Here is a 56,090-nt window from a genome sequence, read left to right on the forward strand (position 1 = left end):
TGACGTCGCTGAGCGCGGCCCGCAGCTTGCGGTGCACGGCCTCGGCCTCACGCTTCGCGGCGTCGCACTCGGCGCGCAGCCGCTCCGTCTCGGCCTTCGTGTGGGCCTGCGCCTCGGCGAGCGCCGCGCGCAGCCGCTCCAGCTCGGCGCGGGTCTCCTCATCCACGCGCTCGGCGTCCGCGCGCTGCGCCTCCTCACCGGCGGCGGCGACCAGCTTGACCCAGCCGGCGGGCCGCAGCACGTACGCGGCGGCCGCCACGTCCAGGGGGTCGGCGGCGGGCGGCGGGGTGCCCGCGTCCAGGGCGCTCGCCAGCTCGGGCTGCGCCTCGCGCAGCCGGCCCGCGATGCGCTGGCGGAACAGCGTCTCGCTCTCCACCGCGGCCGCCATCGCGTTGCCCGCGAACTTCACCCGGCGGGTCGGTGTGAAGCGCGCGTACTGACGCAGTTGCGGCGGCAGTTCGCCGACGGTGAGCGCGCCGAAGCCGTCCGAGACGATCTGGACGACCCTGCGCCGCACACCCTCGGGCAACGGCCGGTCGAGCATCTCGGCGGCGGCCTGCTCAGCGCTCTGGGCCTCCCCTCCCGTGCTCTCCACCATCCGTCACCCCAAGTCGCTGTGGGGCCGCTCCCTCAGGAGTCGGCGCCCGGCCTGTCCACCAGTTCCACCTGATCCACCGCGTTGCACCAGCGGCAGCGCACGGACTCGATGGTCTCACTGACCACCTGCCGTTCCTCGACGTCCGGCTCACCGGCCAGGTCGAGATGGACGTACTCGACGACCTTCGAGGAGCGGGTCACGTCGAACCGCGTCAGGTTGCCGCACAGCGTGCAGCGCCAGCGGGTGGTGGCGGTCGGCAGGGGAACCGTCATCTCAGGGCGTCTCTTCCTCGCGTACGCGCGCGTGTGGTGTGGTGCTCGGTGTATTGCCCGTAACCCTACGGCCTGCCGTGCACCGCCCGCTCCCCGCCGTGCGTCATGCTCGTCCCCATGATCGGCAACGGGCGCGACGCGATCGCAAAGGTGACCGCATTCCTCAGGGGCCACCCGGCTCCGGTCACGTACGGAATCATCGGCTTGTGCTGCGCGGTCTTCGTGCTGTCGCCCGCGTCCGGGCTCAATCCCTCGTACGGCACGGGCGACCGGCTGCTCGCGGCGCAGAGCGCGTACTTCGCGCGCTGGGGCGTGATCCCCGCCGAACTCTTCACGGGATCCCCGCGCGCCGCCCTCACCCCGCTCACGGCCCTGTTCGTGCACGGAAGCTGGGTGCACCTGCTGGGGAACATGCTGTTCCTGTACGTCTTCGGGGCGATGGCCGAGGAACGGCTCGGCGCCCTCCAGTACGCGCTGTTCTACCTGGTCACCGGCTATCTGGCGCTGCTCGGATACGCCATCGCCCACGCGAGCAGCGGACAGACGCTGGTCGGGGCGTCGGGGGCGATCTCGGCGGTGCTCGGCGCGTTCCTCTATCTCTTCCCCGACGCGCGCGTCACCAGCGTCTTCCCGTTCCTGTTCTTCCTGCCGCTGCGGTTTCCCGCGTGGGTGGTCCTGCCGTTCTGGGTGGCGCTCCAGTGGGCGGCGGCGGGTCAGGACAGCCAGGGGCCGGGGGTCGCCTATCTGGCGCACCTCGTCGGCTTCTCCCTCGGGTTCGTCTACGCGTGGCTGCGCTACCACCGGGGCGGCCGGGGCCGCGAGTCCGTTCCCGGCGCTGGTCGGGCCCCCGACCAGGCCACCGGGCCCGCGCCGGGAACGGGAAAGGCCCTAGAGTGAGGGCGACCCACCGCACGGCCACCGAGGGAGACAGCCAGCCGTGATCACCGCGATCGTCCTCATCAAGACCAGCGTGGACCGGATCCCCGAGATCGCCGAGTCGATCGCGGCGCTCGACAGCGTCACCGAGGTCTTCTCCGTCACCGGCACCTACGACCTGATCGCCATGGTCCGGGTCCCCCGCCACGACGACCTCGCGGACGTGATCCCGGGCCGGATCAGCAAGATCCCCGGGGTGGAGGGCACGGACACGCACGTCGCGTTCCGCACGTACTCCCAGCACGACCTGGAGGCGGCGTTCGCCATCGGCCTCGACAGCTGAGCCGCCGCCCCCCCTTTCCGTGCCGGCCGCTCAGGTGGCCGGCACGCACCGCCCGTCCTGCGTGCGGTAGTTCCACTTGGCGCCGTCGCGCACCAGCTCGGTGACGGCGGCGACGAACCGCTCGACGTGCTCGTCGGGGGTGCCCGCGCCGAAGCTGACGCGGATGGCGTTGAGCGACTTCTCGCCCGGCGCGGCCTCGGGCGCCCCGCACTCCCCCTGCGTCTGCGGGTCGGAGCCGAGCAGCGTCCGTACCAGCGGGTGGGCGCAGAACAGGCCGTCGCGCACCCCGATCCCGTACTCGGCGGAGAGCGCGGCGGCGAAGTGCGAGGAGTTCCAGCCCTCCACGACGAACGACAGCACGCCCACGCGCGGCGCGTCGTCCCCGAACAGCGACAGCACCTTCACCTCGGGCACCTCGGCGAGCCCGGCCCGCACCTTGCCGATGAGGTACTGCTCGCGGGCGACGAGGGAGTCGAACCCGGCCTCGGTGAGCGCCTTGCAGGCGGAGGCGATGGAGTAGACGCCGATGACGTTGGGCGAGCCGGCCTCGTGGCGGGCGGCACTGCTGTGCCACTCGACGTCCACGCCGCCGTCCGCGCGCCGGGCGACCTTGCGGGAGGCGCCGCCCCCGGCGAGGTACGGCTCGGCCTCCGTCAGCCAGTCGGCGCGGCCCGCGAGGACGCCGGAGCCGAACGGCGCGTACAGCTTGTGCCCGGAGAAGGCGACCCAGTCGACGTCCGACTCCCGTACGGAGACCGGGTGGTGGGGCGCGAGCTGGGCGGCGTCGAGCACGATGCGGGCACCGTGCGCGTGAGCGGCCGCCGCCAGCTCGCGCACCGGCCAGAGTTCACCGGTGACGTTGGAGGCGCCGGTGACGCAGACGAGGGCCGGGCCGTAGGGGTCGCGGTCGGCGAGGGCGCGCTCCAGGGTCTGGACGGCCTCGTCGGGGGTGCGGGGGGCGTTGAGGTAGGTGACGCGGGCATCGCGCCAGGGCAGCAGGGACGCGTGGTGCTCGGTCTCGAAGACGAACACCTGGCAGTCGGCGGGCAGCGCGGCGGCGAGCAGGTTCAGCGAGTCGGTGGTGGAGCGGGTGAAGACGACCTGGTCGCCCTCGCGGCAGTCGAGGAACTCGGCGACGGTGGCCCGGGAGTTCTCGAACAGGTCGGTGGAGAGCTGCGAGAGGTACCCGGCGCCCCGGTGCACGCTGCCGTAGTAGGGCGCGTAGGCGGCGACGTCGTCCCAGACGCGCTGGAGGGCGGGGGCGCTGGCGGCGTAGTCGAGCGCCGCGTACGTCACCTCTCCCCCGGTCACCAGGGGCACGGTGACGTCCCGGCCGAGGACGGGCAGCGGGGCGCCGCAGACGGGGTCCGCGCCGCAGTCGGCGGACGGGACGGACGCGGCGGAGACGGCGGAAGCGGTGACGGCGGGGCGTGCGGACATGGCGGTATCTCCCGGTACGACAAGGCGAGTCGGATGCGTGTCCCCGTACGGGGGCGCCAAAAGGCCCTCGGCGTACGGGTGTCGACCTCGACGCGTGACAGAACACGGCCACGCGGAGGGTGAAATGGAGAAGGGGCGTGAAAGCCCTAGCGCATTCGCTTGCTCACGAGACTGCTCCCTCGAACGACCCAGGACCCCTGGTTTCGCGAGGGGTCCGCGCTTGCCGTAGACCTCGCTGCCTACGGCCTGGTCTTCACCCGGGGCACCCCGCCACGGACGGAGGGTTGCCGGACAGCGGGCCGGGGCCGTAATCGCTGTCACTCATGACCTTGGAAAGCATCCTGCCATACGTCTCGCGGACGGCAAGGGCGCAGTCCACGATCCGGACTGCGCCCTGCGTCACACCCGCGCGCCGCTCAGCGGTTGCTGGCGACCACCCAGCGCTCAAGCGCGGCCTTCGCAGAGCCGGAGTCGATGGACTCGGCGGCCCGCTCCATCCCCGCCCGGATCTGCTCGGTGAGCGTCCCCTCCCCCGGTCGTACGGCGACGAGGGCGGCGGCCGAGTTCAGCAGGACGGCGTCGCGGACGGGCCCGCGCTCCCCGTCGAGCAGCCGCCGCGCGACCTCGGCGTTGAAGGACGGGTCGCCGCCGCGCAGGGCCTCGATGGAGACGGTCTCGATGCCGGCGTCCCGGGGGTCGAACGCCTCCTCGCGCACCTGGCCGTCCCGGACGACCCAGACGCGGGAGGTGCCGGTGGTGGTCAGTTCGTCGAGGCCGTCGTCGCCGCGGAAGACGAGCGAGGAGTTGCCCCGCTCGGCGAAGACTCCGGCGACGATGGGCGCCATCCGGGCGTCGGCGACCCCGACGGCCTGGGCACGGACGCGGGCCGGGTTGGTCAGCGGGCCCAGGAAGTTGAACGTGGTGCGGATGCCGAGCTGACCCCGCGCCGCCGCCACGTGCCGCAGCGCCGGATGGAACTTCACGGCGAAGCAGAACGTGATGCCGGCTTCCTCCGCGACCTCCGCGACCCGCTTCGGCGTCAGCTCCAGATTGACCCCGAGCTTCTCCAGGACGTCGGAGGCGCCGGACGCGGAGGACGCGGCCCGGTTGCCGTGCTTGACGATCTTGGCGCCGGTGCCGGCGACGACGATCGCGGACATCGTGGAGATGTTGACGGTCTTGGCGCCGTCGCCGCCGGTGCCGACGATGTCCACGGTGTCGCCGGGGACGTCGATGACGTTGGCGTGCTCGTACATCGCCCGGACGAGCCCGGTGATCTCCTGCACGGTCTCGCCCTTGGCCCGCAGCGCGACCGCGAACCCGGCGATCTGCGCGTCGGTGGCCTCGCCCCGCATGATCCGGTCCATCGCCCAGGCGGTGTCGTCGGCGCTCTGGTCGCGGCCCTCCAGCAGGCCGTTGAGTACGGAGGGCCAGGAACGGCCCGCCGCGGTGTCGCCTCCAGCGGGGGACTCAAGCCTCATGGCCGCTCCTGTGGTGTCTTCTCGAACTGAGCCGTCCCACCTTATCCATGCGCGGGCACGGCAAAGAGCCCCCGTCCAGTGCCTGGACGAGGGCTCCTGCCGTGGCGGACAGTGTCAGAGAATCAGTGGTGGCCGTGGCCGTCCGTGATCTCCTTGAACTCCTCAGCGGTGGGCTTGGGGATCTGGTTGTGCTCCCCGTAGTAGCCCTTCGAGAGCTTCGCGCGCAGCTTCTGGCGGCGCGTGATCTTGCGCTCGACGCCGTTCTCGTCGACCTCGGGACCCAGCTCGAGCGGCTTGTACTGCTCGTGCGCCGTGAGCGTGTGCAGGGCCTCGGCCTCGAGCGGCTCGTGCACCTCGACGAACTCACCGTGCGGCAGGCGCTTGATGATGCCGGACTCGCGCCCGTGCAGCACCTTGTCCTTGTCCCGGCGCTGGAGGCCGAGGCAGATCCGCTTGGTGACGATGAAGGCGATGACCGGCCCGAGGAAGAAGAAGATCCGGACGAACCAGGAGATCGCGTTCAGCGACAGGTGGAAGTGCGTGGCCCACAGGTCGTTACCACCACCGACGAGCGTGACCATGTACATCGTGATCCACGCGACGCCCAGACCCGTACGGACGGGGGCGTTGCGCGGGCGGTCCAGGATGTGGTGCTCGCGCTTGTCACCGGTGACCCAGGACTCGATGAACGGGTAGGCCGCCATCGCGCCGAGGACGAGACCGAAGACCACCAGCGGGATGAACACGCCCAGGACGAGCGTGTGGCCCCACAGGTTGATCTCCCAGCCCGGCATGACACGGATCAGACCCTCGGCGAAGCCCATGTACCAGTCGGGCTGGGCGCCGGTGGACACCTGGTCCGGCCGGTACGGGCCGATGGACCAGATCGGGTTGATCGAGGCGACCGCGGCGATGGCCGCGATGACACCGAAGACCAGGAAGAAGAAGCCACCCGCCTTGGCCATGTAGACCGGGAGCAGCGGCATGCCGACGACGTTCTTGTTGGTCTTGCCAGGGCCCGCGAACTGCGTGTGCTTGTGGTAGAAGACCAGGATCAGGTGCGCCACCATCAGGCCGAGCATGATGCCCGGCAGCAGCAGGATGTGGATCGAGTAGAACCGCGCGACGAAGTCGCCGCCCGGGAACTCGCCGCCGAAGAGGAAGAACGAGATGTACGTGCCGACGACCGGCATGGACAGGATCGCACCCTCGGTGAAGCGGACACCGGTGCCGGAGAGCAGGTCGTCCGGGAGCGAGTAACCGGTGAAACCGGTGAACATGCCGAGGACGAAGAGCAGGAAGCCGAACAGCCAGTTGACCTCACGCGGCTTGCGGAACGCACCGGTGAAGAACACGCGCATCATGTGGACGAACATGCCGGCCAGGAAGATCAGCGCGGCCCAGTGGTGGATCTGCCGGATGAGCAGACCGCCACGCACATCGAAGGAGATGTGCATCGTCGAGTTGAAGGCCTCCGACATCGTCTGCCCCTGGAGCGGGACATACGTGCCGTCGTAGACGACCTCGTTCATCGACGGGTGGAAGAACAGCGTCAGATACACACCCGTGAGGATGATGATGATGAAGCTGTACATGCAGATCTCACCGAGCATGAAGGACCAGTGGTCCGGGAAGATCTTGCGCATGTTGGACTTGGCCAGGGAGTAGACCCCGAGGCGGCCGTCCGCCCAGTCGGCGAGACGCTCGCCGGCCGGTGCCTTCTCACGCGAAGGCGCTTCTGTGGTGGTCGTAGTACTCATCCGCGCTCCCAGAAGGCAGGACCGACGGGCTCAGCGAAGTCGCCCTGGGCCACGAGGTAGCCCTCGTCGTCGACAGCGATGTGAAGCTGCGGCAGCGCGTGACCGGCCGGACCGAAGATCACCCGCGCACCGTCGGAGAGGTCGAAGGTGGACTGGTGACAGGGGCAGAGCACGTGGTGCGTCTGCTGCTCGTACAGGGAGATCGGGCAGCCCACGTGGGTGCAGATCTTCGAGTACGCGACCACACCCTCGTGCGACCACGCGAGCTCCTGCTTGTCCTTGATGTTGTCCGGCTGGATACGGACGAGCATCAGGGCCGCCTTGGCCATGACGTTCTGGAAGTCCTCGTCGTGCTCCTCCACGCCCTCGGGCTTGGCGAAGGTGAGCGAGCCGACCGCGATGTCCGAGGGACGCAGCGGAAGGTTCGTGTTCATGTTGACGAGCTTGAGGCCCTTCTTCCAGGCCGTCGTACGCAGCTTCTTCTCGGGCAGCGGCCCGAGGTCGCGCAGCAGGACGACACCGGAGAGGGGGACCATCGCCAGGGCGCCGAACAGCGTGTTGCGGATCAGCTTGCGGCGGCCGAACTGCGACTCGCGCGCACCGTCGGCGAAGTCCTGGAGGACCTTCGCCTTGACGTCCGGCTCCGCCTCGATCGCGTGGCGCTCCTGGACGACCTCTTCGTCGGACATCAGGGTGCGGGCCCAGTGGACCGCGCCCGCGCCGATGCAGAACAGGGCCACGCCGAGGGTCAGGCCCAGCGCGAAGTTCAGCGCGCTGATGTGCCCGATCGGGAAGACGTAGATGCTCTTGCTGACGTCGATGGTGACGTACGAGGCGATGAAGCCCACGGTCGCCAGCATCGAGATCGTGAACAGCATCGCCACGACGCGCTCGGACCGCTTGGCAGCACGCTCGTCGATGTCCTGGATGCGGTGCTCGTGCGGCGGCAGCCCGGGGTCGGCGAAGGGGTCGTCCTTCACCGCGAGCGAGCCGTGCTCGTCGGTGTCCTGCGCTGCGGGCAGGTTCTCTTCTGGAATGTCTTGGCTACTCATGACTTCTTGGCCTTTGCGGTCCGAGCGGCGACCCAGATGGCAACGGCGATGAGGCTGCCAAGGCCGAAGATCCAGGCGAACAGACCCTCGCTGACGGGGCCGAGCCCGCCCAGCTTGAGGCCACCGGGGCTCTCGGTCTTGTCACCGTTGACCGCGTCGAGGTACGCGATGATGTCCTTCTTGTTCTGCTTGGTCATCGTCGTGTCCGGGAACGACGGCATGTTCTGCGGGCCCGTCTGCATGGCCTCGTAGATGTGCTTGGGCTGGACGCCCTCGAGGCTGGGTGCGAACTTGCCGTGCGTCAGTGCGCCACCTTCACCGGTGAAGTTGTGGCACTGCGCGCAGTTGGTGCGGAACAGCTCGCCACCCTTGGCGATGTTCGCACCGTCCGGGCTGTAGTCCTTGGAGGTCGGCGTGACCGGACCGGCGCCCAGCGACGAGATGTACGCCGCGAGCTGGTCGATCTCGGCCTGCGAGTAGATGACCTTCTTGCGCGGGATCTGCGCGCCCGGCTGCTGGGCCGGCATACGGCCGGTGCCGACCTGGAAGTCGACGGCTGCGGAGCCGACGCCCACCAGGCTCGGCCCGTCGGAGGTGCCCTGACCGCCGGTTCCGTGGCAGCTTGCGCAGCCGACGGAGTAGAGCTTCTTGCCCTCGTCGATGGCGAGGGACTGGGCGGTTTCATCGGCCTGCGCCTTGCTCGCGGGCGCGAACGCGGCGTACAGCCCCCCGGTGGCCGCCAGCGCGAGGAGTAGGACGACGACCGCCGCCAGCGGATGGCGTCGTCGTGCGGAGAGCTTTTTCACGGATTACCCCGGTGTCAGGATCTTCTGCGTCGGTGCTACTGGAATGTGTCGGGCGCTGCCCGATACTGCGATCTTGTGACTACTTGATCAGGTAGATCGTGGCGAAGAGGCCGATCCAGACGACGTCGACGAAGTGCCAGTAGTAGGACACGACGATGGCGGCGGTCGCCTGCTGGTGAGTGAACCTCCTGGCCGCGTACGTCCTTCCGAGTACGAACAGGAAGGCGATGAGGCCACCTGTCACGTGAAGGCCGTGGAAGCCGGTGGTCAGGTAGAAGACCGAGCCGTACGGGTCGGAGGAGAGCGAGAGCCCGTCCTTCTTGACCAGCTCGGTGTACTCGAACACCTGACCGCCGATGAAGATCGCACCCATGATGAAGGTGACGATGAACCACATCCTGAGCTTCTTCACGTCCCCGCGCTCGGCCGCGAACACGCCGAGCTGACAGGTCAGTGAGGAGAGCACCAGGATCGTGGTGTTCGTCGCGGAGAACGGAAGGTTCAGGCTCGACGCCATTTCCTTCCAGTGAGCCGCTCCGGTCACCGATCGCAGGGTGAAGTACATCGCAAAGAGGGCCGCGAAGAACATCAGCTCGGAACTCAGCCAGATGATGGTTCCGACGCTGGTGAGGTTCGGCCGGTTGACCGACGGGTGCGCGTGCCCTGTTTCTACTGTCGTTGCTGTCGCCACGACCGACATTATGTCGGTCGCTTATCTCGCCCTCACTCCGGGGGGTGCCGTTCGGAGTGTCTGGGGGGTGTGTCCAGCCCGTATGGCCCATCCCGAGGCCGTTCGAACCGGTGTTGACGGGGTGTCGGGAGGAGTAGGCTCCGCGCAGACGAGCCCCGAACGACGCCGATGTCACGGAGGAACGATGCAGTCGACCGCGACGGTTCTGGTCTACAGCGATGACGCGGGCACCCGCGAGCAGGTGCGCCTCGCCACCGGCCGCAGGCCCGCCTCCGACGTGCCGGAGGTGCGGTTCATCGAGTGCGCGACGCTCCCGGCCGTCCTCAAGGAGCTGGACCGCGGCGGGATCGACGTGTGCGTCCTCGACGGCGAGGCCGTTCCCGCGGGCGGCATGGGCGTGTGCCGGCAGATCAAGGACGAGGTCTTCCGCTGCCCGCCGGTGCTGCTCCTGATGGGCCGCCCGCAGGACGCGTGGCTCGCCACCTGGAGCCGCGCCGAGGCCGCCGTGACCCTGCCCGTCGAACCCGTGGAGTTCGCCGAGGCCCTGGCCGCCCTGCTGCGCTCCCGGCTCGCCGTCACCGCCTGACGGCACGCCCGGCCCGCCGCGCGCCCCGCACAGGGCCGCCCAGCCGCCTCCTGCGCCCCGCCCGGCCCTCTGGCACCACCGGCACCACCGGCTCCCGTACGTCATCGGCGTACGGGAGTCGGAAGTCTCACAGCCGCTCGGGCCGGGCGGTGCGTGCGACGGCTACACCTGCGGGCTCAGCCGGGCCTGCTGGTCCGGGGCCGGCTTCGTGGAGTTGTTGAGGGCGCTGCCCGCCTGCCACTTCTTCCAGCCGAGGTTCCAGTCCCCGAAGCCGTTGCCGAAGGGGTCCATCTCGTTGCCGTAGCTGTTGACGACCTTGACGATGTCGCCCTTGCGGAACGTCTTGAAGAACCAGGCCGCGTTGGACGTGCTCATGCCGGTGCAGCCGTGGCTGGTGTTGGCGTACCCCTGGGAGCCCTCGGACCAGGGCGCGGCGTGCACGTACTCGCCGCTCCACGTGACCCGGGTGGCGTAGTACACCTGCTTGTCGTAGAAGTCCGAGGAGCCGATGCTCGCGCTCGTCATGCGTACGGAGTACTCCTGGCCCAGCACGACCTTGACACCGTTGCGCGTCTCGTAGCCGGGCTTGCCGGTGGTGACCGGGATGGAGTTGATCTCCTTGCCGTCGCGGTAGACCGTCATCCAGTGCGAGCCGGCGTCGGTGACCGCGACCAGCTTGTCGCCGGTGGTGAGAGTCAGCGGCTTGCTCGCGCCGCCCCACATCGTGTCGTTGATCTTCAGGCCCTTGAGGTTGCTCGTGGCCGTGATGGTGGCGTGGGCGGGCCAGTACTCCTTGGGGCGGTAGTGGAGTTCCTTGCTGCTGACCCAGTACCAGGAACCGGCGTCCACCGCGGGCTTCGAGGTGACCTTCAGGGCGCGCTCGACGATCGCGCGGGCCTTGTCGTCCTTGACGGGCCGGTTCAGCTCGGCCGTGATGGGCTGGCCGACGCCGTACTTGCCGCCCTCGGGCCCGAAGGTGACCTTCAGGGCGCGGTCCTCGCTGGGCTTGCCGGTCTGGAGGTCGAGGACCTTGCGGCCGGGCTCGCCGTCCTCGTCCTCGGTGCTGACACGGACCGTGTAGTGCTCCTCAGCGGCCAGCGGGGCGGTGGAGTGCCACCTCTTGCCGTCGGCGGAGAGTTCGCCCGCCACATAGCGTCCTGCGGCGTCCTGGGCGGTGACGTCCGTGATGCGCGCGTCGTCGCCCTGCGCGGTGACTTCGAGGGGCTTGTCCGGGTCGGCCTTCTTGCTGCCTGCGGGACCGGTGAAGGAGATCTGGCTCGCCGCGTCGTAGGGCTTGGCGGAGAGCGGGTGGCCGGAGCTGCCGCAGGCCGTGACGCCCGCACCGAGTGCGGCCACCGACAGGGTGCAGCCAAGAACCGTACGGAAGCGCGGTGAGTGGTTCATGAAATCACCGTAAGGACGTTGTCGCGCACCGGCGCGGTGATTGCGCCGCCCGGGGCATGGGGGCCGAGGCGGGGCGCGCGGGGTACGGCGAAGGGCCCGGACGCTCCCTCAGGAGTGTCCGGGCCCTTGCCCTCGGCGGGAGTGCGAACCCGTGCTTTCGCTACTGGTTCTGGTTCTCGCCGCGGTAGTACTCGAAGACCCAGCCCCACAGGCCGAACAGGATGATGGGGGCGGAGAAGTACATCAGCCACCAGCCGAAGACGACGCCCATGAAGGCGAGCGCGCCACCGACGGCCAGGGAGAGCGGCTGCCAGGAGTGCGGGCTGAAGAAGCCCACCTCGCCGGCGTCGTCCGCGACGTCGGCCTCCTTGTTGTCCTGGGCGCCCGTGTCGACACGCCGGGCCGTGAAGGCCAGGTAGTAGCCGATCATGATGCACAGGCCGAACGCCAGGAACAGCGCCGTCGTACCGGCCGGCTCCTTCGACCACACGCCGTACACACCGGCCATGATCAGGACGAAGAGGCTCAGCCAGATGAACATCTTGCCTTGGACCTTCACTTGCCGGCCTCCTTGCCGCCAGCGAGCGCCTTGGAGCCGTGGCCGGAGTTCTCCAGCTGGTCCAGGGCCGCGATCTCAGGGTGATGCAGGTCGAACGCCGGCGATTCGGAGCGGATGCGCGGCAGGGTGAGGAAGTTGTGCCGCGGCGGCGGGCAGGAGGTCGCCCACTCCAGCGAGCGGCCGTAGCCCCACGGGTCGTCGACCTCGATCTTCTTGCCGTACTTGGCGGTCTTCCAGACGTTGTAGAAGAACGGCAGGATCGACAGGCCGAGCAGGAACGAGGAGATCGTCGAGACCGTGTTCAGCGCGGTGAAGCCGTCGGCGGCGAGGTAGTCCGCGTACCGGCGCGGCATGCCCTCGACACCCAGCCAGTGCTGCACCAGGAACGTGCCGTGGAAGCCCACGAACAGCGTCCAGAAGGTGATCTTGCCCAGGCGCTCGTCCAGCATCTTGCCGGTGAACTTCGGCCACCAGAAGTGGAAGCCGGAGAACATGGCGAAGACGACCGTACCGAAGACCACGTAGTGGAAGTGCGCCACCACGAAGTACGAGTCGGAGATGTGGAAGTCCAGCGGCGGGGCCGCGAGGATGACGCCGGTCAGACCACCGAAGGTGAAGGTGATCAGGAAGCCGATCGCCCAGAGCATCGGTGTCTCGAAGGACAGCGAGCCCTTCCACATCGTTCCGATCCAGTTGAAGAACTTCACACCGGTTGGTACGGCGATGAGGAACGTCATGAAGGAGAAGAACGGGAGCAGCACGCCACCGGTGACGTACATGTGGTGCGCCCACACGGTGACCGAGAGGCCGGCGATGGCGATCGTCGCGCCGATGAGGCCGGTGTAGCCGAACATCGGCTTGCGGCTGAACACCGGGATCACTTCGGAGATGATGCCGAAGAAGGGCAAGGCGATGATGTACACCTCTGGGTGTCCGAAGAACCAGAAGAGGTGTTGCCACAGCAAGGCGCCGCCGTTGGCCGCGTCGAAGACGTGGGCACCGAACTTGCGGTCGGCCTCCAGGGCGAACAGCGCCGCCGCGAGGACCGGGAACGCCAGCAGGACCAGGACACCGGTCAGCAGCACGTTCCACACGAAGATCGGCATACGGAACATCGTCATGCCCGGAGCGCGCATGCAGATGATCGTGGTGATGAAGTTGACCGAGCCGAGGATCGTGCCGAAGCCGGAGAAGGCCAGACCCATGATCCACATGTCGGCGCCGATGCCCGGCGAACGGACGGCGTCCGAGAGCGGGCTGTAGGCGAACCAGCCGAAGTCGGCGGCGCCCTGCGGGGTGAGGAAGCCACCCACGGCGATGAGCGAGCCGAACAGGTAGAGCCAGTAGGCGAACATGTTCAGACGGGGGAACGCCACGTCGGGCGCGCCGATCTGAAGCGGCATGATCCAGTTCGCGAAGCCGGCGAACAGCGGCGTCGCGAACATCAGCAGCATGATCGTGCCGTGCATCGTGAACGCCTGGTTGAACTGCTCGTTCGTCATGATCTGCGTGCCGGGACGAGCCAGTTCGGCGCGCATGAAGAGCGCCATCAGGCCACCGATGCAGAAGAACGCGAACGACGTGACCAGGTACAGCGTACCGATGGTCTTGTGGTCAGTGGTGGTGAGCCACTTGATCACGGTCGCGCCGGGGCGCTTGGGCCGCACCGGCAGCTCGTTCTCGTACGAGTCTTCTGCTGCGGCGGCACCCTGGGGTTCGTTGAGGATGCTCACAGGTTCTTCGTCTCCCGGTCCTTCTCGTGGTCCGTCTGGGCGATGCCCGACGGGACGTAACCGGTCTGCCCCTTCTTCGCGAGGTCCTCGAGGTGCTGCTTGTAACGCTCAGGAGAGACGACCTTCACGTTGAACAGCATCCGGGAGTGGTCGACGCCGCAAAGCTCGGCGCACTTACCCAGGAAGGTCCCCTCCTTGTTGGGGGTCACCTCGAAGGCGTTGGTGTGGCCCGGGATGACGTCCTGCTTCATGAGGAACGGCACCACCCAGAAGGAGTGGATGACGTCCCGCGAAGTCAGCACGAAGCGGACCTTCTCGCCCTTGGGGAGCCAGAGGGTCGGGCCCGGGTTGTTGGTCTGCGGGTTCCGAGTGCCGGGCGTGCCGACCTCGTAGACGCCGCCGGCGTTCGCCGGGAAGTCCTTCTTGTACCGCGTGGGGATCGCCGAGAGCTCCTTGGAGTTCTTGGCGTCGCCCGAGACACCCGGCACGTCCTCGACGTAGTTGAAGCCCCAGCTCCACTGGTAGCCGACCACGTTGATGGTGTGCGCGGGCTTCGCGTCGAGCTTGAGCAGCTTCGACTCGTCGCGCGCGGTGAAGTAGAAGAGGACCGAGACCACGATGAGCGGAACCACCGTGTACAGCGCCTCGAGAGGCATGTTGTACCGGGTCTGGGTCGGAACCTCGATCTTGGTGCGGCTGCGCCGGTGGAAGATGACGCTCCACAGGATCAGGCCCCAGACAAGACAGCCCGTGGCGAGCGCAGCCGCCCACGAGCCCTGCCAGAGGGAGAGGATCCTAGGGGCCTCCTCCGTCACCGGGGTGGGCATACCAAGACGAGGGAAGTCCTTGTATGTGCAACCGGTAGCGGTTACCAGGATCAGGCCCGCAGTCAGCACCTGCGGCAGCTTCCGCCGCATCGGGCGCCGCGACGAGCGGTCGGAGCCGTTGGGACTCACGTAGCGCCTTCCCGAGAGTCTCGCCCGCGCTGGTTGGCTACGGCCGTCTCGCTGGTCGCTCGCCGCCCTGGCACACGGGCAGGGGTTTGGATGTTTATGCGGACCAAACCCTACTGGACGCTATTTGGGGTCGCGCGGGGAGGGTGCCTAACGCGCCGCGGGTCACCCCGAAGGGTGGGATCGGCCTCCGTTCCGGGGTTTCTGACGGGGGGTTTTGTCCCGGGTTCGGTCGCCCGGCCCCGGCGGCGGCGCCGGTGAGGGGCGTTCTAGCCTCGGGGCGTGACGTACTTCGACGCGGCGTCGGCCGCCCCGCTCCACCCCGTCGCCCGGCAGGCGCTGGCCGCCTCGTACGACGAGGGGTGGGCGGACCCCGCGCGCCTGTACCGGGAGGGCCGCAGGGCCCGGCTGCTGCTGGACGCGGCACGGGAGACCGCCGCGGAGGCCGTGGGCTGCCGCCCCGACGAGCTGGTCTTCACTCCTTCGGGGACGCACGCGGTGCACTCCGGGATCTCCGGCGCGCTCACCGGCCGTCGGCGTGTCGGGGCGCATCTGGCGGTGTCGGCGGTCGAACACTCGTCGGTGCTCCATTCGGCGGCGGCGCACGAGCGCGGGGGCGGCACGGTGAGCGAGGTGGGGGTCGGGCGGGGCGGGGCGGTGGACACGGCGGAGTTCGCGGCGGCGCTGCGGGCGGACACGGCGCTGGCCTGCCTCCAGTCCGCGAACCACGAGGTCGGCACCCTCCAGCCGGTCGCCGAGGTGGCGGGGGCGTGCGCGGCGGCGGGGGTGCCGTTGTTCGTGGACGCGGCGCAGTCCCTCGCGTGGGGGCCCGTGCCGGGTGACTGGTCGCTGCTCGCGGGCAGCGCGCACAAGTGGGGCGGGCCGGCCGGGGTGGGGCTGCTCGTCGTGCGCAAGGGGGTGCGGTTCGCGCCGGGCGGGCCGGGGGACGAGCGGGAGTCGGGGCGCTCCCCCGGCTTCGAGAACATCCCCGCGATCGTCGCGGCGGCGGCTTCCCTGCGGGCGGTACGGGCGGAGGCGGCGCGGGAGGCGGTGCGGCTGCGGGAGTTGACGGACCGGATCAGGGCGCGGGTGCCGGAGCTGGTGGCGGACGTGGAGGTCGTCGGCGATCCGGAGCGCCGGCTGCCGCATCTGGTGACGTTCTCGTGCCTGTACGTCGACGGGGAGAGCCTGCTGCACGGCCTGGACCGCGCCGGGTTCTCCGTGTCGTCCGGTTCGTCCTGTACGAGCAGCACGCTGACGCCGAGCCATGTGCTGGCCGCGATGGGGGTGGTCAGTGAGGGCAACGTCCGCGTGTCGCTGCCGCTCGGGGTGGCGGAGGCCGAGATCGACCGGTTTCTTTCGGTCCTGCCCGGGGTGGTCGCGGAGGTCCGGGGGCGCCTCGGGGTGCCGGTGGGGGGCGGGGCGCCCGGCTCCGGCGCGGGCGGGGCGGAGGCGGTCACCGTGGACGCGGTGGGGCTCGTCTGTCCCCGGCCGGTGATCGAACTGGCGCGGGCCATCGGGTCCGTCCGGGTGGGCGGCACGGTGACGGTCCTCGCCGATGACGAGGTCGCCGCGGTCGACATCCCGGCGTGGTGCTTCTCGCAGGGCCACGAGTACGGCGGCGCCACGGAACGCTCCCGCGGGGTCCAGGCATACCGGGTACGCCGTGCTACTCCGTAGGCGGTACTGACCTCAGCGGAGCTCCGGCTCGACCCCCGTCGGGGCTCAGGTCAGCCCCCTCAGGGGCGCGAGGAACTGCGCGGCCCGCCGACAACAAGCCGCACACGCCCTGCGTGGTGCAGCAGCAGACGCGACCGCGGGCCCATCGTGGCCGAGCGCGCAGTTCCCCGCGCCCCAATCGGGGCTGATCTCAGCGGGGCTGAGGACCTTATGCCGCGAGGTGGGATTCGACTTCCAGAGCGGCAGCGTCCCCGTACTGCTTCCGGAACCGCTCCATGAAGGACACCCGCTTCAACTCGTACTCCTGCGTCCCCACCGTCTCGATGACGAGAGTCGCCAGCATGCACCCCACCTGAGCCGCCCGCTCCAGCGAGACCCCCCACGCGAGCCCGGACAGGAACCCCGCCCGGAACGCGTCGCCGACACCCGTGGGGTCGACCTTCGCCTTCTCCTCCGGCACGCCGACCTCGATCGCGTCCGCCCCGACGCACTCGATCCGCACCCCGCGCGACCCGAGCGTCGTCACCCGGTGCCCGACCTTCGCCAGGATCTCCGCGTCCGTCCAGCCCGTCTTGGACTCGATGAGCCCCTTCTCGTACTCGTTGGAGAAGAGGTACGTCGCCCCGTCGAGCAGCGTACGGATCTCGTCCCCGCCCATCCGGGCGATCTGCTGCGAGAAGTCCGCGGCGAACGGGATCGCGCGCGTCCGGCACTCCTCGGTGTGGCGCAGCATCGCCTCGGGGTCGTCGGCGCCGATGAGGACGAGGTCGAGCCCGCCGACGCGGTCGGCGACGGTCTTCAGTTCGATGAGGCGGGCCTCGCTCATCGCACCCGTGTAGAACGAGCCGATCTGGTTGTGGTCGGCGTCCGTCGTGCACACGAAGCGCGCGGTGTGCAGCGTCTCGGAGATGCGGACGGAGGCCGTGTCCACGCCGTGCCGGTCGAGCCAGGCGCGGTACTCGTCGAAGTCGGAGCCCGCGGCGCCGACCAGGACCGGGCTCGTGCCGAGCTGCCCCATGCCGAAGGCGATGTTGGCGCCGACGCCGCCCCGCCGTACGTCGAGGTTGTCGACGAGGAAGGAGAGGGAAACCGTGTGGAGCTGGTCCGCGACGAGCTGGTCGGCGAAGCGACCGGGGAAGGTCATCAGGTGGTCGGTGGCGATGGAGCCGGTGACTGCGATTCGCACGGCGTGAGCACGCTTCCTGAAAGAGGAGGGGTTGACGCTTCACGCTACCCGGTCCCCGCCCCGCGCTGAAGTGCGGAAACTACCCGATAGTAGGGCTTTTTTCGTGACGGTCGGCGTGCCTACGGTGCGTTCATGACCTACGACGTGTCCTTCATGACCCAGGACGGGCTCGCCGCCCTGCGCGGTGACTGCGCCCGGATGGTGCCGCACTGGGTGGCCCCGCGCGCCCCGTGGGAGGCGGAGCGGACGCCGGCGCCGGCCCGGGTCGGCGCGGCCGGCATCCACGGTGTCGTCGTGCCCGTCTCCTCGGCGCGGCTGATCGACTCGATGGCCGAATTCGGCGCCTGAGGGCGCGCGCGGAGCGGCCCCGGCGCCCGGCGGGGAACCGCGCGCTCCCCCGCCGCGTCCCATCGCTGCCCCCTGTGGCCCTCCCGCATCACGGGGATGCGGGTTGCGACGCGGCAGGCGAAGGAGCGATGCGGTGAGCACCGAAGAGCGAAACCGGGATCAGCGGCCTCGGCGGCGTACGCCGGTCGTCGCCTCGGCCCTGGCGGCTGTACTGCTCGCCGGAGGCGGGGGCGCGTATCTGGCGGCGAGCGCGTCCGGGCACGACGGCGCCTCCGGCCCGCCGGGCACGGACGGCACTCCCCCGCCCCTGGCCCTCGACGGCTACTCCGAGAGCGGCGGCCCCGGCACGTCCAACGGGATCGCGCCCGGCGAGCCCGACCCCGACGGCACCCGCTACCGGGCCGCCACGAAGCTGCCGGACGGACCGGCGAAGGCGGCGGTGTACCGGGCGAGCGGCGAGGTGAGCGCGGCGGACGTCACAGCGCTCGCCAAGGCGCTCAAGGTGGAGGGCACGCCCCGGCTGCGGGACGGCGCCTGGCGGCTCGGCCCGGTGGCGGACGGTACGGGGCCCTCGCTCCAGGTCAGCCGGAGCGCGCCGGGCGCCTGGACGTACTCCGCGCACGCCCCCTCCACGACGGGCAAGTGCCCGCCCGACGCCTTCTGTTCCGACCCGGCGGGCGGCGGCGGCGAGGGCGACGCGGTGAGCGCGGCCCGGGCGCGGGCCGCGGCGGCGCCGGTCCTCAAGGCGCTCGGGCAGGACGACGCGAAGCTGGACACGGGCCAGTTGATGGGCGCGACGCGGGTGGTGAACGCCGACCCGGTGGTGGGCGGGCTGCCCACGTACGGCTGGTCGACGGGCATCCAGGTCGGCCCGGACGGCGAGGTGAGCGGCGCGAGCGGTCAGTTGAAGACGCCGGTCAAGAGCGACACGTACCCGGTGATCGGCGCGAAGGAGACCATCGACCGGCTCAACAGCCGGGCCGGCGGCGACCGGGGCGCGGGCGTCGGCGCGTGTGCCAGCGCGGCGCCGCTCGGCGGCAAGGACGCGCGGGACAAGGCGACCGAGGAGAAGACCCAGGGCGCCGGTTGTACGCCGTCGTCGGCGCGGCCCCCCGCGTCCTCCACGGTGTCGATCACCGGAGCCGTCTTCGGGCTCGCGGCGCACTATGTGGACGGCCGGCAGGCGCTGGTGCCGTCCTGGCTGTTCCGGGTGGATCCGGCGGGGGCGGGGACGCCGTTCACCGTGACGCATCCGGCGGTGGACCCGGCGTATCTGACGAGCCCTTCGGCGGCGCCCGGTACGGAGGAGCCGGGGTCCGGGGTGCCGAGCGCGCCGAGCCCGCGGCCGAGCACGAGCGCGCCGGGCGGCCAGGACGGTCAGGGCGGCCAGGAGCGGAAGCCGGTGCGCGTGCAGGGGTACCGGGCGGACGGCTCCGGGCGCACGCTGACGCTGCACTTCACCGGGGGCGTCTGCGCGACGTACGCGGCGCACGCGAAGGAGTCGGGCGGCCGGGTCGAGGTCGCGGTGACCGCGGAGCAGAAGAAGGGCGGGGTGTGCGTGCAGATGGCCAAGTACTACACGCTGCCCGTGGAGTTGGACGCCCCGCTGGCCGGGCGTGAGGTCGTCGGCACGGACGGGCACGCGGTCCCGGACGCCGAGCGCAACGCGCCGGGCGGCGCGGCCCCCGCTCCCCGCGACTGACCGCGTACGTCATGCGTGAGGCCCGGCCCCTTCGCGGTGAAGGGGCCGGGCCTCAGGCGTGCCGGACGCGCGGTGCGGCTTAGCTGAACGAGTCGCCACAGGCGCAGGAGCCCGTCGCGTTCGGGTTGTCGATGGTGAAGCCCTGCTTCTCGATCGTGTCGACGAAGTCGATGGAGGCGCCGCCCAGGTACGGGGCGGACATGCGGTCGGTGACGACCTTGACGCCGTCGAAGTCCTTGACGACGTCACCGTCGAGCGAGCGCTCGTCGAAGAAGAGCTGGTAGCGCAGGCCGGAGCAGCCGCCGGGCTGAACAGCCACACGCAGGGCCAGGTCGTCACGGCCTTCCTGGTCGAGCAGAGCCTTGACCTTGGCCGCGGCGGCGTCGCTCAGGATGATGCCGTCGCTGACGGTGGTGGTCTCGTCCGATACGGACATCTACATCTCTCCCGGGTTGTACGGAGACTGCTTGCCGACCATTGCAACCGGCAAAGGCCCGGATTCATTCCGGAGCCGTCAGAGTTTCGCGCTTCTTCCCTTTCATGCTCGCACACCGCCCCGCAAGGGGGCACCGGACGGCCGGGGCGGATTGCGTCACATCGACGACATGCGTGTCGTCAAACTGACGTGAACCACGTATGATAGATAGCGTCATTTCGACGAAAAGGTCGTTCTGCAAAAAAGAAAGGGTGCGTGACGTGACCACGGCCCAGACCCCCCAGGCCCCCGTTGACCTGGACGTTTCTCCCACGCCTCTGGCGCTGCTGCTGCTCGGCCGGGAGGCCGATCCGCGCAGTGAGCGCGGCGTGGAGTGCCCCGGCGACCTGCCGTCGCCCTCCGACCCGGACCTCGTGGAGCGTGCGCGCGCGGCCAAGGAGAAGCTCGGCGACAAGGTGTTCGTGCTCGGGCACCACTACCAGCGCGACGAGGTCATCCAGTTCGCCGACGTCACCGGCGACTCGTTCAAGCTGGCCCGTGACGCGGCCGCCCGGCCCGAGGCCGAGTACATCGTCTTCTGCGGCGTGCACTTCATGGCCGAGTCGGCGGACATCCTCACCGGCGACGACCAGAAGGTCGTACTGCCCGACCTCGCCGCCGGGTGCTCCATGGCCGACATGGCGACGGCCGAGCAGGTCGCCGAGTGCTGGGACGTGCTGACGGAGGCGGGGATCGCCGAGTCGGTCGTGCCCGTCTCGTACATGAACTCCTCGGCGGACATCAAGGCGTTCACGGGCAGGCACGGCGGCACGATCTGTACGTCCTCCAACGCGGAGCGGGCGCTGAACTGGGCGTTCGAGCAGGGCGAGAAGGTCCTTTTCCTGCCCGACCAGCACCTCGGGCGCAACACGGCCGTCCGTGACCTCGGCATGTCCCTGGACGACTGCGTCGTCTACAACCCGCACAAGCCGGGCGGCGGGCTGACCGTCGAGGAGCTGCGCGCCGCGAAGATGATCCTGTGGCGGGGGCACTGCTCGGTGCACGGCCGCTTCTCGCTGGACTCCGTGAACGACGTGCGGGCGCGCATACCCGGGGTCAACGTGCTGGTGCACCCCGAGTGCCGGCACGAGGTCGTCGCTGCGGCGGACTACGTGGGGTCCACGGAGTACATCATCAAGGCGCTCGAGGCGGCCCCGGCCGGGTCCAAGTGGGCCATCGGTACGGAGCTGAACCTTGTGCGGCGGCTGGCGAACCGGTTCGCCGCCGAGGGCAAGGAGATCGTCTTCCTCGACAAGACGGTGTGCTTCTGCTCGACCATGAACCGGATCGATCTGCCGCATCTCGTGTGGGCGCTGGAGTCCCTCGCGGACGGGCAGGTCGTCAACCGCATCGAGGTCGACGCGGAGACCGAGCGGTTTGCCAAGGTGGCGCTTGAGCGGATGCTGGCGCTTCCGTAAGCGGTACGGCCGTCCGGCGGCTTCGTCGTCTGTCTGACGGTCGCGTCGTGGCTGTTCGCGCAGTTCCCCGCGCCCCTGGGTGAGTGGGCCTGCCCGTGGTCTTGATCCTCGACTCTCGTCGTGGCTGGTCGCGCAGTTCCCCGCGCCCCTTCGGGCGCTCATCTCAGCCCCGTCAGGGGCGCGGGGAACTGCGCGAGAAGCCCCACCGGGCCGCGGGCGGGTGGTGAGGCGAGGGGGCTGCCCCCTCGCCTCACCGCTGTCAGGCCCGGGACGGTTCCGCGGGCTCGGGTTCGGGCGCCGCCTGCTCCGGCACCGCCGAACCCCTCTTCGCCGCCCGCTTCTTGGCCCGCCGCTCCTTACGGAGTTCCAGCATCGCGTACAGCGTCGGGACCAGCAGGAGCGTCAGCAGGGTCGACGTGATCAGACCGCCGATCACGACCACCGCCAGCGGCTGCGCGATGAAGCCGCCCTCTCCGGTGACCCCGAGGGCCATCGGGAGCAGCGCGAAGATCGTCGCAAGCGCCGTCATCAGGATCGGCCGCAGCCGGTGCCGGCCGCCCTCGACGACCGCCTCGACCACGCCGTGTCCCTGGGCCCGGTACTGGTTGATGAGGTCGATGAGGACGATCGCGTTCGTGACGACGATGCCGATGAGCATCAGCATGCCGATCATCGCCGGGACCCCCATCGGCGTACCCGTGGCGACGAGCAGTCCGATCGCGCCGGTCGCCGCGAACGGGATGGAGACCAGCAGGATCAGCGGCTGCGCCAGCGAGCGGAACGTCGCCACCAGGAGCATGAAGACGATCGCGATGGCCGCGAGCATCGCCAGGCCCAGGTTCTTGAACGCGTCGTCCTGGTCGGAGGTGACCCCGCCGATGGTCGCCGTGGCGCCCTTCGGCAGCTTCAGCGCCTTGATCTTCGACTGGAGGTCCGCGCTGACCGCGCCCGTGTTGTCGCCGGTCGGCTTCGCCGTGATCGTCGCCGCGCGGGCGCCGTCGATCCGGGTCATGGAGACCGGGCCGTCCACGAGCTTGACCGTGGCGATGTCGCCGAGCTTGAGACCGCGCGGGCCCATCGGCAGCTTCGCCAGCTCGTCCATCGTGGTGGCCGGCTTCGCCGACTTCACGACGATGTCCCGCTCGGTGTCGTCGAGGATCGCCTTGCCGCTGGTGGTGCCGCGCACCGCCTGACCGACGGCCGCGCCGAGAGCCGCGTCGTCGAACCCGGCACGCGCGGCGGCGGGCTTGGCCTTGACGGAGATCCGGGGCACGGACTGGGACAGGTCGCTGGTGACGTCGGTGACGTCGTCGAGCGAGGCGACGGCCTTACGGACCTGCTCCGCCGCCCGGTCGAGGACCGAGCCGTCGGCGGCCTTGACGACCACGCTGAGGTCCTGGCTGCCGAAGCCGTCACCGGCCGAGATCGTCGTCGTACCGACCCCGGACAGCTTGCCGAGCTCCCGCTCGATGCGGTGCTGCGTGGCCTCGTACGACGCCTTGTCCTTGAGGGTGACCTGGTACGACGCCTGGTTGGTGTCGGTGCCGCCGCCGAAGGCCGCCATGAAGCCGGACGAGCCGACGGTGACCTGGTAGTCCTTGACGGCGTCGATGCCCTGGAGGACCTTCTCGACGCGGCGCGCGGACGCGTCGGTCGCGGCGAGGCTCGTGCCGGGCTTCAACTCCTGCTTGATGGACAGGACTTCCTGCTCGCCCTGGTCGAAGAAGTTCGTCTTCAGCAGCGGCGCCATGCCGAACGTGCCGACGAGGACGGCGACCGCGATCAGCACGCTGGTCAGGCGGCGGCGCGTGGCGAACCGGAGCACCGGCACGTACAGCCGCTGGAGCCGCGAGCGGGCCTCCTTCTCCTCCGCGACGCGGCGGGCCTCGTCCGGGTCGACGCCCTGGACGGCCTTGGGGGCGCGCAGGAACCAGTACGAGAGCACCGGCACGACCGTGAGCGAGACGACCAGGGACGCGAGGAGCGCCGCCGTGACGGTCAGCGAGAACGAGCCGAACAGGGCCCCGACCATGCCGCCGACCAGGCCGATCGGCAGGAACACGGCGACGGTGGTCAGGGTCGATGAGGTGACCGCGCCCGCGACCTCGCGGACGGCGGTGAGGATGGCCTCCTTGCGCTCCTCGCCGTAGCCGAGGTGCCGCTTGATGTTCTCCAGGACGACGATGGAGTCGTCCACGACCCGGCCGATGGCGATGGTCAGCGCGCCGAGCGTCAGCATGTTCAGGGACAGGTCGCGGGTCCACAGCACGATCAGCGCGAGGACGACCGAGAGCGGGATGGAGACCGCGGTGACCAGCGTCGAGCGCAGCGACGCGAGGAAGACCAGGATCACGATGACCGCGAACAGCAGGCCGAGCGCGCCCTCGGTGGTCAGGCCCGAGATGGACTTGGAGACGGCCGGGCCCTGGTCGCTGACGACGGTCAGCTTCGCGCCGGAGCCGAGGTCCTGGCGCAGCGCGGGCAGCTTGTCCTTGACGGCGTTCGAGATGGTGACGGCCGAGCCGTCGTGGTCCATCGTGACGACGACGGCGAGGCTCGGGCGGCCGTCGGTGCGGGTGAGGGAGTCGGCGGCGGACGGCCGCTGCTTGACGGTGGCGATGTCGCCGAGGCGCACGGGCTTCTTGACGCCCTCGCCGCCGATCATCAGGTCCTCGATCTGGGCGAGCGAGGTGAACCCGCCGCCGACCTGGACCGTACGGTTCTTGCCGCCCTCGTCGAAGGAGCCCGCGGGCACGGTCGCGCCGCCGGCCTGGAGGGAACGGCTGAGCGCCTGGACGCCGACTCCGGCGGCGGCCATCTTCTTGTCGTCGGGTGTGACGTCGACCTGGAGGTCGCGGACGCCGTCCACGGCGACCTGGGCGACGCCGTCGATGTCCTTGAGGGCGGGGACGACGGTCCGGTCGAGCTGGTCGGCGAGCGCCTGCTGGTCCTTGCCGGAGGTGACGGCGAGGACGACGGTCGGGATGTCGTCCGTGGAGCCGGCGACGACCTGCGGGTCGACTCCGTCGGGGAGCTGGGCGCGGGCGCGGTTGACGGCCTGCTGGACGTCGGCGACGAGCTGCTTGGAGCCGCTGCCGTAGTCGAACTGGGCCATCACCACCGCGTTGCCCTCGCTGGCCGTCGAGGTGATGCCGGTGATCCCGTCGACCGCGTCGATGGAACTCTCCAGCGGCTCGATGACCTGCTTCTCGACCACGTCGGGCGACGCGCCCTGGTAGGGGGCGAGCACGGACACCATGGGCAGTTCGATGGTGGGCAGCAGTTGCTGCTTGAGCTGAGGGATCGCGATGGCGCCGAAGACGATCGCGATGATCGACATCAGCCCGATCAGGGCGCGTTGAGCGAGGCTGAATCTCGACAGCCAGGACATGGGCTGGGTCTCTCCGTGGGACGTGAGCCGGATGACGAACCCTGACGCGGACATGCGCAGGGGACCGGCTCCAGCCTGGTCCACGGGGGCCGCCGGATTCGTCGCTCCCAGGTCCCGTTTCGCCGGGCCGCGTACTGCGGCCGTAGTACGAGGGTGCCCGGCTCACTCCACCCTCGGGCGGACCAGCCCCGACTCGTAGGCGATGACGACGAGTTGGGCGCGGTCGCGGGCGCCGAGCTTGGCCATGGCCCGGTTCACATGGGTCTTGACGGTGAGCGGGCTGACGGTGAGCCGCTCGGCGATCTCGTCGTTGGAATGGCCGCCGGCGACGAGGACGAGGACCTCGCGTTCGCGGCCGGTGAGCGCGGCGAGCCGCTCGGCGTGCGCGCCGCCGGACGCCGCGTCCTCGTCGTGGCCCTCGCCCTGCGCGAGGAACCTGGCGATCAGGCCCTTGGTGGCGGCGGGCGACAGCAGGGCCTCACCGGCGGCGGCGATCCGGACCGCGCCGAGCAGTTCCTCGGGTTCGGCGCCCTTGCCGAGGAAGCCGGAGGCGCCGGCGCGCAGCGATTGCACGACGTACTCGTCCACCTCGAACGTCGTCAGCATGACCACGTGGACGCCGTCGAGTGCGGGGTCGGCGCTGATCTCGCGGGTGGCGGCGAGGCCGTCGGTGCCGGGCATGCGGATGTCCATCAGGACGACGTCGGGCCGGTGGCGGCGGGCGAGGTCGACGGCCTCGGCGCCGTCGGACGCCTCGCCGACGACCTCCATGTCGGCCTCGGAGTCGACGAGGATCCGGAAGGCGCTGCGCAGCAGGGCCTGGTCGTCGGCGAGCAGAACCCTGATCGTGCCGCTGGTCATGCGGTGGCGTCCCCTGAAGTGGTGTCGGCGGTACGGGCGTTGACGGGCAGGATCGCATGGACGCGGAAGCCGCCGCCGTAGCGCGGGCCCGCCGTGAGGGAGCCGCCGAGGGCGCAGGCCCGCTCGCGCATGCCGAGCAGTCCGTGTCCGCCGCCCTCGGCCGGGGGGCCCGCGTCCGGGGCGGCCGCGGGTCCGTTGTCGAGGACGGTCACCTCGATCGCCGGGCCGACGCGTACGACGCTGACTTCGGCCTTCGCGCCCGGGCCCGCGTGCTTGCGGACGTTGGTGAGGGCTTCCTGCACGATGCGGAAGGCGGCGAGGTCGACGGCGGCGGGCAGCGCCGGGGTGCCGGGGGCGCAGGCGACCTCCACGGGCAGGCCGGCGTGGCGGAAGGTGGCGACGAGGTCGTCGAGCCGGTCGAGGCCGGGCGCGGGTTCGGTGGGGGCCTCGGGGTCGCCGCTCTGGCGCAACAGGCCGACGGTGGCGCGCAGTTCGTCGAGCGCGGAGCGGCTGGCGTCGCGGACGTGGGCGAGGGCTTCCTTGGCCTGGTCGGGGCGCTTGTCCATGACGTGGGCGGCGACCCCGGCCTGCACGTTGACCAGGGCGATGTGGTGGGCGACGACGTCGTGCAGGTCGCGGGCGATGCGCAGGCGTTCCTCGGCGACGCGGCGGCGGGCCTCTTCCTCGCGGGTGCGCTCCGCGCGTTCGGCGCGTTCCCGTATCGCGGTGACGAAGGCGCGCCGGGAGCGTACGGCGTCTCCGCCGGCGGCGGCCATGCCGGTCCAGGCGAAGATGCCGAGGTTCTCCTGCGCGTACCAGGGCAGGGGGCCGTCGAGCATGGCGACGCCGGTGAGGACGGCCATCGTGGCGAGGCCGACGCGCCAGGTGGTGGGGCGGTCGGTGGTGGCGGCAACGGTGTAGAGGGCGACGACGGCCGCCATCACGACGGGGGCGCGGGGGTCGCCCGTCATGATCTCCACGGTGGAGAGGGTGGCCGTCGCCACGAGGACGTACATGGGGGCGGTGCGGCGCAGGGCGAGGGTGGCGGCGGCCAGCACGATCAGTACGAGGCTGAGGGGGGCCGGGGTTCTCGCGCCCCAGGCGTACGTGCCTTCCGGGCTGTTCGGGTCTACGAAGGAGCCGGCGATCATGCAGATCAGGGCGCCTGTGGCGATCAGGGTGTCCAGGGCCAGGGGGTGGGTGCGGGACCAGGTCACCAGGGTGGTCACCGGGGACACGGTTGCCTCTTTCGGGCCTGGGTTCTAGGTGCGGTTCCTTTTTGGGGCGGCCCCGCGCCCCTTGGGGTGGCAGCCCCCTCGGGCGGGTTCCTCGTCCTCGACTCACGTCGTGGCTGCTCGCGCAGTTCCCCGCGCCCCTGGGTAAGTGGGCCTGCCCGTGGTCTTGATCCTCGACATTCGTCGTGGTTGCTCGCGCAGTTCCCCGCGCCCCTGGAGGGGCGACTGCGTCGCCACCTCCTCCCCTGGGGAGCTGGGGCGAAGCCCCGCTCCCTCAGGGGCGCGGGGAACTGCGCGAGAAGCCCCACCGGCGCGCAGGTGACCACGCACGCGTAGTGCCCCGATAGGGGCGCGGGGAACTGCGCGACCAGCCACCCACCGGGCCGCAGGCGAACGAGGGCGTGCGGGCAGTTCGTCCGGCCGAGCCCCGCCAGGGACTAGCCCGGGATCAGGCCGTCGTCGGAGAGGAGGGCGCGGACCTCGTCCAGCGTGGCGTCCGGCGCCGGAAGAATGAGTTCCGAGGGGGCGAGGGACTCGTCCGGCACGGGAGTGCCCAGGCGCCGAACCGCGTCGAGCAGCCGCGCCAGGGTGCGCCGGAACCCGGGCCCGTCCCCGTTCTCCATCTCGGCGAGCAACTCGTCGTCGAGCTGGTTGAGCTCGGTGAAGTGGTCGTCGGACAACTCCACCTGCCCCTCCCCCATGATCCGTACGATCACGTCGGCCTCCTCGGGACTGCGTGGCTGGGCTGGCTACTGCTTGTCGAAGCGCGGAGCGTCCTGGGGCTGCTGCGCCTGCCGGGACTGGCCCTCGCCGCCCTCGATCGCCGCCTGGGAGGACGAGGAACCGCCGGCCAGTTCCGCCTTCATGCGCTGCAGCTCCAGCTCTACATCCGTACCACCGGAGAGCCGGTCCAGCTCGGCCTGGATGTCGTCCTTGGCCATGCCGGAGGGGTCGTCGAGGGCGCCAGAGGCGAGCAGTTCGTCGATGGCGCCGGCCCGCGCCTGGAGCTGGGCCGTCTTGTCCTCGGCCCGCTGGATGGCAAGGCCCACGTCGCCCATCTCCTCGGAGATGCCGGAGAACGCCTCGCCGATCCGGGTCTGCGCCTGCGCGGCGGTGTAGGTGGCCTTGATGGTCTCCTTCTTCGTACGGAAGGCGTCGACCTTGGCCTGCAGGCGCTGGGCCGCGAGGGTGAGCTTCTCCTCCTCGCCCTGGAGCGTCTGGTGCTGCGTCTCCAGGTCCGTGACCTGCTGCTGGAGCGCGGCACGGCGGGACAGCGCCTCACGGGCGAGGTCCTCGCGGCCGAGCGCCAGCGCCTTGCGGCCCTGCTCCTCCAGCTTGGAGGACTGCGACTGCAACTGCCCGAGCTGAAGCTCCAGGCGCTTGCGGGAGGTGGCGACGTCCGCGACGCCGCGCCGTACCTTCTGGAGCAGTTCGAGCTGCTTCTGGTACGAGTAGTCAAGGGTCTCGCGCGGGTCCTCGGCCCGGTCCAGGGCCTTGTTCGCCTTCGCGCGGAAGATCATCCCCATACGCTTCATGACACCGCTCATGGGCTTCGCGCGCCCCCTTCTGAAAGTTCCGACCGGCCGACACAGCCCCAGCACTGCGACAGAACCCACAGTACGGGTCCTGCTTCCATTACCGCACTGTTCAGGTGCGGATGCGCTCATCCCCAAGGACGACTGCGGTCCGCTCCGCTCCGGCGTAAGGAGTAGGTGGGACCCGGCTGCCTCTGCCAGAGGGACGCACGGCGTTGCCGGATCGTTCCCCACGGGCCTGTGGTCCATGCCCGGCAACCACGTACCCTTGGCTTTTGTGTTCCGTAGCCGATCCAAGGACGACAAGGCCCCGGCCGACAAGACCCCGGTGACCGCCTCCGCCTCGTCCAAGCAGACCCGAGACCCGCAGGCGCCCAAGGGCCGCCCCACGCCCAAGCGCAGCGCGGCCCAGTCGCAGCGCCGCAGCGTGGCCAACACCAAGATGTCGCCGAAGGAGGCCCGCGCCCGCCAGCGCGACGAGCGGCGCACCGCCATGGAGCGCCAGCGCCAGGCCCTGGCCAACGGGGACGAGCGCTATCTGCCCGTCCGTGACAAGGGCCCGGTGCGCAAGTACGCGCGTGACTTCGTCGACTCGCGGTTCAGCATCGCCGAGTACTTCCTGCCGATGGCGGTGATCATCCTCGTCCTGAGCATGGTCCGCGTCGGCTCGTTGCAGAACATCGCGCTGCTGCTGTGGCTGTTCGTGATCGTCGCCATCGTCATCGACTCGGTGATCACCGGCTTCCGGCTGAAGAAGCGCCTCGCGGAGAAGTTCCCGGACGAGCGCCGCAAGGGCGCGGTGGCGTACGCGCTGATGCGCACGCTCCAGATGAAGCGGCTGCGGCTCCCCAAGCCGCAGGTCAAGCGCGGGGAACGACCCTGAGCACGGAGGCTTTCGCCGGTGCCGCGGCGCAGTCCTGGCTGGACAGGCTGGGGGGCCTGCGCAACGTCGTCCGGCAGGAGCTGGTGGCGCGGCAGCTCGACGAGCAGATAGCCGGCCGGTTCCCGGTCGGTCAGCGCCTGCGGGTGCTCGACGTGGGCATGGGCCAGGGCACGCAGGCGCTGCGGCTGGCCCGCGCCGGGCACAAGGTGACCGGCGTGGAGCAGGACCCGGAGATGGTCGCGGCGGCGTCGCTGGCGCTGGCCGGGGAGCCGCCCGGGGTGCGCGACCGGGTGCGGCTCGTGCAGGGCAGCGGCATGGAGACGGGCGTCCACTTCCTGCCGGGCAGCTTCGACATCGTGCTCTGCCACGGTGTCCTGATGTACGTGGACGATCCGGACGCGCTGCTCGCGGGTCTGGCACGGATGCTGGCGCCGGGCGGCCTGCTGTCGCTGCTCGTGCGCAACGGCGACGCCCTCGCCATGCGCCCGGGGCTCGCGGGCGACTGGGTGGGCGCGCTCGGCGCGTTCGACACCACGGCGTACACGAACCGGCTGGGGCTCGACGTGCGGGCCGACCGGCTGGAGGCGCTGACGGCGACGCTGTCCGGGATCGGCGCGCCGCTGCACGCCTGGTACGGGGTGCGGGTCTTCACCGACCAGGCGGCGGACGGTGCGGCGACGCCGGAGAAGGGCGAGCTCCAGACGCTGTTCGCGGCGGAGGAGCGGGCGGGCCGCACGGACCCCTACCGGCGGGTGGCGGCGCTGCTGCACCTGTGCGGCGTACGCGGCTGACGACGACGCCCGCTGCCTCGGCGGGCCTGTGCCCGGGTGGGCCGAGTCCTGGCGGGCCGAGTCCGCCCCGGGGTGCGGCGCCGGGTGCGGGTTTCGTCGTGGCTGGTCGCGCAGTTCCCCGCGCCCCTGGCGGGGCTGGTCTCGGCGCTGGTCGAACAAGCCCCTCCGGCGATTGAGGAGCGGGGTCCGGGGGGCGGGCCACCTCTTCGGCGGCGCAGGGCGCGCGCGGGTTCCGTACGGACGTGACAATCCGGGCATGACTGCCTCTGCCCGTCTCCCCGGGCGGGGAGACGGGCACACCGGGAGCGTCGGGCCGGGTCAGGCGGTGGCTTCTTCCTCGCGCAGGCCCATCGGCCCGTAGATCTTGGTCTCGTCCTCGAAGAGGGTGACCTGATCGGCCCCTCCCTCGGCCAGTTCCTTCCAGAACTCGCCGATCCACGACTCGGCGTCGCCCTGGGTCGTGAACTCCTCCGGCTGCACCGCCGGAGGCACCTCCGTGCCGTCGGACTTCTCGAACCGCCACGTCCACGCCGCCATGTCAGCCTCCCGGTATGGGGTGTCCGATGCCTCGGATGTCCCTGGAAGCCTAGCCGGGCGAGCGGCCCCGGGGGCGGCGCGGGAGGATCTTCCCGTGGAACTGACACTGCTCGGCACCGGCGCCCCCGAAGGACTGCCCCGCCCCGACTGCCCCTGCGCGGCCTGCGCCGGCGCGCTCGGCCCCTCGGCCCGCGCCGCGACGGCGCTGCTGATCGACGGCACGCTGCTGCTCGACCTGACGCCCGGCGCGGTGTTCGCCGCGGCCCGCGCGGGGCACAGCCTCGCCGGCGTACGGCAGGTGCTGCTCTCGCACCCGCACGACGGGCCGCCGGTCGAGGTGCCGGCGGGGCTGCCGCAGCCGGGCCGGGTGCCGGACGGGCGGGAGCTGGCGCTGATGAGCGGGCACCGGGTGCGGGCGCTCGCCCTGGACGCGCCCGGCACCGGCTACGAGGTGAGCGGCCCGGACGGCGAGCGGCTGCTGTACCTGCCGCCGGGCGCGGCGCTCGCGGGCACGCGGGAGGCGAGCCGCCCGTACGAGATGGTGGTGCTAGACGTGATCGGGCGGCCGGACGCGCTGGCGCGGCTGCGGGCGGCCGGGGCGGTCGGGCCGACGACGGACGTGCTGGCCGTCCATCTGGACCACGACGTGCCCCCGGGCCCCGAGCTGCGCCGCCGGCTGGCCGCTGCGGGCGCCCGCGCGGTGCCGGACGGGACGACGCTGGACGTGGGCGCGTACGAGAGCGTGCCGGACGTGCCGCGCCGCACGCTGGTCCTCGGCGGCGCCCGCTCGGGCAAGTCGGTGGAGGCGGAACGGCGCCTGGAGGCGTTCCCCGACGTGCTGTACGTGGCGACGGGCGGCACCCGGGGCGGCGACAGCGAGTGGGCGCGGCGGGTGAGCCTGCACCGGGAGCGCCGGCCGGGGTCGTGGCGGACGGCGGAGACCTGCGATCTCGTACCGCTGCTCGACGACACCGATGACCCGGCGCCGCTGCTGGTCGACTGCCTGTCGCTGTGGCTGACGTACGCGATGGACGAGGTGGGGGCCTGGGACGACGCGGAGTGGGCGGGCGGCGGCGAGAAGGCGCTGCGGGCGCGGGTCGCGGAGCTGGTGGACGCGGTGCGGCGGACGCGGCGCACGCTGGTGGCGGTGTCGAACGAGGTCGGCTCGGGGATCGTGCCCGCGACCGCGTCGGGGCGCCGCTACCGGGACGAGCTGGGGCGGCTGAACGCGGCGTTCGCCGCCGAGTGCGAGCACGTGCTGCTCGTCGTGGCCGGGCAGGCGCTCCCCCTGCGCGGCTGAACCGCCGCCAGGCCCGCCGGGGTCACCGGTTCACCGTGCGCGCCTCACAGGGCGGCGCGTCACAGGGCGACGGCGTCGCGGCGGGCGATGACGCGGTAGGCGTTGGCGAAGCGGGTGCGGCGCACGAGCGGGGCGAGCGCGCGGTCGGCGGCGCCGGAGGCGATGACGGCGGGCGCGGCGGCCCGGGTCAGGACCGAGCGCGCGGCGCGCTGGAGGGCGCCGGGGGCCTTGGCGCGCCAGGGTTCGTCGGCGGCGGGCAGACAGCGGGCGACGAGCAGGGCGCCGGCGGCGGCGAGGTCGAAGGGCACGTGGGGTTCGCGGCGGTCGACGGCGACGACGGTGTAGCCGAGGGCGGCGAGTTCGGTGCGCAGGTTGGCGAGCGGGATGACGTGCAGGTGGCGGGGCTGGAGGGCGGCGAGCCACCACGCGCCGGGCAGCCCCGCGTAGCGGCACTCGGGGTCGGTGCCCTCGATCATCAGATGGCCGCCGGGGCGCAGGACGCGGTGGGCGGCCTTCAGCTCGGCGCGCGGGTCCGGGGTGTGCGCGAGGTGGTGGAACATGCTCAGCGCGTCGTAGCGCCCGGCGAGCCGGGGCAGCAGGGCGGTGAGGGTGCCCCGGTGGGCCTCCTCGATGACGCCCGCGCGGCGGGCCGCTTCGACACCGGGGCCCTCGTCGAGCCCGTCGAAGGCCGTGTAGGGCAGGACCTCGCGGGCGGCGGCGGGGAAGTCGCCGGTGCCGGTGCCGACGTCGAGCCAGCTCTCGGGTTCGAGGTGCCGGGCGAGGGCGAGGGTGCGCAGGCGGTGGCGGCGGGCCGTGGCGGCGGGGTGCAGGGCGCGGTGGACGCGGGCGGCGTGCGGGTCGCCGTCGGCGGGGTCGCGGCGGTAGAAGGCGACGCCCTCGGGGGTGAGCCGGGGGTTCTGGAAGGCGTGGGTGCAGGCGCGGCACTGCTCGACGGTGAACTCGCCGGGTCTGCCGCCGAGCCGGTCGCCGGTGCGCAGGAGCGTGCGCAGGCGGGTGGAGCCGCACCAGGGGCAGTCGGGGCGGCGCGGCTCGTGGAAGCGTTCGGTGCCCTGGGCGAGTGCGGCGAGGAAGGCGGGGCGGCGCTCGGCCACGGCCTGGGCGGTGGGGGCAGGCACGGTCATGGGCGCTCCTGGGGCCGGCGGGGCTGCGGCGATGCGGCGGTGCGGCGATGCGGGTCACCGGGTGCCGGACCGGCGGCGGGCCCACCGGACCGACGGTGTGACAATACGACCCAAACCGGACCGTAAGGGATGATCGTCGCGCAGACAACGACCCCCCGCCGCGCGCCGCAGCCCCCGGAGCGGGAGCCCGACCCGGGAGCCGGGCGTCACCGGGCCCCGGGACCGTCACCCCAGGCCGGTACTGTTCGGCGAATGAGCTCGCTGAATCTCGATGACTTCACCGACCTGATCGAGCGCCCCGACGGTGGCACGCGGCGCGACGCCGAGGAGCGCCGGGCGCGGCTCGCCGTGCCGCCGGGCGCGTTCGGCCGCCTCGACGACTTGGGCGAGTGGCTGAGCGCCGCGCAGGGCGCGGTCCCCGTACGGCCCGTGGCGCGGCCCCGCGTGATCGTGTTCGCGGGCGACCACGGCGTGGCGGGGCTCGACGTGTCGAAGCGGGCGGCGGGCACGGCGGCCGACCTCGTCCGGGACACCGTCGAGGGCACCGGCCCGGCCGCGGTGCTCGCGCGGCGGCTCGGCGTGCAGGTGCGGGTCGTGGACATGGCCCTGGACTGCCCGCCCGAGGAACTGCCCGCGTCCGTCGTGGACCGCCGGGTGCGGCGCGGCTCGGGCCGCATCGACATCGAGGACGCGCTCACCCTCGACGAGGCGGAGGCCGCGTTCCGCGCGGGCATGGAGATCGCCGACGAGGAGGCCGACTCGGGTACGGATCTGGTGGTGCTCGGCGACCTCAGCGTCGGCGGCACCACGGCGGCGGCGGTCCTCGTCGCCGCGCTGTGCGGCACGGACGCCTCCGTGGTCACCGGGCGCGGCGGCGAGCCGATCGACGACCTGGCGTGGATGCGCAAGTGCGCGGCGGTGCGGGACGCGCTGCGCCGGGCGCGCCCGGTCCTCGGCGACCAGCTCCAGCTGCTCGCCACGGTCGGCGGCGCGGATCTGGCGGCGGCCACCGGTTTCCTGCTCCAGTGCGCGGTGCGGCGTACGCCCGTCGTGCTCGACGGGGTCGTCTCGGCGGCCTGCGCGCTGGTCGGGCAGCGGGTGGCGTTCCGCGCCCCCGACTGGTGGCTCGCCGCGCACACCAGCGGGGAGCCGGCGCAGGCCAAGGCACTGGACCGGATGGCCCTCGAACCGCTGCTCGACCAGGGCGTGCGGGTCGGCGGCGGTACCGGCGGCCTGCTGGCGCTGCCGCTGGTGCAGGCCGCCGCCGCGCTCGCGGCCGAGCTGCCGGAGAAGCCGGCCCCCGAGCCGCCGTCCGCGCCCGACGAGGACCTCGCGGGCGAGCCGGAGCAGGTGCACGCGGCGGCCCCCGCCGAGGACTGACCCCGGCGCGGTCACGGCCCGCCCCGGCCGTGACCGCCCCCCGGCCGCCACTGCTCCCCCGGCGGGCATCCACGTACGGCACGGCAACCTCGTACGGCACGGGCGTCTTCGTACGGCACGGCAACCTCGTACAGCACGGCACCCCCCGTACGGGAACGTGCTCGGGCGGGGGATTCCGGGGGTTGTGGCGCGGCGCGCGCCGAGCCCCTGTCCGGGGCCCGCAAAACACCCCATATGCTCCGTCAGCATGGGAGACGTACGGGCAAGCACACCGGCAACACGGCGCGCGGCGGGATTCACGGTCTGGTATCTCCGGATCGTCACGTTCCTGAATCTGCTGAGCGCCGTCTGGGTCTCCTTCGGGCAGGACCTGCGGCGCCACAACTCGGAGAACTTCTTCACCCCGTACCTGCTCGCGGCGGGCTTCTCCTCCGCGCTCGTCACCGGGTTCCTCGCCATCACGATGCGGCGGCGCAAGCGGGCCGCGTGGATCCTGAACCTGGTCCTGTGCGGCCTGTTCTTCCTGCTGTTCGCCTTCGTGATGATCTTCCCGGAGGTACGGCAGTACGCGCAGAACTGGATCTCGCTGGTGCTGACCGGCGCGTTCCTGGCGGCGCTGCTCGTGGGGCGGCGCGAGTTCTACGCGAAGGGCGACCGCTCCAACCCCCGGCTCGCGGCGGTCGTCGCGGTCGGCGGGCTGCTGGTGACCTCGCTGTTCGCCACCTTCCTGGTGACGGTCACCAACCAGGCCCACGACGGCTACCGCTCGACGTTCCTCGACCGCTGGCGCTACGGCACCCTGCGGCTGATCTCGGTCGCCACCGACGACTCCCGCTTCCCCGGGATCTCCAGCCCGAACTGGGTCAACGTCGCCATCAACATCCTCTCCACCGCCCTGCTCGTCGCCGTCGTCTACGCCGCGTTCCGCTCCCGGCGGGCCGTGGACACGCTCGGCCCCGAGGACGAGGAGAAGCTGCGGGCGCTGCTCGCCAAGGAGGGCGAGCGGGACTCGCTCGGCTACTTCGCGCTGCGCCGCGACAAGGCCGTCGTCTGGTCCCCGACCGGCAAGGCGGCCGTCACGTACCGCGTCGTCGGCGGAGTCTCGCTGGCCTCCGGAGACCCGATCGGCGACCCCGAGGCATGGCCCGGCGCCATCGAGCCGTGGCTGGCCGAGGCCCGCGAGCACGGCTGGGTGCCCGCCGTCATGGGCGCCAGCGAGGAGGCCGGCACGATCTACGCCCGGCACGGCCTCGACGCGCTCGAACTGGGCGACGAGGCCATCGTGGAGACCGCCGACTTCACCCTGGAGGGCCGCGCCATGCGCACGGTCCGGCAGGCGTACAACCGGGTCAAGCGCGCCGGGTACACGGTCCGTATCCGCCGCCACGAGGACATTCCCGCCGACGAGATGAAGACGCAGCTCCAGTACGCCGACGACTGGCGCGACGGCGCCACCGAGCGGGGCTTCTCGATGGCGCTCGGGCGGCTCGGCGACCCGGCCGACGGGCAGTGCGTGATGCTGGAGTGCAGCGACGGCGAGGGCGAGCTGAAGGCGCTGCTGTCGTTCGTGCCGTGGGGGCCGCACGGCCTATCGCTCGATCTGATGCGCCGGGACCGCGACTCCGAGAACGGCCTCATGGAGTTCATGGTCATCGAACTGCTCCAGCGGGCCCCCGAGATCAAGATCACTCAGGTCTCGCTCAACTTCGCCATGTTCCGCTCGGTCTTCGAACGTGGCGCGCGGCTCGGCGCGGGCCCGGTGCTGCGCCTGTGGCGCTCACTGCTCAGCTTCTTCTCTCGGTGGTGGCAGATCGAATCTCTGTACCGGGCCAACGCGAAGTACCGGCCCATCTGGGAACCCCGCTTCCTTCTCTTCGAGAAGACCGCCGACCTGCCCCGCATCGGCATCGCGTCGGCGCGCGCCGAGGGCTTCCTCGACGTGCCCGGCCTGCCGAAGTGGCTGCGGCGCAGACGCCTGGAGCATCGTCGATGAGCCTTCGGCGCACGCTGCGCTCCTGGGCCCTCGCCGAATGGGGCCCGCTCCTGTGCACCGTGCGCGGGACGCTGGCCCGCAGACGTCTCGCCGCCGTCCGCATGACGCTCACCGCGGTCTGCCTGACCGCGGTGTTCCAGTTCGTGCAGAACCAGTCCTGGGGCTACCGCATCGTCCAGGACATCGGTGCCGTACGGGCCGAGGACCCGCTGTGGGTGGCGCTGCTGCGCACCCCGCTGTCGCTGTTCGTGCCCGCGCTCGACCTGCCGGTGTGGGGCGCCCTCGCGCAGCTCCTGCTGGTGTTCGGCATCGCGGAGATCTGCGTCGGCATACGGCACACGCTGGTCCTCGCGTACGTGTCCACGCTCGCCGGCACCCTGTACGCGCGCGTCGCCATCGCCCTCGGCCCCGGCAACCCGCTCGGGCTGCCCGGCACGGAGGCGCGGGTCGTGGACACCGGCCCGTCGGCGGCCGTCGTCGGGCTCGCGGTGTACCTGTGCTGGCGCTACCGGGCGCGCTGGACGGGCGCCGTCGTCGTCCTGACGATGATCGTGGAGTGCCTGGTCAAACCGAACCTCGCCGGCAAGGAGCACCTGGCCGCCCTCGCCGCCGTGTTCATCGTGTGCGCGGCGGAGCGGGCGGTTCGCGGAAGCCGCCGACGAGATCCTGAAAGCGTCGGCTGATCCGGTGCCAGCGCCGGTCGTGCCGGTAGGCGCGCAGCGTGGCCCGGGCCCGCGCGCGGTGCCGGCGCCGGTAGAAGCGGCGGGCCCACGCGGAGTCGGGGCGGGCGAGGCGGACCGCCCCGAACCAGGCGACGAACGGGACGAGGACGCCGACGAGCGCGGTACGGGGCTTGCCCTTGAGCAGGGCGAAAACGACGAACAGGAAGTTCACGACGAGCGTCACGACGAAGGCGCCCCGGTCGTGCTGCTCGGCCTGCGTCACGTCGTTCACCCCGAGCGGCGAGAACCCGGCGACGGCGAGCGTGCCGAGGGCCGCCGCCATCACCACGACCTCGACGCTGCGCCGCCCCTGCTCGCTCCAGTACACGTCGTCCAGATGGAGGATGAGGGCGAACTCGTCGAGGACCAGGCCCGCGCCCACCCCGAAGACCACGGCGAACGCACTGGCCGCGAAGCCGTGCCGGCCGCAGCCGACCGCGCCGAACCCGCCGACGATCGTCAGCACCACCCCCGGCACCACATGGTGGATGTGCAGCCCGCCCGGCCGGATGTCGCGGAACGGCCCGCGGCCCGCGCGGATCAGCCGCGTCACCGTACGGGTCAGCAGGAACGTGACGAGGAACGACACCAGCGCGAGCAGCACGGGCAGCTTGCCGGGTTCGGTGATGTTGCGGTGCCACCAGTCGCCCATGGGCCCATCCTGGCGCCCCGGCGCCGCGCGCGCCCGTCCGGGTAACCTCCCCCGGTGTCCGCAACCGAGTCCCGCGCCTCCCTGTCCGACGGCATACGTTTCGCCTTCGGCACCCTGACCGTCCTGCCCGTCACCGTCTCCCGCTGGGACCGCGCCGCCGCCCGCGTCGGCATGACCCTCGCGCCGCTGTCCGGCCTGGTCGTCGGCGTGGCGGCGGGTGCGGTCGGCGGGGCTGTGGCCTGGCTGGGGGGCGGGGCCCCGCTCGCCGCCGTCGCCTCGGTCGCGGTGCCGGCCGCGCTCACCCGGGGCCTGCACCTGGACGGGCTCGCGGACGTCGCGGACGGCCTCGGCAGCGCCAAGCCCGCCGAGGACGCGCTGCGGATCATGAAGCAGTCGGACATCGGCCCGTTCGGCGTCGTCGTCCTGGTGCTGACGCTGCTCGCCCAGACCGCCGTGCTGGCCCAGGCGTACGGGCACTCCCCCGTGCGCGGCGCGTCCGCGGCCGTGTGCGCGGCGGTCACGGCCCGGCTCGCCATGACGCTCGCCTCGCGCGCGGGCGTGCCCGCGGCCAGGCCGGAGGGGCTCGGCGCGGCCGTCGCCGGGACGGTACCGGTGCGCTGGGCGCTCGCGGTCGCCCTCGTGGTGGTCGCGGCCGGCACCGCGCTCGCCCCGGCCGCGGGCGTCGCCCTCGCGCTCGGCGCGGGCGCCGGGGAGCTGCTGCTGCGCCGCTGCGTACGCCGGTTCGGCGGGGTGACCGGGGACGTCTTCGGGGCGGTGGCGGAAGTGGCGGGGACCGCCGCGCTGGTCGTCCTCGCCCTTGCCTGACCTGGCCGGGACGCGTGCGCGGGGACGGGCGTAGGCTCACGCTGGGGCCACACACCCCACGGGCCCCGGCAACGAAGCCGACCCCCAGATGGAAAGAGGGACCTCACCACCGTGACTGCTCTGACTCTCAGCACCGCCGCGGCGTCCGGCCTGCGCGCCGACGCGATCGTCGTCGGCATCGCCAAGGGTGCCAAGGGCCCCGTCGTCGCCCCCGGCGCCGAGGCCGTGGACAAGGCCTACGAGGGCGGACTCGCCGCCGTCCTCGAGACCCTCGGCGCCACCGGTGGCGAGGGTGAGGTGACCAAGCTCCCGGCGCCCGCCGGCTTCAAGGCCCCGCTCGTGCTGGCGGTCGGCCTCGGCGGTGAGCCCGAGAAGACCGGGGACGCCCCCGCGTACGGGCCCGAGACGCTGCGCCGCGCCGCCGGTGTCGCCGCCCGCGCGCTGGCCGGGGTGAAGAAGGCCGCGTTCGCGCTGCCCGTCGAGGACGCCGAGGACGCCGGCGCGATCGGTGAGGGCGCGCTGCTCGGCGCGTACTCCTTCGACGTCTACAAGGAGTCCGCGAAGGACCCGAAGACGGCGAAGGCGCCGCTCGGCGAGGCCACGGTCCTCGGCGGCAAGCCCCGCGACAAGGCGTTCAAGGCGGAGATCGAGCGTGCGATCGCCGTCGCGGAGGAGCTGAACCGCGCCCGCGACCTGATCAACACCCCGCCGAACGACCTGAACCCGGAGGCGTTCGCCGCCGTCGCGCAGGCCGCGGCCAAGGAGCACGGCATCAAGGTGCAGGTGCTCGACGAGAAGGCGCTCACCAAGGGCGGCTACGGCGGCATCCTCGGCGTCGGCGCCGGCTCCTCCTCGGCCCCGCGCCTGGTGAAGCTCTCGTACAAGAGCTCCAAGGCGAAGAAGCACCTGGCGTTCGTCGGCAAGGGCATCACGTACGACTCGGGCGGCATCTCGCTCAAGCCGGCCGGCCACAACGAGACGATGAAGTGCGACATGGCCGGTGCCGCCGCCGTGTTCGCCGCCGTCGTCGCCGCCGCCCGCCTGGGCCTTGAGGTGAACGTGACCGGCTGGCTGGCGCTCGCCGAGAACATGCCGTCCGGCTCGGCCACCCGCCCCGGTGACGTGCTGCGCATGTACTCCGGCAAGACCGTCGAGGTGCTCAACACGGACGCCGAGGGCCGTCTGGTGCTCGCCGACGCCATCGCCAAGGCCAGCGAGGAGGAGCCCGACGCGATCGTCGACGTGGCGACGCTGACCGGCGCGATGATGCTGGCGCTCGGCGCCCGCACGTTCGGCATCATGGCCAACGACGACGCTTTCCGTACGTCGCTGCACGAGGCCGCCGAGGAGGCCGGCGAGCCGTCCTGGCCGATGCCGCTCCCCGCCGACCTGCGCAAGGGCATGGACTCCACGACGGCCGACATCGCCAACATGGGCGAGCGCATGGGCGGCGGCCTGGTCGCCGGCCTGTTCCTCCAGGAGTTCGTCGGCGAGGGCATCACGTGGGCCCACCTCGACATCGCGGGCCCGGCCTTCAACGAGGGCGCCCCGTTCGGTTACACGCCGAAGGGCGGTACGGGTTCGGCCGTGCGCACGCTGGTGCGGCTCGCCGAGGTGACCGCCGCCGGCGACCTCGGCTGAGACGGCCCCGCGACACGCGGCCGACCGGCCATGACAGCCCCGGGCGACACCGCCCGGGGCTGTTCGCTTTCGACGAAATCCGTAGGTTCGTACACCTGAATCACATGCGTTTGCGGTGTAACAGCCGTCTCAGACCCCGGCCCGGCGTCCCGCATGCCTGAGACAAGTGCGAGGATGGGGGGCGGCAGGACAGGGCCCCACCACAGGGCCGAAGAACGAGCGGCCGAACACCAGCCGACCGGCCGGTCCGCCCCCGGATGGAAAAGGGGCCCGGCATACGGCGCACATGCATGGAGGACGTGACGTGGCGAACGACGCCAGCACCGTTTTCGACCTAGTGATCCTCGGCGGTGGCAGCGGCGGTTACGCCGCGGCTCTGCGCGCCTCGCAGCTGGGTCTCGACGTCGCCCTGATCGAGAAGAACAAGGTCGGCGGCACCTGCCTGCACGTCGGCTGCATCCCCACCAAGGCGCTGCTGCACGCCGGTGAGATCGCCGACCAGGCGCGTGAGTCCGAGCAGTTCGGCGTGAAGGCCACCTTCGAGGGCATCGACATGCCGGCCGTCCAGAAGTACAAGGACGACGTCATCTCGGGCCTGTACAAGGGCCTGCAGGGGCTCATCGCCTCCCGCAAGGTGACGTACATCGAGGGCGAGGGCCGACTGTCCTCGCCGACGTCGGTCGACGTCAACGGCCAGCGTGTCCAGGGCCGTCACGTGCTGCTGGCGACCGGCTCCGTGCCGAAGTCGCTGCCGGGCCTGGAGATCGACGGCAACCGCATCATCTCCTCGGACCACGCGCTGACGCTGGACCGCGTCCCGAAGTCCGCGATCATCCTGGGCGGCGGCGTCATCGGCGTCGAGTTCGCCTCGGCGTGGAAGTCCTTCGGCACCGACGTCACCGTCATCGAGGGCCTCAAGCACCTCGTCCCGGTCGAGGACGAGAACAGCTCCAAGCTCCTGGAGCGCGCGTTCCGCAAGCGCGGCATCAAGTTCAACCTGGGCACGTTCTTCGAGAAGGCCGAGTACACGCAGGACGGCGTCCGCGTGACCCTCGCCGACGGCAAGACCTTCGAGGCCGAGGTCCTCCTGGTCGCCATCGGCCGCGGCCCGGTCTCCCAGGGCCTCGGCTACGAGGAGCAGGGCGTCGCGATGGACCGCGGCTACGTCCTCGTCGACGAGTACATGCGCACCAACGTGGAGACGATCTCCGCCGTCGGTGACCTCGTCCCGACCCTCCAGCTCGCGCACGTCGGCTTCGCCGAGGGCATCCTGGTGGCGGAGCGGCTGGCCGGCCTCAAGACCGTGCCGATCGACTACGACGGTGTGCCGCGGGTGACGTACTGCCACCCGGAGGTCGCCTCCGTGGGCATCACCGAGGCCAAGGCCAAGGAGGTCTACGGCGCGGACAAGGTCGTCGCCCTGAAGTACAACCTCGCGGGCAACGGCAAGTCCAAGATCCTCAAGACCGCGGGCGAGATCAAGCTCGTCCAGGTCAAGGACGGTGCCGTGGTCGGCGTCCACATGGTCGGCGACCGCATGGGCGAGCAGGTCGGCGAGGCCCAGTTGATCTACAACTGGGAGGCGCTGCCGGCCGAGGTCGCGCAGCTCATCCACGCCCACCCGACGCAGAACGAGGCGCTCGGCGAGGCCCACCTGGCGCTGGCCGGAAAGCCGCTGCACTCGCACGACTGAGGCCCCGCCCTCGTCGTGAATGGGCGCGACGACCGACCGACCACACAGACTTCCGCAACCGCGGCACCGCGTTTGCGTATTCGTAAGGAGCAACAGAAACCATGGCGGTTTCCGTATCCCTTCCGGCGCTCGGTGAGAGCGTCACCGAAGGCACCGTCACCCGCTGGCTGAAGGCCGAGGGCGAGCGCGTCGAGGTCGACGAGCCGCTGCTCGAGGTCTCCACCGACAAGGTCGACACCGAGATCCCCTCGCCGGCCGCCGGCGTCCTCGCCTCCATCAAGGTCGCCGAGGACGAGACGGTCGAGGTCGGCGCCGAGCTGGCCGTCATCGACGACGGCTCGGGCGCCCCGGCGGCCGAGTCCGCCCCGGCCCAGGAGGCTCCGGCCGCCCCGGCGCAGGAGGAGCAGGCCCCGCAGGAGCAGGCCGCCCCCGCGCAGGAGGCGCCCGCCGCCGAGTCCGCCCCGGCCGCCCCGGCGGGCGGCGCCTCCGGCACCGACGTCGTGCTGCCCGCGCTGGGCGAGTCGGTCACCGAGGGCACCGTCACCCGCTGGCTCAAGCAGGTCGGCGAGGAGGTCGCCGAGGACGAGCCGCTGCTCGAGGTCTCCACGGACAAGGTCGACACGGAGATCCCCTCCCCCGTCGCCGGTGTCCTGCTGGAGATCGCCGTGGGCGAGGACGAGACCGCCGAGGTCGGCGCCAAGCTCGCCGTCATCGGTGCCCCGGGTGCCGCCCCGGCCGCCCCCGAGGCCCCCGCCCCGGCCGCGCCCGCCGCCGCCCCGGCTCCGGCCGCCCCGGCCGCTCCCGCCGCCCCGGCGCCGCAGGCCCCCTCGGCCCCGGCCCCGCAGCAGCAGGAGACCCCGGCGCCCGACCCGGCCCCGGCCGCCCCGGCCCCGGCTCCGGCTCCGGCGCCCGCTCCGGCTCCGGCTCCGGCCGCGCCGAAGGCTCCGGCCGCCCCGGCCGCGACCACCCCGGCGGACGACGGCGCGTACGTCACCCCGCTGGTGCGCAAGCTCGCCTCGGAGAACGGCGTGGACCTGTCCACGGTCAAGGGCTCCGGTGTCGGCGGCCGCATCCGCAAGCAGGACGTCGTCGCCGCCGCCGAGGCCGCGAAGTCGGCCGCCCCGGCCGCCGCTCCGGCCGCCGCCAAGGCCGCCCCGGCCCTCGAGGCGTCGCCGCTGCGTGGCCAGACGGTGAAGCTGCCCCGCATCCGCAAGGCGATCGCGGACAACATGCACCGCGCGCTCCAGGAGCAGGCCCAGCTCTCCTCGGTCATCGAGGTCGACATCACGAAGCTGATGAAGCTGCGTGCCAAGGCCAAGGACGGCTTCGCCGCCCGCGAGGGCGTCAAGCTCTCCCCGATGCCGTTCTTCGTCAAGGCCGCCGTCCAGGCGCTGAAGGCCCACCCGGTCATCAACGCCCGCCTGAACTACGACGAGGGCACGATCACCTACTTCGACTCGGAGAACGTCGGCATCGCCGTCGACTCCGAGAAGGGCCTGATGACCCCGGTCATCAAGGGCGCGGGTGACCTCAACATCGCGGGCATCGCCCGCAAGACGGCGGAGCTGGCCACCAAGGTCCGTACGAACAAGATCGCCCCGGACGACCTGTCGGGCGCCACCTTCACGATCTCCAACACGGGGTCGCGCGGCGCGCTGTTCGACACGGTCATCGTGCCGCCGAACCAGGTGGCCATCCTGGGCATCGGCGCCACGGTCAAGCGCCCGGTCGTCGTCTCCGACCCGGAGCTCGGTGACACGATCGCCGTCCGTGACATGACGTACGTGACGCTCTCCTACGACCACCGCCTGGTGGACGGCGCCGACGCGGCCCGTTACCTGACGACGGTCAAGCAGATCCTGGAGGCCGGCGAGTTCTCCGCCGAGCTGGGTCTGTAAAGACTCGGTGTTGTAATCAGCCTCACCTGCGGCGCCCCCGTCCGGAGCCTTTCCGGACGGGGGCGCCGCCGTATTGTCTAGAGGTCGATGTTCTCGGCCTCCCGGAGGAGCCCGCAATGACCACGCCCGTCATCCACTCGCTGCGCGAACAGATCCGCGAGCACATCGTGGAGGGGATCGTCAGCGGTCGCTGGAAGCCGGGTGAACGGATCGTGGAGCGCCGGATCGCCACCGAGCTGGAGGTCAGCCAGACGCCCGTACGGGAGGCCCTGCGGGAGCTGGAGTCGCTGCGCCTGATCGAGTCGGCGCCCAACAAGGGCGTACGGGTGCGCAATCTGTCGGCGGCGGACCTGGAGGAGAGCTATCCGGTGCGGGCGGGCCTCGAGGCCATCGCCGCCGAGCTGGCCGCGTCCCGGCTCGCGGAGGACTGCTCGGCGCTGGAGCCGCATGTCGCGGCGCTGTACCTGGCGGACCGGGAGGGCGACGGGACGGCGCAGGTGCGGCACACGGTCGGCTTCCACCGCGAGCTGGTGCGGGCGGCGGGCAACTCGGTGCTGCTGCACACCTGGGAGGGGCTCGGCATCGAGGTGTTCACGGCGCTGTCGATCCGCTGGCTGGGGACCGTGCAGCAGTCGTACGCGGAGGAGCACGCGGACCTCGTCGCCGCGTTCCAGCGACGCGATCCGGACATCGCGGCGCTGGTCAAGGCGCATGTCCTCGGGTGCGCGCCGCGCGCCTGAGGCGGGCGGCGCACTCGCGTGCGATGCGTGGCGCGGTGATCACGGGCGGTGTCCTCCGGGGCGCCGCCCGACCCGTTTTCGGGGCACTGCGTGCCCCGGTCGGTGGCACCTTGTGCCGACTTTCTTGATCTGAAGAGGTTTTGCCCTTCAACCCTTTGATCGATCATCGATCAGGGAGTTACAGTCGCCGTCGGGTCCCCACCGGGACCCCGACCGCCCTGTCCTGCCAAAGACCAAGGGCACCCCCAACCCCACCCCCTTCGACTCAGGAAGGCGTGCGGCGACTATGACCGACCCCATGCGCATCCAGCCGAGCGAGCTCGACCAGCTCCCGGACCGCGACCCCGAGGAGACCGCCGAATGGCAGGCCTCCCTGGCCGCCGTCACCGAGGCGGCCGGGCCGCACCGTGCCGCGTACCTGATGCGGCGCACCCTGGAGCGCGCCGAGGCGGGCGGCCTGGCGCTGCCGAAGCTTCTTGAGACGGACTACGTCAACTCCATCCCCACCGCGGCCGAGCCGGCCATCGACGGTGACGAGGAGATGGAGCGCCGGATCACCGCCTGGAACCGCTGGAACGCGGCGGCGATGGTGACCCGCGGCAGCAAGCACGGCGTCGGCGGCCACATCGCCACCTTCGCCTCCGCCGCGTGGCTCTACGAGACCGGCTTCAACCACTTCTTCAAGGGCAAGGAGCAGGACGGCTCCGGCGACCAGCTCTACATCCAGGGCCACGCCTCCCCCGGCATCTACGCCCGCGCCTTCCTCGACGGCCGGCTCAGCGAGCAGCAGCTCGACCTGTTCCGCCAGGAGTCGAGCGGCAACGGCCTGCCCTCGTACCCGCACCCGCGCCGCCTGCCGTGGCTGTGGGAGTTCCCGACGGTCTCCATGGGCCTCGGCCCGCTGTCGGCGATCTACCAGGCCCGCTTCAACCGGTATCTGACCAACCGCGGCATCAAGGACGTCTCGTCCTCGCACGTGTGGGCGTTCCTCGGCGACGGCGAGATGGACGAGCCCGAGTCGACGGCGGCCCTTGCGCTCGCCTCCCGCGAGGGCCTGGACAACCTGACCTTCGTCATCAACTGCAACCTGCAGCGCCTCGACGGCCCGGTCCGCGCCAACTTCAAGATCGTGCAGGAGCTGGAGGCCCAGTTCCGCGGCGCCGGCTGGAACGTCGTGAAGTCGCTCTGGGGCAACGCGTGGGACGAGCTGTTCCAGCTCGACACCACGGGCGCCCTGGTCCGCCGGCTGCGCGAGGTCCCGGACGCGCAGGTGCAGACGTACCAGACGCGTGACGCGGCCTACATCCGCGAGGACTTCTTCGGCAAGGACCCGGCGCTCGCCGAGATGGCGAAGCTGCTCTCGGACGACAAGATCCTGGAGTGCTTCCACCTCTCGCGCGGTGGCCACGAGCCGCGCAAGGTCTACGCCGCCTACAAGGCCGCCCTGGAGCACAAGGGCGCGCCGACGGTCATCCTGGCGCAGACCGTCAAGGGCTTCACCCTCGGCGAGGGCTTCGCGTCGAAGAACGCGAACCACCAGATGAAGAAGCTGACCACCGACGAGTTCAAGAACATGCGTGACCTTCTTGAGCTGCCGATCAAGGACAGCGACTTCGTCGACGGCCAGGTCCCCTACGGCCACCCCGGCGCCGACTCCCCCGAGGTCCGCTACCTCCAGGAGCGCCGCGCGGCCCTCGGCGGCCCCGCCCCGGCCCGCCGCACGCAGCCGCTGCCCGCGCTGCCGGCCGCTGCCGACAAGGCGTTCGCCTCCTTCGACAAGGGCTCCGGCTCGCAGTCGGTGGCGACGACCATGGCCTTCGTACGGCTGGTCAAGGACCTCGTACGCGACAAGGAGACCGGCAAGCGCTGGGTCCCGATCGTGCCCGACGAGGCCCGTACGTTCGGCATGGAGTCGCTGTTCCCCTCGCTCGGCATCTACTCGCCGAAGGGGCAGACGTACGAGCCGGTCGACCGTGACCAGCTCATGTACTACAAGGAAGCCAAGAACGGCCAGATCCTCAACGAGGGCATCACCGAGGCCGGTTCCATGGCGGACTTCATCGCCGCTTCGTCGTCGTACGCGACGCACGGCGAGGCGATGATCCCCTTCTACATCTTCTACTCGATGTTCGGCTGGCAGCGCACCGCCGACCAGATGTGGCAGCTCGGCGACCAGCTCGGCCGCGGCTTCCTCGTCGGCGCCACCGCCGGCCGCACCACGCTGACCGGTGAGGGCCTCCAGCACGCCGACGGCCACTCCCCGGTGATCGCCGCGACGAACCCGGCCGCCCTGTCCTACGACCCGGCGTTCGCGTACGAGATCGCCACGATCGTCAAGGACGGTCTGCGCCGCATGTACGGGGAGGCGAAGGAGGGCGAGGACCAGAACGTCTTCTACTACCTCACCGTCTACAACGAGCCGATGCCGCAGCCCGCGAAGCCGGGCGGCGCCGACATCGACGAGGGCATCGTCAAGGGCCTGTACCGCTTCAACACGGCGGAGAGCGCGGGCCTGTCGCCGGTCGCCAACGCGCCGCACATCCAGCTCATCGGCTCCGGCACGGCCATCCACTGGACGCTCAAGGCGCAGCAGCTGCTCGCCGAGGAGTGGGGCGTGGCCGCCGACGTGTGGTCCGCGACCTCGTGGACCGAGCTGCGCCGCGACGCGCTGGAGGCGGACGCCGCGATCCTGCGCGGCGAGGAGCGCACCCCGTACGTGCGCAAGGCGCTCGACGGCGCGCAGGGCCCGGTGCTCGCCGTGTCCGACTACATGCGCCAGGTCCCCGACCAGATCGCGCAGTGGGTCGAGCAGGACTGGTCCTCGCTCGGTGCGGACGGCTTCGGTCTGTCCGACACGCGTGAGGCGGCCCGCCGCCACTTCGGCGTCGACGCCGAGTCGATCGTCGTCGCGGCCCTCGCCCAGCTCGCCCGCCGCGGCGAGGTCAAGGCGACGGCCGTGAAGGAGGCGCGCGAGCGCTACGGCCTGTAGTACCTGCCGCACGTGTGCCCCGTCCCGTTGCCGGGGCGGGGCACACGTGCGTGAATGGAGGCGGCTGCCAGGGTTTTGTCCGCGCTCGTGGGAGGCGTACCTCCGTGAAGATCTCCAAGACCCCCTCCGCGCCCTGCTGGGCCGACCTGTCGACGACCGACACGGACGCGGCCAGGCTGTTCTACGAGGCCCTTTTCGGCTGGCACGTGCGCGTGGTGGACGCCCCCGAGGCCGGCGGCTACGGCCTGATCTCGATGGACGAGCCCGGCGGGCCGCTGGTCGGCGGGCTCGGCCCGGTCATGAACCCGCACCAGCCCGCGGCATGGCTGCCCTACTTCCAGTCCAACGGCGTGGACGCGGTCACCGCGCGCGTGGACGGCAACGGCGGCCGGGTCGTCGCCGGTCCGTTCGCCGTCATGGAGCAGGGCCGCTCGGCCGTGTGCCAGGACCGGGCGGGCGCCGCGTTCGGGCTGTGGGAGCCGATGCGGCGCGCCGGGTTCGAGGCGGTGGACGTGCCGGGCAGCTTCTGCTGGTTCGAGCTGCTGACGCGGGACGCGCCGGGCGCGGTGGACTTCTACCAGTCGGTGCTCGGCTGGGGCACGCACCAGCGGTCGTTCGGCGAGGGCGGCACGTACACGGAGTGGACGGTCGCCGACGAGCCGTTCGGCGGGATGATCGACATGTCGACAGGACAGTTCCCGCAGGACCTGCCCTCGTACTGGAACCTGTACGTGTCCGTCGTCGACGCCGACGCGACGGCCGGGCGGTGCCGGGAGCTGGGCGGGACGGTGCACGTGGAGCCGACGACGATCGAGCCGGGCCGGTTCGCGGTGCTCGCGGACCCGCAGGGCGCCGCGTTCTCCGTGCTGAGCCCGGCCGGCTGAGCCCGTCGCCGGGGCGGGCCCGGCGGCGTTGTCAGTGGGCCGGTCCATGATGGCGGTATGCGCGCTGCCCGCCTGATCAAGATGGTGCTCCTGCTCCAGAACCAGCCGTCGATGACGGCGGCCGAGCTGGCGCGGGAGCTCGAGGTGTCCGAGCGCACGGTCACGCGGGACGCGCAGGCCCTGTCGGAAGCGGGCGTCCCGGTGTACGCGGACCGCGGCAGGACCGGCGGCTACCGCCTGGTCGGCGGTTACCGTACGCGGCTGACGGGCCTGGCGCGCGGGGAGGCGGAGGCGCTGTTCCTGTCCGGGGTGCCGGGGGCGCTGCGCGAGATGGGCCTGGAGGACGCGGCGTCGGCGGCGCGGCTCAAGGTGTCGGCGGCGCTGCTGCCCTCGCTGCGGGACGCCTCCCGTTCGGCCGCGCAGCGCTTCCACCTGGACGCGCCGGCCTGGTTCAAGGAGCCGCGCACGCCCGAACTGCTGCCGGCGCTGGCCCAGGCCGTGTGGGACGACCGGGTGGTGCGCGTGGGCTACCGGCGCGGCTCGGGGGACGGCTCCGGGGGCGCGCGGGCCGTCGTGGAGCGGGAGTTGGAGCCGTACGGGCTCGTCCTCAAGGCGGGCGTGTGGTACCTCGCGGCGCGGGTGCGCGAGGGCGGCTTCCGCGTGTACCGCATCGACCGCTTCGACTCCGTGGAGGAGGCGGAGGGCGGGGCGCGCTTCGAGCGGGACGGGGAGTTCGACCTGCCGGCGTTCTGGGAGGAACGGGCGGAGCAGTTCGCGCGGGCGCTGCTGCGCGCGGAGGTCGTCGTGCGGTTGACGGCCGCGGGGGTACGGCAGGTGCCGTACGTGGTCGGGGAGGGGTCCGCGGGGGCCGTGCGGGAGGCGCTGGACGCGGCGGGGGCGCCGGAGGCGGACGGCAGGGTGCGGGTGACGCTGCCGGTGGAGTCGCTGGACGTCGCGTACACGCAGCTCATGGGGCTCGGGCCGGAGGCGGAGGTGGTCGCGCCCGCCGAGCTGAGGGAGCGGTTCGCGCGGGCGGCGGAGCGGATGCGGGGGTGGTACGGGTGAGGGGGCGGCGGCGCGGGATCGGCGCCCACGGCATGTGCGTGCGTGACGAAATGGCGCGGGTCGCGCGCTCGGCGTGCGGGGGCGGGGCGCAGGGCCGATGCTGGTGCCGTGATGGACGAGACGGAGTTCTGGGAGATCGTGGACAGCACGCGGGAGGCTGCCGGGGGCGACCCCGACGAGCACGCCGAGCTGCTGGTGGAACGGCTGCTCCAGCTCGATCCTGACTCCGTGCTCGACTTCGCGCGGCACTTCGAGGCGCGGTACAACCGGGCGAACCGGTGGGAGCTGTGGGGGGCCGCGTATGTGCTGCTCGGGGATGCCAGTGAGGAGGCGTTCGACTGCTTCCGGTGCTGGCTCATCGGGCAGGGGCGGGAGGTGTTCGAGGGGGCGCTCGCCGAGCCGGATTCCTTGGCGGAGGCGGTGGGGGATTCGTTCGACCCCGAGGTGGACGGGGACGGGGAGGAGTTGGGGTTCGCGGCGGATGAGGCGTATGAGGAGTTGACGGGGGTCGGGATGCCGGATCTTGGGGTGGGGGCGGGGGTGGGGGAGCCGTTGGGGGTGCCGGTGGATTTCGGGGACTCGGCGCGTTTGGTTCGGCTGTATCCGCGGCTTACGTCCTTGTCGGACTGACGGCGCGTTTCATTAGGGCGGGATTCAAGGTGCCCGGCGCTTTCCAGTCACCGTTTTGCGCAGTTCCCCGCGCCCCTGGGGTGTCGTTTCGGCTGCGGGCCGGTGGGGCTTCTCGCGCAGTTCCCCGCGCCCCTGAAGCATGCACTTCGTGCAGCTTCCCCAGGGGGAGGTGGCGACGTAGTCGCCCCGACAGGGGCGCGGGGAACTGCGCGACCAGCCCCCACCGGCCGGTGGATGATCGACTGCCCAGGGGCGCGGGGAACTGCGCAAGACGGTTACTGCAAGAGGGGTCCGCTGGGGGTCAGGCCGCTGACAAGGCTTCGGGGAACGTGGGGTGGGTGAAAGGGAAGTTGGCTTCCAGGAGGCGTGCCGGTACCGCCCGCGTGGAGCCGAGCACCTCCGAGGACAGCTCCCCGAGCACCCCCCGCAACACAACCCCGGGCACCGAGAACACCGCCGGCCGCCGCAGAAACCGCCCCATCTCCACGGTCACCTCCCGATTGGTCACAGGAGACGGCGCCGTCAGATTCACCGCCCCGGCGATCTCCTCCGCGTCGAGCAGAAACCGCAGCGCGGCGACATGGTCGTACAGGGAGATGAAGGGCCAGTACTGCCGCCCGGAGCCGAGCCGCCCGCCGAGCCCCGCCTTGAACAGCGGAAACAGCTTGGCCCAGGCCCCGCCCTGGCGAGAGACGACGAGCCCGGTGCGGGCGAGGACCGTGCGGACGCCGGCCTGGTGCGCGGGCGCGGCGGCCGCCTCCCACTCGACGCACACGGACGGCAGGAACCCCTCCCCGGCGGGTGCGGACTCGTCGACGGCCCGGTCACCGGTGTCGCCGTAGTAGCCGACGGCGCTGCCGTTGAGGAAGACGCGGGGCGGGCTGTCGAGCGCGGCGATCGCTTCCGCGAGGGTCGTCGTGCCGAGGACGCGGCTGTCCCGGATCTGCCGTTTGTACGCGTCGGACCAGCGATGATCGCCGATCCCCGCGCCGGCGAGGTTGACGACGGCCTCGACGCCGGCGAGCCCGGCGAGGTCGACGTCCCCGCCGGTGGGGTCCCAGCGGACCTCGCCTGGCTCGCGCGGCGCTCTGCGCACCAGGCGCAGCACGTCGTGTCCGTCGGCGGTCAGGGAGCGGACGAGGGCCGTGCCGATGAGCCCGGAGGGACCGGCCACCGCGAAACGTGTCATGCCCCCATCCTGCCGGTCGTACAGTGAGCCGCATGTCAGACGCGCAGCCGCACATACGTATCGCGGTGCAGGGGGATGGCGACACGCTCGGCAGGATCGACCGGGAGACCTGGTCGTATCTGCACGCGGTGAAGCCCCAGGACCTGCCCCCGTACCCGCCGTTCTTCTCCGAGCGCTTCGGCCCCGGGGACCATCTCGTCGCCGAGTGGGAGGGCCGCGTCGTCGGCTACATCCGGCTCGGCCCGCCGACCCCGCTGCCGTCGAACGCGCATGTGTGCAGCGTGCAGGGGCTCGCGGTGGCCGACGAGGCGCGCGGCAGGGGCGTGGGCCGGGCGCTCGTGCGGGCGGCCGTCGCGCAGGCGCGCCGGCGGGGCGCGCGCCGCCTCACGCTGCGCGTCCTCGGCCACAACAAGCCGGCGCGGGCGCTGTACGAGGCGGAGGGCTTCGCCGTCGAGGGGGTGCTGCCCGGCGAGTTCCTGCTGGACGGCGCGTACGTGGACGACGTGCTGATGGGCCGGGCCCTGTGACGCGGTAGTCGCGCGCACCGCGTGCGGCGCCGCCGTACTCGTAGCAGGGTGAAGGGGAGATCGTCCGCCACCGACGAAGGGACCCCCGCCGGCATGACCTGGCCCGTGGCGCGTCGCCGTGACGGGGTGGAGCGCGCCTGGCTGCGCGGGGCTCCCCCGCCGCGCTGGGTGCGCTGGCTGCCGGTGGCGCTGTTCACGGGCCTGTGCGTGTTGCAGGCGGTGACCAGCGACCGGCTCGACCTGGGGTTCCTGCTGGCCGCGATCCCGCCGCTGGCGACGCTCTCGTACGGGCCCGCGGGGACCGCGCTCCTGGGCGGTCTCGTGGTCCTGGCGATCGCGCTGCCGTGGACGGGGCTCGCGTCGCCGGGCAGCAGTTCGCTGCTGACGGTGGCGTTCGTCGCGGTGCTGTCCGTGCCGATCGCCTGGGTGCGCAGCCGCCGCGACGAGCAGTTGGTGACGGTGCGTACGGTCGCGGAGGCGGCGCAGTTCGCGGTGCTGCCGCCGCTTCCGGAGCGGGTGGGGCCGGTGCGCTGCGCGGGCCTGTACCGGGCGGCGGCGCGCGGCGCGCTGGTCGGCGGCGACTTCTTCGACGTGCGGCGCGGGCCGCGCGGGGTGGTGGCCGTGGTCGGCGACGTGCAGGGGCACGGGCTGTCGGCGGTGGGCACGGTGGTGGGGCTGCTCGGCGCGTTCCGGGAGGCGGTGCTCGACCGGGAGGATCTGACGGGCGTGCTGGAGCGCCTGGACCGGCGGCTCGTGGTGGACGCGGCGCACGAGGAGCATCCGGAGCTGTTCGCCACGGCGGTGCTGCTGGAGTTCCCCTACGACGAGCCGTGCGTGCGGATCGTCAGTTGCGGGCATCCGCCGCCGCTGCTGCTGCGGGCGGGGGCGGTGACGGAACTGCCGGTGCCGGCGGGGTCGCCGCTCGGGCTCGGGCTCGCCGATCTCGCGCCGCCCGAGCCGGTGACGGTGGCGCTGCGCGCCGGGGACCGGCTGCTGGCGGTGACGGACGGGGTGACGGAGGCGCGGGACGCGTCGGGCGCGTTCTACCCGCTGGCGGCGCGGCTCCCGGGGTTCGCGGACCGTGATCCGGCGGCGCTGACGGACGCCGTGTGGCAGGACGTGCTGCGTTTCGCGGGCACGATACGGGACGATGTGACGCTGCTGGTGTTCGCTCCGGACGCCCCGGATGTGCCTCGCGGCGCACGAAATGTGAACGTAGGGCCATGAGATCTGTAGGACTCCCGCTCCGGGCGGGCCGTCGGCGTGCCTCCGCGACCGCGTCCGTGCTGCTGGTGCCGCTCGCCCTCGGCACGCTCGCCGGCTGCTCCGACGACGACAGCGCCGCCGCTCCCCCGGTCGCCTCCCCGGCCGCGACGGCGAGCGGCGCCCGCTGCGAGACCCGGCCGCCCGCGTCCGCGCCGCCCGGCGCGTCGGCGCCCGAGGCGGCGGGGGCGTACGCGCTGGACGAGGGGCGCGAGGAGCTGCGGCGCGGGAGGTCGTTCCGGGTGAAGACGCCCGACAAGTCGGTGCTGGTCGTCTCCGGTACGGGACAGCTCGCCACCCGCGACTCGGGGCTGACCAAGCGCGGCGGCACGAGTTCGGTGGCGGACTCGCTCGCGTACGGGCTGAACGCGGCGGCGCTCGTGAGGGACAAGGGGCGGCTCGACCTGTCGGGCGGCAAGGTGAAGGCGGGCGGCAAGGGCGCCTCCGGTGTGGCGGTCACCGGCAAGGACGCGACGGCCGCGCTCAGCGCCAACGGCATCAAGGTCAAGGGCGGCGCCGCGCACGGCGTGCTGGCCTCCGGCGGGGCCGAGGTCGATGTCACGTACACGCAGATCGACACGGCGGGCGCGCAGGCCGCGCCGGTCGCCGCGTGGACGCCGGGGACGCGGGTGAACGTGTCGGGCGGCACGATGACGTCGGCGGGCTGCGGCTCGCCGGGCGTGCAGACGGCCGGGGACGCGTCGGTGGCGGGGACGCTGTTCGACGTGGCGAACTCGGAGGCGTTCGCCGTGGAGTCGGGCGGCTCGCTCGCGTTGAAGGACGTACGGGCGACGGCCGCGGAGGGCGGGGTCGTGCTGCGCGGGGACGGGGAGACGGCGTTCTCGATGCGGGGCGGTTCGCTCCAGGCGGCGGACGGTGACGTGTTCTCGGTGCGGCAGTCGATGGCGGACATCCGGCTGTCGGGGCGGGCGGAGGTCACGACCAAGCACGGGGTGCTGCTGCGGGTGCGGGACAAGGGCGTGGTGACGTTCGCCGCGCGGGACGAGAAGCTGCACGGGGACGTGATCGTCTCCGACGGTTCGGCGGCGCTCGAATTGACCGGGTCGACGAAGCTGGACGGCGCGGTGGACGGGGCGTCCCTGAACCTCGGCGCGGGCACGACGTGGTCGGTGGGCGGCGACTCGGCCGTCCGGGGCCTCGACCTCGCCGACGGCGTCCACGTCAAGGACGTCGTCCAGGGCAACGGGCACACGGTGACCTACGACAAGGGCACCAGCCCCGGGCTCGGCGGGCGTACGTACCGGCTTCCGGGCGGGGGCACGCTGAAACCGGCGTGAGCCGCGGCGGGCGCGGCCGTGCCCTGTGACGCGTGCGGCTGCACCCTGTGACGCGTGCGGCTGTGCCCTGTGACGCGTGCGGCTGTGCCCTGTGACACATGTGGACGAAAGGGCGGAACCATCGGTGGGCCCGTGCTCGTTCGTTACCGATATGGACCTCCCGTTTCACGCCCTCGACCTCGCACTCCTCGTGCTGGCCCTGGCGTACGCCGTCACCGGCTACCGCCGCGGGCTCCTCGCGGGCTGCGTCTCGCTGGCCGGGTTCGTGGGCGGCGCGGTCGTCGGCGTGTGGCTGCTGCCGTTCGTGATGGAGGCGGTCACCCGGGGCAGCACGACGGCGACGGTGCTCGCCGTGCTCACGGTGCTGCTGCCGGCGATCCTCGGGCACGGGCTCGCGGGGCGGCTCGCGCAGCGCGTGCGGTTCGGGATGGACCGGGCGCCGGGTCCGCTGCGCGTCGCGGACGGTGTCGGCGGGGCGGCAGCGAGCACGCTGGCGATGCTGGTGGTGGCGTGGGTCGCGGGCAGCGTCCTCGTGGCGTCCTCCTCGACCGCGCTGAACCAGGCGATCCGGGGTTCGACGATCCTCGGCGCGGTGCAGGGCGCGATGCCGTCGTCGACGCCGTCGTGGTTCGCGCGGGCCACCGGGGCGCTCACCGAGGCGGGGTTCCCGCAGGTCTTCGACCCGTTCGCCAACGAGCCGTCCGCGCAGGTCGCCAAGCCGTCCGGGGACAGTGTGACGGCGGCGGCGACGCGGGCCGCGACCCGGGCGACGGTCAAGGTGGAGGGCGCGTCGGGGGTGCAGGGGCGTGAGGGCAGCGGCTTCGTGTACGCGCCGCGGCACGTCATGACCAACGCGCACGTGGTCGCCGGCATCGACGATCCCACGGTGCGGGTGGGCGGGGTCGGGCGGCCGTACACCGCGAAGGTCGTGCTGTTCGACCCGGACAAGGACGTGGCCGTGCTGTACGTGCCGGAGCTCTCGGCGCCGGTGCTGCCGTTCGACACGGGGGCGGCTCGGGGGGACGCGGCGGTCGTCGCGGGGTACCCCCAGGACGGGGGGCTCGATCTGCAGGCGGCGACCGTGGCGGACACGATCCGGGCGGGCGGGCAGAACATCTACGGTTCCGGGAGCGTCACGCGGGAGATCTACTCCGTGCGGTCCACTGTGCGGCCGGGGAACTCGGGCGGGCCCCTGCTCAGTACGTCCGGGCGGGTGTACGGGGTGGTGTTCGCGCGGTCCACCTCGGACTCCGGGACGGGGTATGTGCTGACGGCGCGGGAGGTTGCCGGGGAGGCGCGGCGGGGGGCGGCTGCGACGGTGCCGGTGCCTACGGGGCGGCTGATCTCTGAGTGACCCCGCGTCTGCGACGGGCTGCGCGTCTGAAGGGGCCTGCCCCTACGCCCACATCTGCCGGCCCGCCGCACCCGATCGCGCAGTTCCCCGCGCCCCTTAGGTGTGTGGGTGGCCCCGGCCGGTGGGTTTCCTCGACTTTCGTCGTGGCCGCTCGCGCAGTTCCCCGCGCCCCCAGGTGGGTGGGTGGCTCCGGCCGGTGGGTTTCCTCGACTCGCGTCGTGGCTGGTCGCGCAGTTCCCCGCGCCCCTGAAGCATGCACTGCGTGCAGCTTCCCCAGGGAGGAGGCGGCGACGCAGTCGCCCCTCCAGG

At 71.9% G+C, this 56,090-nt stretch carries 49 protein-coding genes and 1 riboswitch (1 of these 50 running past the window's edge); of the genes, 26 read left to right on the forward strand and 23 right to left on the reverse strand.

Going from position 1 to position 56,090, the window contains the following annotated elements; translation table 11 throughout:
- On the reverse strand, positions 1-598 hold the beginning of the coding sequence (locus tag ACZ7LY_RS11920) for an NYN domain-containing protein (protein ID WP_471624395.1). 761 nt of this gene lie to the left of the window's left edge; only the first 598 of its 1,359 coding nucleotides appear in the window; it begins with the start codon at positions 596-598; its stop codon lies off the left edge, out of view.
- A 32-nt stretch (positions 599-630) separates the two neighbouring features.
- Complete coding sequence (locus ACZ7LY_RS11925; protein WP_471624396.1) at positions 631-870, reverse strand: hypothetical protein; 240 nt, start codon at positions 868-870, stop codon at positions 631-633.
- Positions 871-987: 117 nt separating this feature from the next.
- Here ACZ7LY_RS11925 and ACZ7LY_RS11930 point away from each other — a divergent pair, with 117 nt between their 5' ends.
- Together ACZ7LY_RS11930 and ACZ7LY_RS11935 are read left to right on the forward strand one after the other, a co-directional pair.
- Positions 988-1,767 carry a rhomboid family intramembrane serine protease gene (locus ACZ7LY_RS11930; protein WP_471624397.1) on the forward strand — a complete coding sequence of 260 codons (780 nt, stop codon included), beginning with the start codon at positions 988-990 and terminating at the stop codon, positions 1,765-1,767.
- 40 nt (positions 1,768-1,807) lie between these two features.
- Positions 1,808-2,089, forward strand: coding sequence for an Lrp/AsnC family transcriptional regulator (locus tag ACZ7LY_RS11935; protein WP_471624398.1), 282 nt, complete (start codon positions 1,808-1,810; stop codon positions 2,087-2,089).
- Positions 2,090-2,119: 30 nt separating this feature from the next.
- Here the strand turns inward: ACZ7LY_RS11935 and ACZ7LY_RS11940 are convergent, their stop codons facing one another.
- The 6 genes from ACZ7LY_RS11940 to ctaE all read right to left on the reverse strand — a co-directional run bounded on the left by ACZ7LY_RS11940 (position 2,120) and on the right by ctaE (position 9,328).
- Positions 2,120-3,529 (reverse strand): aminotransferase class V-fold PLP-dependent enzyme, encoded by a 1,410-nt coding sequence (locus tag ACZ7LY_RS11940; protein WP_471624399.1) that lies wholly within the window; start codon positions 3,527-3,529, stop codon positions 2,120-2,122.
- Between the two features lie 211 nt (positions 3,530-3,740).
- Positions 3,741-3,858: riboswitch (SAM riboswitch) on the reverse strand.
- 87 nt (positions 3,859-3,945) lie between these two features.
- Complete coding sequence (gene trpD / locus ACZ7LY_RS11945; RefSeq protein WP_471624400.1) at positions 3,946-5,010, reverse strand: anthranilate phosphoribosyltransferase; 1,065 nt, start codon at positions 5,008-5,010, stop codon at positions 3,946-3,948.
- A 122-nt stretch (positions 5,011-5,132) separates the two neighbouring features.
- Positions 5,133-6,770 carry a cytochrome bc1 complex cytochrome b subunit gene (gene qcrB / locus ACZ7LY_RS11950; RefSeq protein ID WP_471624401.1) on the reverse strand — a complete coding sequence of 546 codons (1,638 nt, stop codon included), beginning with the start codon at positions 6,768-6,770 and terminating at the stop codon, positions 5,133-5,135.
- Positions 6,767-7,822 carry a cytochrome bc1 complex Rieske iron-sulfur subunit gene (qcrA, locus tag ACZ7LY_RS11955; RefSeq protein ID WP_471624402.1) on the reverse strand — a complete coding sequence of 352 codons (1,056 nt, stop codon included), beginning with the start codon at positions 7,820-7,822 and terminating at the stop codon, positions 6,767-6,769. Before qcrA ends, qcrB begins: the two co-directional genes overlap by 4 nt.
- Positions 7,819-8,628 (reverse strand): cytochrome bc1 complex diheme cytochrome c subunit, encoded by an 810-nt coding sequence (gene qcrC / locus ACZ7LY_RS11960; RefSeq protein ID WP_471624403.1) that lies wholly within the window; start codon positions 8,626-8,628, stop codon positions 7,819-7,821. The genes qcrA and qcrC overlap by 4 nt, the downstream gene beginning before the upstream one ends.
- A gap of 79 nt (positions 8,629-8,707) precedes the next feature.
- Positions 8,708-9,328 (reverse strand): aa3-type cytochrome oxidase subunit III, encoded by a 621-nt coding sequence (ctaE, locus tag ACZ7LY_RS11965; protein WP_471624404.1) that lies wholly within the window; start codon positions 9,326-9,328, stop codon positions 8,708-8,710.
- Positions 9,329-9,503: 175 nt separating this feature from the next.
- Here ctaE and ACZ7LY_RS11970 point away from each other — a divergent pair, with 175 nt between their 5' ends.
- A complete protein-coding gene (locus tag ACZ7LY_RS11970) occupies positions 9,504-9,905 on the forward strand; it encodes a hypothetical protein (protein ID WP_471624405.1) in 402 nt (133 codons plus the stop codon).
- A 162-nt stretch (positions 9,906-10,067) separates the two neighbouring features.
- Here ACZ7LY_RS11970 and ACZ7LY_RS11975 read toward each other — a convergent pair whose 3' ends face one another.
- From ACZ7LY_RS11975 to ctaC, 4 genes are all read right to left on the reverse strand, one after another.
- The gene (locus ACZ7LY_RS11975; protein WP_471624406.1) at positions 10,068-11,309 is read right to left on the reverse strand and encodes a L,D-transpeptidase; all 1,242 of its coding nucleotides are present in this window, start codon (positions 11,307-11,309) and stop codon (positions 10,068-10,070) included.
- A gap of 160 nt (positions 11,310-11,469) precedes the next feature.
- Entirely contained in the window at positions 11,470-11,868 is a 399-nt protein-coding gene (locus ACZ7LY_RS11980; RefSeq protein ID WP_471624407.1) for a cytochrome c oxidase subunit 4, read from the reverse strand.
- Positions 11,865-13,601, reverse strand: coding sequence for an aa3-type cytochrome oxidase subunit I (ctaD, locus tag ACZ7LY_RS11985; protein WP_471624408.1), 1,737 nt, complete (start codon positions 13,599-13,601; stop codon positions 11,865-11,867). The genes ACZ7LY_RS11980 and ctaD overlap by 4 nt, the downstream gene beginning before the upstream one ends.
- Positions 13,598-14,557: an aa3-type cytochrome oxidase subunit II gene (gene ctaC / locus ACZ7LY_RS11990; RefSeq protein ID WP_471624409.1), complete on the reverse strand. Its 960-nt coding sequence runs from the start codon at positions 14,555-14,557 to the stop codon at positions 13,598-13,600. The genes ctaD and ctaC overlap by 4 nt, the downstream gene beginning before the upstream one ends.
- A 279-nt stretch (positions 14,558-14,836) precedes the next feature.
- Between ctaC and ACZ7LY_RS11995 the strand changes: the two genes are divergently transcribed.
- The gene (locus tag ACZ7LY_RS11995) at positions 14,837-16,234 is read left to right on the forward strand and encodes an aminotransferase class V-fold PLP-dependent enzyme (protein ID WP_471624410.1); all 1,398 of its coding nucleotides are present in this window, start codon (positions 14,837-14,839) and stop codon (positions 16,232-16,234) included.
- Positions 16,235-16,442: 208 nt separating this feature from the next.
- Here ACZ7LY_RS11995 and ACZ7LY_RS12000 read toward each other — a convergent pair whose 3' ends face one another.
- Entirely contained in the window at positions 16,443-17,420 is a 978-nt protein-coding gene (locus ACZ7LY_RS12000) for a carbohydrate kinase family protein (RefSeq protein WP_471624411.1), read from the reverse strand.
- 132 nt (positions 17,421-17,552) lie between these two features.
- Between ACZ7LY_RS12000 and ACZ7LY_RS12005 the strand changes: the two genes are divergently transcribed.
- Together ACZ7LY_RS12005 and ACZ7LY_RS12010 are read left to right on the forward strand one after the other, a co-directional pair.
- Positions 17,553-17,768, forward strand: a complete 216-nt coding sequence (locus ACZ7LY_RS12005; RefSeq protein ID WP_471624412.1) for a hypothetical protein — start codon at positions 17,553-17,555, stop codon at positions 17,766-17,768.
- Between the two features lie 133 nt (positions 17,769-17,901).
- Positions 17,902-19,470, forward strand: coding sequence for a hypothetical protein (locus ACZ7LY_RS12010; RefSeq protein WP_471624413.1), 1,569 nt, complete (start codon positions 17,902-17,904; stop codon positions 19,468-19,470).
- A 79-nt stretch (positions 19,471-19,549) separates the two neighbouring features.
- Here ACZ7LY_RS12010 and ACZ7LY_RS12015 read toward each other — a convergent pair whose 3' ends face one another.
- Entirely contained in the window at positions 19,550-19,906 is a 357-nt protein-coding gene (locus ACZ7LY_RS12015) for a HesB/IscA family protein (protein WP_282538608.1), read from the reverse strand.
- A gap of 251 nt (positions 19,907-20,157) precedes the next feature.
- Between ACZ7LY_RS12015 and nadA the strand changes: the two genes are divergently transcribed.
- Positions 20,158-21,363 (forward strand): quinolinate synthase NadA, encoded by a 1,206-nt coding sequence (gene nadA / locus ACZ7LY_RS12020; protein ID WP_471624414.1) that lies wholly within the window; start codon positions 20,158-20,160, stop codon positions 21,361-21,363.
- Positions 21,364-21,622: 259 nt separating this feature from the next.
- Here the strand turns inward: nadA and ACZ7LY_RS12025 are convergent, their stop codons facing one another.
- From ACZ7LY_RS12025 to ACZ7LY_RS12045, 5 genes are all read right to left on the reverse strand, one after another.
- Entirely contained in the window at positions 21,623-24,754 is a 3,132-nt protein-coding gene (locus ACZ7LY_RS12025) for an efflux RND transporter permease subunit (protein ID WP_471624415.1), read from the reverse strand.
- A 162-nt stretch (positions 24,755-24,916) separates the two neighbouring features.
- A complete protein-coding gene (locus ACZ7LY_RS12030) occupies positions 24,917-25,615 on the reverse strand; it encodes a response regulator (protein ID WP_471624416.1) in 699 nt (232 codons plus the stop codon).
- Positions 25,612-26,844 (reverse strand): sensor histidine kinase, encoded by a 1,233-nt coding sequence (locus ACZ7LY_RS12035; RefSeq protein WP_471624417.1) that lies wholly within the window; start codon positions 26,842-26,844, stop codon positions 25,612-25,614. The genes ACZ7LY_RS12030 and ACZ7LY_RS12035 overlap by 4 nt, the downstream gene beginning before the upstream one ends.
- Positions 26,845-27,287: 443 nt before the next feature.
- On the reverse strand, positions 27,288-27,566 hold the full coding sequence (gene pspAA, locus ACZ7LY_RS12040; RefSeq protein ID WP_471624418.1) for a PspA-associated protein PspAA: 279 nt from the start codon (positions 27,564-27,566) through the stop codon (positions 27,288-27,290).
- A gap of 33 nt (positions 27,567-27,599) precedes the next feature.
- Entirely contained in the window at positions 27,600-28,397 is a 798-nt protein-coding gene (locus ACZ7LY_RS12045) for a PspA/IM30 family protein (protein ID WP_471624419.1), read from the reverse strand.
- 235 nt (positions 28,398-28,632) lie between these two features.
- On the opposite strand from ACZ7LY_RS12045, the gene ACZ7LY_RS12050 reads away from it, so the two are divergent.
- Together ACZ7LY_RS12050 and ACZ7LY_RS12055 are read left to right on the forward strand one after the other, a co-directional pair.
- Complete coding sequence (locus tag ACZ7LY_RS12050; protein WP_471624420.1) at positions 28,633-29,268, forward strand: DUF3043 domain-containing protein; 636 nt, start codon at positions 28,633-28,635, stop codon at positions 29,266-29,268.
- Between the two features lie 83 nt (positions 29,269-29,351).
- A complete protein-coding gene (locus ACZ7LY_RS12055; protein WP_471624421.1) occupies positions 29,352-30,059 on the forward strand; it encodes a class I SAM-dependent methyltransferase in 708 nt (235 codons plus the stop codon).
- A 318-nt stretch (positions 30,060-30,377) separates the two neighbouring features.
- Here ACZ7LY_RS12055 and ACZ7LY_RS12060 read toward each other — a convergent pair whose 3' ends face one another.
- On the reverse strand, positions 30,378-30,596 hold the full coding sequence (locus ACZ7LY_RS12060; RefSeq protein ID WP_471624422.1) for a hypothetical protein: 219 nt from the start codon (positions 30,594-30,596) through the stop codon (positions 30,378-30,380).
- A 94-nt stretch (positions 30,597-30,690) separates the two neighbouring features.
- On the opposite strand from ACZ7LY_RS12060, the gene ACZ7LY_RS12065 reads away from it, so the two are divergent.
- On the forward strand, positions 30,691-31,896 hold the full coding sequence (locus ACZ7LY_RS12065; RefSeq protein ID WP_471624423.1) for a bifunctional adenosylcobinamide kinase/adenosylcobinamide-phosphate guanylyltransferase: 1,206 nt from the start codon (positions 30,691-30,693) through the stop codon (positions 31,894-31,896).
- 59 nt (positions 31,897-31,955) lie between these two features.
- Here the strand turns inward: ACZ7LY_RS12065 and ACZ7LY_RS12070 are convergent, their stop codons facing one another.
- A complete protein-coding gene (locus ACZ7LY_RS12070) occupies positions 31,956-33,038 on the reverse strand; it encodes a class I SAM-dependent methyltransferase (protein WP_471624424.1) in 1,083 nt (360 codons plus the stop codon).
- Positions 33,039-33,290: 252 nt separating this feature from the next.
- On the opposite strand from ACZ7LY_RS12070, the gene cobT reads away from it, so the two are divergent.
- The 3 genes from cobT (at position 33,291) to ACZ7LY_RS12085 (ending at position 37,094) form a co-directional block, all read left to right on the forward strand.
- Entirely contained in the window at positions 33,291-34,418 is a 1,128-nt protein-coding gene (gene cobT / locus ACZ7LY_RS12075) for a nicotinate-nucleotide--dimethylbenzimidazole phosphoribosyltransferase (protein ID WP_471624425.1), read from the forward strand.
- Positions 34,419-34,665: 247 nt separating this feature from the next.
- Entirely contained in the window at positions 34,666-36,411 is a 1,746-nt protein-coding gene (locus ACZ7LY_RS12080; RefSeq protein ID WP_471624426.1) for a phosphatidylglycerol lysyltransferase domain-containing protein, read from the forward strand.
- Positions 36,408-37,094 carry a hypothetical protein gene (locus tag ACZ7LY_RS12085; protein ID WP_471624427.1) on the forward strand — a complete coding sequence of 229 codons (687 nt, stop codon included), beginning with the start codon at positions 36,408-36,410 and terminating at the stop codon, positions 37,092-37,094. The genes ACZ7LY_RS12080 and ACZ7LY_RS12085 overlap by 4 nt, the downstream gene beginning before the upstream one ends.
- Here ACZ7LY_RS12085 and ACZ7LY_RS12090 read toward each other — a convergent pair.
- Entirely contained in the window at positions 37,027-37,785 is a 759-nt protein-coding gene (locus ACZ7LY_RS12090) for a hypothetical protein (RefSeq protein WP_471624428.1), read from the reverse strand. The genes ACZ7LY_RS12085 and ACZ7LY_RS12090 overlap by 68 nt on opposite strands.
- Before the next feature lie 54 nt (positions 37,786-37,839).
- Here ACZ7LY_RS12090 and ACZ7LY_RS12095 point away from each other — a divergent pair, with 54 nt between their 5' ends.
- The 9 genes from ACZ7LY_RS12095 (at position 37,840) to ACZ7LY_RS12135 (ending at position 50,150) form a co-directional block, all read left to right on the forward strand.
- The gene (locus tag ACZ7LY_RS12095; RefSeq protein WP_471624429.1) at positions 37,840-38,610 is read left to right on the forward strand and encodes an adenosylcobinamide-GDP ribazoletransferase; all 771 of its coding nucleotides are present in this window, start codon (positions 37,840-37,842) and stop codon (positions 38,608-38,610) included.
- 111 nt (positions 38,611-38,721) lie between these two features.
- Entirely contained in the window at positions 38,722-40,251 is a 1,530-nt protein-coding gene (locus ACZ7LY_RS12100) for a leucyl aminopeptidase (RefSeq protein ID WP_471624430.1), read from the forward strand.
- A 304-nt stretch (positions 40,252-40,555) separates the two neighbouring features.
- Positions 40,556-41,944 (forward strand): dihydrolipoyl dehydrogenase, encoded by a 1,389-nt coding sequence (gene lpdA / locus ACZ7LY_RS12105; protein WP_471624431.1) that lies wholly within the window; start codon positions 40,556-40,558, stop codon positions 41,942-41,944.
- A 101-nt stretch (positions 41,945-42,045) separates the two neighbouring features.
- Positions 42,046-43,842 carry a 2-oxoglutarate dehydrogenase, E2 component, dihydrolipoamide succinyltransferase gene (gene sucB, locus ACZ7LY_RS12110; protein ID WP_471624432.1) on the forward strand — a complete coding sequence of 599 codons (1,797 nt, stop codon included), beginning with the start codon at positions 42,046-42,048 and terminating at the stop codon, positions 43,840-43,842.
- 116 nt (positions 43,843-43,958) lie between these two features.
- A complete protein-coding gene (locus tag ACZ7LY_RS12115; RefSeq protein WP_471624433.1) occupies positions 43,959-44,582 on the forward strand; it encodes a GntR family transcriptional regulator in 624 nt (207 codons plus the stop codon).
- Between the two features lie 286 nt (positions 44,583-44,868).
- Complete coding sequence (aceE, locus tag ACZ7LY_RS12120) at positions 44,869-47,571, forward strand: pyruvate dehydrogenase (acetyl-transferring), homodimeric type (RefSeq protein WP_471624434.1); 2,703 nt, start codon at positions 44,869-44,871, stop codon at positions 47,569-47,571.
- Positions 47,572-47,675: 104 nt separating this feature from the next.
- Positions 47,676-48,455, forward strand: coding sequence for a VOC family protein (locus ACZ7LY_RS12125; RefSeq protein WP_471624435.1), 780 nt, complete (start codon positions 47,676-47,678; stop codon positions 48,453-48,455).
- 57 nt (positions 48,456-48,512) lie between these two features.
- Positions 48,513-49,520, forward strand: coding sequence for a helix-turn-helix transcriptional regulator (locus tag ACZ7LY_RS12130; protein ID WP_471624436.1), 1,008 nt, complete (start codon positions 48,513-48,515; stop codon positions 49,518-49,520).
- 111 nt (positions 49,521-49,631) lie between these two features.
- A complete protein-coding gene (locus ACZ7LY_RS12135) occupies positions 49,632-50,150 on the forward strand; it encodes a DUF4240 domain-containing protein (RefSeq protein ID WP_471624459.1) in 519 nt (172 codons plus the stop codon).
- A gap of 301 nt (positions 50,151-50,451) precedes the next feature.
- Here ACZ7LY_RS12135 and ACZ7LY_RS12140 read toward each other — a convergent pair whose 3' ends face one another.
- Positions 50,452-51,339, reverse strand: coding sequence for a TIGR01777 family oxidoreductase (locus ACZ7LY_RS12140; protein ID WP_471624437.1), 888 nt, complete (start codon positions 51,337-51,339; stop codon positions 50,452-50,454).
- Between the two features lie 32 nt (positions 51,340-51,371).
- Between ACZ7LY_RS12140 and ACZ7LY_RS12145 the strand changes: the two genes are divergently transcribed.
- From ACZ7LY_RS12145 to ACZ7LY_RS12160, 4 genes are all read left to right on the forward strand, one after another.
- Entirely contained in the window at positions 51,372-51,866 is a 495-nt protein-coding gene (locus tag ACZ7LY_RS12145) for a GNAT family N-acetyltransferase (RefSeq protein WP_471624438.1), read from the forward strand.
- Between the two features lie 93 nt (positions 51,867-51,959).
- Complete coding sequence (locus tag ACZ7LY_RS12150) at positions 51,960-53,093, forward strand: PP2C family protein-serine/threonine phosphatase (protein ID WP_471624439.1); 1,134 nt, start codon at positions 51,960-51,962, stop codon at positions 53,091-53,093.
- A complete protein-coding gene (locus ACZ7LY_RS12155; protein WP_471624440.1) occupies positions 53,090-54,427 on the forward strand; it encodes a hypothetical protein in 1,338 nt (445 codons plus the stop codon). The genes ACZ7LY_RS12150 and ACZ7LY_RS12155 overlap by 4 nt, the downstream gene beginning before the upstream one ends.
- 151 nt (positions 54,428-54,578) lie before the next feature.
- The gene (locus ACZ7LY_RS12160; RefSeq protein WP_471624441.1) at positions 54,579-55,781 is read left to right on the forward strand and encodes a MarP family serine protease; all 1,203 of its coding nucleotides are present in this window, start codon (positions 54,579-54,581) and stop codon (positions 55,779-55,781) included.
- The last annotated feature ends 309 nt before the right edge of the window (positions 55,782-56,090 follow it).

The organism is Streptomyces sp. NPDC107550 (assembly GCF_055639095.1).

What these genes read in the sequence shown, in the direction of transcription:
- ACZ7LY_RS11925 (WP_471624396.1), bottom strand. Translation starts at nt 870, where the DNA reads ATGACGGTTCCCCTGCCGACCGCCACCACCCGCTGGCGCTGCACGCTG.
- ACZ7LY_RS11930 (WP_471624397.1), top strand. Translation starts at nt 988, where the DNA reads ATGATCGGCAACGGGCGCGACGCGATCGCAAAGGTGACCGCATTCCTC.
- ACZ7LY_RS11940 (WP_471624399.1), bottom strand. Translation starts at nt 3,529, where the DNA reads ATGTCCGCACGCCCCGCCGTCACCGCTTCCGCCGTCTCCGCCGCGTCC.
- trpD (WP_471624400.1), bottom strand. Translation starts at nt 5,010, where the DNA reads ATGAGGCTTGAGTCCCCCGCTGGAGGCGACACCGCGGCGGGCCGTTCC.
- qcrB (WP_471624401.1), bottom strand. Translation starts at nt 6,770, where the DNA reads ATGAGTACTACGACCACCACAGAAGCGCCTTCGCGTGAGAAGGCACCG.
- qcrA (WP_471624402.1), bottom strand. Translation starts at nt 7,822, where the DNA reads ATGAGTAGCCAAGACATTCCAGAAGAGAACCTGCCCGCAGCGCAGGAC.
- ctaE (WP_471624404.1), bottom strand. Translation starts at nt 9,328, where the DNA reads ATGTCGGTCGTGGCGACAGCAACGACAGTAGAAACAGGGCACGCGCAC.
- ACZ7LY_RS11970 (WP_471624405.1), top strand. Translation starts at nt 9,504, where the DNA reads ATGCAGTCGACCGCGACGGTTCTGGTCTACAGCGATGACGCGGGCACC.
- ACZ7LY_RS11975 (WP_471624406.1), bottom strand. Translation starts at nt 11,309, where the DNA reads ATGAACCACTCACCGCGCTTCCGTACGGTTCTTGGCTGCACCCTGTCG.
- ACZ7LY_RS12005 (WP_471624412.1), top strand. Translation starts at nt 17,553, where the DNA reads ATGACCTACGACGTGTCCTTCATGACCCAGGACGGGCTCGCCGCCCTG.
- ACZ7LY_RS12015 (WP_282538608.1), bottom strand. Translation starts at nt 19,906, where the DNA reads ATGTCCGTATCGGACGAGACCACCACCGTCAGCGACGGCATCATCCTG.
- ACZ7LY_RS12025 (WP_471624415.1), bottom strand. Translation starts at nt 24,754, where the DNA reads ATGTCCTGGCTGTCGAGATTCAGCCTCGCTCAACGCGCCCTGATCGGG.
- ACZ7LY_RS12030 (WP_471624416.1), bottom strand. Translation starts at nt 25,615, where the DNA reads ATGACCAGCGGCACGATCAGGGTTCTGCTCGCCGACGACCAGGCCCTG.
- ACZ7LY_RS12045 (WP_471624419.1), bottom strand. Translation starts at nt 28,397, where the DNA reads ATGAGCGGTGTCATGAAGCGTATGGGGATGATCTTCCGCGCGAAGGCG.
- ACZ7LY_RS12050 (WP_471624420.1), top strand. Translation starts at nt 28,633, where the DNA reads ATGCCCGGCAACCACGTACCCTTGGCTTTTGTGTTCCGTAGCCGATCC.
- ACZ7LY_RS12060 (WP_471624422.1), bottom strand. Translation starts at nt 30,596, where the DNA reads ATGGCGGCGTGGACGTGGCGGTTCGAGAAGTCCGACGGCACGGAGGTG.
- ACZ7LY_RS12070 (WP_471624424.1), bottom strand. Translation starts at nt 33,038, where the DNA reads ATGACCGTGCCTGCCCCCACCGCCCAGGCCGTGGCCGAGCGCCGCCCC.
- cobT (WP_471624425.1), top strand. Translation starts at nt 33,291, where the DNA reads ATGAGCTCGCTGAATCTCGATGACTTCACCGACCTGATCGAGCGCCCC.
- ACZ7LY_RS12080 (WP_471624426.1), top strand. Translation starts at nt 34,666, where the DNA reads ATGGGAGACGTACGGGCAAGCACACCGGCAACACGGCGCGCGGCGGGA.
- ACZ7LY_RS12085 (WP_471624427.1), top strand. Translation starts at nt 36,408, where the DNA reads ATGAGCCTTCGGCGCACGCTGCGCTCCTGGGCCCTCGCCGAATGGGGC.
- ACZ7LY_RS12090 (WP_471624428.1), bottom strand. Translation starts at nt 37,785, where the DNA reads ATGGGCGACTGGTGGCACCGCAACATCACCGAACCCGGCAAGCTGCCC.
- sucB (WP_471624432.1), top strand. Translation starts at nt 42,046, where the DNA reads ATGGCGGTTTCCGTATCCCTTCCGGCGCTCGGTGAGAGCGTCACCGAA.
- ACZ7LY_RS12115 (WP_471624433.1), top strand. Translation starts at nt 43,959, where the DNA reads ATGACCACGCCCGTCATCCACTCGCTGCGCGAACAGATCCGCGAGCAC.
- aceE (WP_471624434.1), top strand. Translation starts at nt 44,869, where the DNA reads ATGACCGACCCCATGCGCATCCAGCCGAGCGAGCTCGACCAGCTCCCG.
- ACZ7LY_RS12130 (WP_471624436.1), top strand. Translation starts at nt 48,513, where the DNA reads ATGCGCGCTGCCCGCCTGATCAAGATGGTGCTCCTGCTCCAGAACCAG.
- ACZ7LY_RS12135 (WP_471624459.1), top strand. Translation starts at nt 49,632, where the DNA reads ATGGACGAGACGGAGTTCTGGGAGATCGTGGACAGCACGCGGGAGGCT.
- ACZ7LY_RS12140 (WP_471624437.1), bottom strand. Translation starts at nt 51,339, where the DNA reads ATGACACGTTTCGCGGTGGCCGGTCCCTCCGGGCTCATCGGCACGGCC.
- ACZ7LY_RS12145 (WP_471624438.1), top strand. Translation starts at nt 51,372, where the DNA reads ATGTCAGACGCGCAGCCGCACATACGTATCGCGGTGCAGGGGGATGGC.
- ACZ7LY_RS12150 (WP_471624439.1), top strand. Translation starts at nt 51,960, where the DNA reads ATGACCTGGCCCGTGGCGCGTCGCCGTGACGGGGTGGAGCGCGCCTGG.
- ACZ7LY_RS12155 (WP_471624440.1), top strand. Translation starts at nt 53,090, where the DNA reads ATGAGATCTGTAGGACTCCCGCTCCGGGCGGGCCGTCGGCGTGCCTCC.
- ACZ7LY_RS12160 (WP_471624441.1), top strand. Translation starts at nt 54,579, where the DNA reads ATGGACCTCCCGTTTCACGCCCTCGACCTCGCACTCCTCGTGCTGGCC.